Source organism: Pseudomonas fluorescens, assembly GCF_002837185.1.
GTDB lineage: Bacteria > Pseudomonadota > Gammaproteobacteria > Pseudomonadales > Pseudomonadaceae > Aquipseudomonas > Aquipseudomonas fluorescens_AM.
This window is the reverse complement of record NZ_KZ478023.1, coordinates 1-52,501: the sequence shown is the minus strand read 5'-3', so window position 1 is coordinate 52,501 and position 52,501 is coordinate 1. Positions and strand designations below refer to the sequence as shown.

Genomic DNA, 52,501 nt, shown 5'->3' with positions numbered 1-52,501 from the left:
AACCAGGGTTCTTCGGCCTGTTTGACCAGGAAGCCGATCTTCACTTCTTCAGCGGATGCGACCCCACTGAACGCCAACGCAAGCGCCACAGCACCGAGTGTCTTCTTGAACATGGACCACCTCATTGTTGTTATTGGAAAACGGTTTAGTCGTGGTACATCACCGACCGCCCACCATCGATCATCAGGCAGGTGGCATTGATAAAGGGCGCCTCGTCGGTCGCCAGAAACAGCGCGCTCATCGCCACCTCGATGGGCTGCCCGATGCGTTTGGGCGGGTGCAGGTCGAACGCCCGCTGGCGCTCCGCGTGGGGGTCGGGGAACGCGTTCCAGTAGTCGACGTTGAGCTGGGTTTCGATATAGCCTGGGGCGATGGCGTTCACGCGGATGCCCTTGGGCGCGTATTCGATACCAAGGGCGCGGGTGAGGCCGAGCAGGCCGTGCTTGGCGACAGGGTAGGGAAAGCAGCCGGGAATGATGTGGCTGGAATGGGTGGAAGCAATGTTGATGATGTTGCCGATGCCCTGCTCGATCATGTGCGGCAGCACCGCGCGGCAACCGTACCAGGCGCCGTCAAGGTCAATGGCGAAGCAGCGGCGCCAGTCCTCGTCGGTCATTTGCAGCGGGTCGCGAAACACATTGACCCCGGCGCAGTTGACCAGCACGTCCACGCGGCCGAAGCGCTCGATGGCCACATTGACCAGTGCCAGCCATTGCTCTGTGGAAGTGATATCCACGGCCTGCGCGACAATCTCGGCGCCGCGTGCGCGCCAATGGGCCGCGACTTGCTCGACCTTGTCGCCCTGGATGTCCGCGATCACCAACCGCGCCTGCTGCGCCTGGAAGCACGCCACGATCGCCTCGCCAATGCCTTGCGCAGCGCCGGTGATGATCACCACCTTGTGCTTGAGTCGCTCGCCGTAAGTCGGCTCGGGCACGGCGGGTAAGGACAACGGTTGTGCCTGCATCGCTTCACCTGTTTTATTTTTGGCAGTGAGTGCTGATGCAGGCGACTATAAACCCACAGATTGAAACATCTCAATATATAAATTTACATCCCACAATGTGAGCACACCTATAAAAAAACCGGCCGCATCGGGCCGGTTCCGTGCGCCTGTCAGCCCTGGGCGAAATCCCTCAGCGCATTGCCTTCCATGCGGTAGCGCACCCACTCTTCCTGGGGCTGCGCGCCGATGGATTTGTAGAACGCAATCGCCGGCTCGTTCCAGTCCAGCACGCTCCACTCGAAGCGCCCGCAGCCGTTGTCGCAGGCGATCCTGGCCAGGTGGCGCAGCAACTTCTTGCCCGCCCCGCCGCCACGCTGTTCCGGGTTGATATACAGGTCCTCCAGATACAGGCAATTACTGCCCAGCCAGGTGGAATAACTGAAAAAGAACACCGCAAAGCCAATCGGTACGCCGTCGCGTGAACAGATCAGGCCGTGGGCGGTGGCGCCCTCGCTGAACAGACTGCGTTGGATATCCACCACGCTGGCGATCACCTCGTGCCGGGCTTTTTCATACTCGGCCAGTTCAGTGATGAAAGTCAGGATCTGCGCAGCATCGCTGGGTACGGCGGGGCGAATCTCGATGGTCATGGGCGCGCCTTGGGCAAGTTCAAAGCCCACATACTAAGACGCTTTCATGACTGATTGCAGCGCAATTTCCGAATGGCGGGTACACAAAATCTTACAAGCCGCGTAAGACCGTTCGTCGCCATCAAGGCACGAACAGCAAAGTGCGGCTGACCAATCAAGGGTAAGGACATTAATCATATGGAGACACCCTCATGAAAAATTCCAAATTTGCTGCCCTCGCCCTCACCGGCCTGATGTCTGCTGCGTCGTTGAGCGCGTTTGCCGCCACCTCGGCGACCGGCCCGACCGATCCAACGCCTGACGCCACCACCGAATCGCAGAAGTCCATGGGCACTGGTCTGGATACCAATGGCGGCGCGATCATCGACAACACCAACGCCGCCGATCCGCATACCCAGGGCCACGACACCCAGCGCCAGGCACCTGCTGCCGTCGGCAACGGCAAGATGGGCCCATCGGTCAATGAACCGAAGATCAATAAAGGCGACGATTCGAACCTGCCAGGCGCCCCGAAACAACCTGCACCTTGATGCCTGCCTGGCCCGCTCGACACCCGATCATTTCCCAGTGAAGAGGTACACATGAACGTTGACACAAACCTTGAACGAGAAGTCCTCACCCGCCTGCTGCACGCTCATCCGCAAGGCTTGGGCAAGGAGGTACTGGACAACTACCGTGGTGAAAAAGAAGTCGCCAGTGTCTTGGCCTTCCTGCAGGACCGCGGACTGATCAAGGATGGACATGTGACCACCGACGACAACGGTGAATACTCGTTGAACCTGCCGATCAAGTTGACCGCGTCGGGTGTGGATGAAGCGCGCAAGCTTGAAGGTCAAGACGTGCAGTGATTCCATGTCTGGTCTGGCCCTGCGACCACCCAATGTGGGAGGGGGCTTGCCCTATCTTTATGTAGGAGCGAGCTTGCTCGCTCCTACATAGGGCCAGGGGCAAGCCCCCTGCCACATTCTGATGGGCGTCTATTCGGTGAACAGTGCGTCGACTTCGGCAGTGCCGGGGGACGTCGCCGGTCCCCAGCGCGTGACCGCCAGTGCTGCCGCTGCATTCGCTCGACGCGCTGCCTCGACGGGTTTCAAGGCGTTCGCCAGTCCGGCGATAAACACCCCAGCGTGCGCGTCCCCCGCGCCATTGCTGTCCACCGCCTTCACGTTGAAACCCGGCACATGCGTGATGTCGCCCGCCTGCCCTACCCAGCATCCATTCGGCCCGTCGCGCACCACCAGCAGCGTCTCGGCTGGCAGGTGTCGGCCCAGTGCGGGCAATGCGGCGGCAATGTCCATGGCGCCGGTGAATGCCAAGGCCTCCGGGCCATTGCTGGTCCAGATATCGATACGCGGCAACAGTGCTTGCATCAGGGCCGAGTCCGGCGCCTTGACCAGCGGGCCCGGATCGAACATCACCACAACCTCGCGCGGCAGCGCCAGCAACCAGTCGATCAGCGCCTGCGCCTTGCCCTCAAGCAGCAGGCTGTAACCGCTGACATACACATAGTCATCGCTGCGCGGCGCTACCCGGGCCAAGTCTTCGGCACTCAGCTCGCCCTCGGCGCCGAGGTGGGAAATGAACGTGCGCTCGGTGGTGGCTTCGGTCAGGGATACACAGATACCGGTGTCCTGGCCGCTGCTGGCCGGCAGTGCCATTTCAATGCCTTCTGCCTGCATCGCAGCGCGGGCCAGGTCACCAAACCGGCCGCTGCCGTGACGGCCCAGGTAAACCACCGGCAAGCCATTGCGCCGCGCGGCGGCCATGACGTTAAAGCCACCGCCGGCTTCGAAACTGGCAGACCTGGCCAACACGTCGCCGCCGGTCGCCGGCAAGGTATCGAGGGCCATGACCAGGTCGACGATGACCTGTCCGGTGTGCAGCAATCTAGACATTGGGGCGCTCGACTAACGCGGGACGTCGATCGGCAGCGCCGCCCATTACTGCATATACGCCGCCGGCCACCAGGAAGGTGACGATCCAGCCGAGGCCGTTATGGCCGAGCCAGGAATCGGACAATGGCCCGGCAAACCAGATGTTTTCGGCGGTGGTGCCGAGGGTGGTGAAGCTGAAGCCCAGCACGATGGCCAGCGCCCAGGCGCCAAATGCGCGCCACTCCACACCGCCGCGATACCAGTAGGCACTGCTCGGGCTGACATCCAGCAAATCCGCAGGGCTGTAGTAGTGACGGTGGATCAGGTCGACCACGAAAATCCCCACCCAGGCGGTAATCGGCACCGCCAGCAACGAGATGAAGGTGATGAACGGACCGTAGAAACTGTCGGCGATCAGCATGAAGTAAATGGAGCCGGCAAAAATCGCCACGATATCGACGATCACCGCATGCACGCGCTTGACCTTCAAACCCAGGGTCAGGGTGGTAAGGCCGGCCGAATACACCGACAGGTTGTTCGACAACAGCAGCCCGCCGAACGCAGTGATCAGGTACGGCACCGCCATCCAGGTCGGCAGCATGTCGCGGATCGCAATGATCGGGTCCGTGGCCGAGGCCAGGTCGTTGTTACCCACCGACAGCAGGCCACCGAGGGTGATCAGCAACACCAGCGGTATGCCCGCACCAAACGCGGCGGAGGCCACCAGGCGTACAGCCTTGACGCTGCGATGCTGGTAACGCGACATATCGGCACCGGCATTGGCCCAACCGATACCGGTACCGGCCGCCATGGTGCCGACGCCGATGATCATGGCGCTCAGCGGCGCCGGCGTGGAGTTGAACACTGCGCTCCAGTCGATGGTGGCGCAGAGGAAGCCGCCCACCAGAATATTCAGCGCGCCGAACACGTAGGTCGCCCACTTCTGGATCACCAGCAAGGTGGCATGGCCCAGGCCGGAAACGGCCAGGGTCAGCAGCACGAAAACGGCGATGAAGATCAGGGTGAGCCACGGTGCGCTCTTCGCTTCTACCGGGGAACCGAACAGGATCGAGCACAGCGACAGCAACACAAAGGCCGCCGTGGTGGTGTTGACCGTTTCCCAGCCCAGGCGCGACATCAGCGACACCAGGGTCGGTCCGATATTGCCGCGCACGCCGAAGATGGCGCGGGACAAGGTCAGGCTGGGCGCGCGGCCACGGCGACCGGCGATGGAAATGATGCCCACCACCGCGAAGGAACCGGCAGCGCCCAGGATTGCGACGATGATCGCCTGCCAGATGGCCAGGCCGCGAAACGCAACCAGCGTGGCACCCAGCGGCAAGCCGAGGATGCTGATATTGGCCGCGAACCAGACCCAGAACAGTTGCAGCGGATGCCCGTTGCACTCGCCTTCCGGGACCGGCTCGATGCCGCGCGTTTCCAATTGCCCGGCGCCCTGGCCGGAAGAGGTGCTGCTCATGTGGATGCTCCTGGTGCCTGTATTGTTATGGTTGTGGCAAAGCGTCAATGGCCGAAAGCGGTGGTGCTTAGCGCAGTGCGAGCAGGCCTTGAACCAGCGCGTGCACGTCCAGGCTGTTGACCTGCTTGACCTGCTCGATCAACGGCTGGGGCCAGCACTGCATCCCCAGACAGGCCCCGAGCATGGCGCCGAGAATCGCGGCGATGGTGTCGGTGTCGCCCCCCAGGCTCGCGGCCAGGCACAGCGCTTCGAAAGCGTTCATGTCGCCCGACGCCACTTGCTGCGCCAGGGCGAACGACACCACCACCGACTCCTGGGAGGCGACGGAGGTACCAATCAGCTCATAGAGCAAGTCGGTGAACAGGGCGTTGTCGCCGCTGCCGACGCTCAGGGTGCGTGCCCAACTGATGCGGGTCGACATGCGTCCGCCGGCAACCCAGTGCCCGTGGTGTTCGGCCTGTTGCGCAACTTGAGTGCCGATGTTCAGCGCCTCACCCAGGTCCACGCCGTTGATACCGGCCGAGACCACCGCCGCGACCGCCGCCGCGCTGGCAATGCCCAGGCTGGTGTTATGGGTGACCTGGCACGCCTGGATCACCGCCCGGATAAACCGCGTCGGGTCGCTGACATCGGCAGCGATGCCCACCGGCGTGATGCGCATGGCCGCACCATTGGTAGTGCCGTAGCGCCCGGACTCTTCGGGCGTGTGCCCGGCGAGGATCATGTCGATTGCACGCTTGGTGGACGGCCCGAGCAGGTCCTGGGAACCCTTGGCACGCATTGTCGCCTCCCAGTCGATCAGGCGCTGGGCGAGTACGCCGGGGTCGATCGTGCCGCGGCCTTCCACGAGCAACTCACCGACCAGGATCGCCTGTTCGGTGTCATCGGTGATGGAACCGGCGGGCATGTTCGGCGCGATGGGTTGGTCGGGGCCGGCATCTTCCAGGGCGGTGATGGCGCCGAAGCGCTGCCGGACTTGCTCACGGCTCAGGGATTGGGTGGGCATGCCCAGCGCATCGCCCAGGGCCAGGCCATAAAAAGCGCCGAGCGCGCGGGTTTCAGCAGTCATTTGGACGTCCCAAATTGCAGGTGCAAACGAAAATGCACGGGGTCGAGCAAGCTTTCAACATGCTCCATGAAACGCTCGCGACGGTCATAGGTGGTGCGCGAGGCCTTGAGAAATACCGTGCCGGCCGGACGGCCAAGTAACTGAGCGTCGTCATCGCTCAGGGCCTCGGCGCCGATCCATTGGTCGCCCGTGGCGCCCACGTAGCCGTAGGCCGCCAGGGTGATGGTCAGGGAATGGTCGATCAGGCCGATGCGGGGCAGGCTTTCCAGGTCACCGGTGGCCGGCATCAGCGAGCGCTCCAGCGACACCGCCGTACCGTCGGCGGTGCGGCGCAGGCGGTCGAGGGCGATAAACTGCTCGCTGCCGAAACGGTTGAACAGGTCCGCGCGTGTCACCGCTTCGAAGCGCAGCACCTCGGTACTGACTTGCGCGCCGGTGTCCGCCAGGGCCTGGGCCCAGCCATGACGCTGGTCGAGCCCCATGCCGTCAAATGTGACGATGGAGCCCACACCGCTCTGGGTGGCGATATAGTTACGCCGCTTGAGCTCAGCCAGCGCTTCGCGCAGCGTGCCACGACTGACCGCAAACTCTTCGGCCAGTTGATGCTCACCCGGCAACAGGAAACCGTCGGCCATCACCCCACCCTCGATACGGCGGATGAGCTCGTCGACGACGCGTTTTTTCTTATCAAATCGAACATGTCTAATCATGTACAAATTGATAACCGAAAGGCGCGGTCTCCAGCAAGCGATTATTTCAGAACACTAAAAAAACCGGCCTCAGGGCTCCAGGCCAATGGGGAAAAACTCGCCGCTGCTCCAGACGCCAAGCCAGTTCTGACCGTTGATCGGACGGCTCACCGCCAGCTCGACCAATTGGTAAAACGCGTTGCGATGCACCAGGGCTTCAAGGTTGCTGCGTACCCGCAGATAAGGCGCCGGTTCCTCGGTGAGCGGATCGATCACCACCCGCAACGGGTGCTCAGGGCCCGCCTCGATCGATTCGTCGACGTTGGTGGTAAAACGCAGCACCTGGCGCTCACCCTGCCCTTGCACCTCAAGCGTGACGGCGACAAAGGGCGCGTCATCGACAGTGATGCCGACCTTTTCCACCGGAGTGACCAGGAAATAATCATCGCCATCGCGGCGAATGATGTTGGAGAACAACTTGACCATGGGTTTGCGCCCGATAGGCGTGCCCTGGTAGAACCAGGTGCCGTCACGGGCGATGCGCATGTCGATATTGCCGCAGAAATCCGGGTTCCACAGATGCACCGGCGCCGGCCCTTTGCCTTTGGGCAGTTGTGCCAACAGATCATTGGCCTTGGCGGTATCGGTCATGGGGGTCTCCTCAGCTTACTGATTGCTCATGCCGAGCAAGCCTCGGGCGTACTGGGCCAGGGGCCGGGCAATCAGATCTTGTGGCGTGTTGTCGTGGAACGTCAGTAAACCGCCACGACTGCGAATGCGTGCAGTATCAATCAAATACTGGGTGCTGGTCTCGATCAACATGATCTGGATTACGCCGCTGTCCAGGCCAAGACGGTCCAGGGCTTGCTGATCGGTCCACTCGTCGGCATTGCCGATACGGTCATCGGCTGCCGCAAAACGGCAATACAGCAAGTAATGAGCCCCCGCCGCGCGTGCTTCGGCCATGGCCTGTTCGAGGCCTTCGGGCTGACGGGCGCGACGCACCATGGGGAAATATTCGACAAAGCCGTTGAAGGCTTCCTCGGCCACCACGTTGGGGCGCGGATACGCGCTGCCTGGCGGCACGAAAGCGCCCTGGGCGATAAAGATAAAGGAGTCGGGCTGCACACGGATTGAAGCGGTGCGGCGCGTATCACTGTGGTCGAGCAAGCCGGCGTCGCTCATCTGATAGCGGGTGCCTTCGGCCATATCGCTGACGGTCATGCAACCACCGAGTGCTAACGACGCCAGCAACAAAACCAGACTACGCATCCTATTCCTCCAGAAGCCGGTGACGGAAAACCGGCGAATGGACGTGAGATGCAGGTTCTGGGCCAGGGGAGCAGCTTCAGGCGTTAGGCGTTAGGCGTTAGGCGTTAGGCGTTAGGCGTCAGGCGTCAGGCGTCAGGCGTCAGGCGTCAGGCTTCAAGCTTCAAGCTTCAAGCTTCAAGCTTCAAGCTTCAAGCTTCAAGCCTCAAGCCTCAAGCCGCAAGCTTCAAGCCTGTAGCTTGTAGCTTGTAGCTTGCAGCTTGCAGCTTCTAACTGCCCTCAACCGCCAATGATCTTCATCACCGTCGCGCCGCCCGAGAAGGCCACTTCCTGCTTGTCGCCCAGGGCCTTCATCAGCAGCCCTTGCAACGCTGGCAGGGCCTGGTGGCGTGGCTTGTCCAGCAGGTCGCCGACGTAGTGACGATTGCTCGAAGACAGGCAACCATGCAGCCACCCCGTGGACGACAGCCGCAACCGCGAACAGGTGCGGCAGAATGGCACGCTCTCATTGGCGATCACGCCAAAGAAACCCTTGCCCGGCACCTCGTAGCGCACGGCCGTCGCATCGACGGGCGCATTGGCTTGCAGGTATTCATGCTGTTCGCCGATCAGGCTGAGCAACTGCTGCAGGCTGACGAATTGCTGCAGGAAGGCATTGGAGTCTTTCGCCAAGTGGCCCATGCGCATCAATTCGATAAAGCGCAGCTCATAGCCCCGCTCCAGGCAGTAATCGAGCAACGGCAGCACCTGGTCCAGGTTCTGGCCGCGCAAGGGCACCATATTGACCTTGATTCTGATCCCGGCCGCACGGGCCTGGTCCATGCCTTCGAGCACGGTGGCCAGGTCACCACCGCGGGCGATACTGCGGAAGGCGTCGGCATCGAGGGTGTCGAGGGACACGTTGATGCGCCGGATACCCGCGTCCACCAGCAGCGGCAGCTTGCGCGCCAGCAACTGGCCGTTGGTGGTCAGGCTGATATCGCTGAGCCCCATCTGCCCCACGGCGCCCATGAAGGCTTCCAGCTTGGGACTCACCAGCGGCTCACCACCGGTAATCCGCAGGCGATCGATGCCGGCCGCTTCGATCAGGTAAGCCACGCCTCGCGCCATGGCCTGGGCCGAGAGTTCGTCCTGGGCAGCCACCAGCCGCTTGCCGTTGGGCACGCAATAGGTACAGGCATAATTGCAGGCTGAGGTCAGGCTGATCCGCAAATTGCGAAATCGCCTGCCTTGACGATCAACGATCATGAACCACTCCGGCAGAGGATGAATCGGGGCGCGCTAAAAGCTGACTGATAAATCAGCTTTTAGCAAGAGTCCTTGCCTGAGTATATTCCTGGGGTACTGCGCGTGGCAGTAAATCATCAGGTGGACGGCGATTCCATGGACGGCGGCTCGGCACTGTGCTTGCGCTTGTTGCCCATGCGCACGCCAATATCCATCAGGAACTGGAAGAACCCTTCCTGGTCTTCCAGCACATTGCTCCAGAACGGCGAGTGGTACAGCGCCACGGCGCCATGCACCAGGGCCCAGGCGGCGCAGTAGTGGAAGTAGGGAGGCACGTCCTCGAGCTTGCCTTCACTGATACGGCCCTTGATCAGCAAGGTCAGGCGCTCGAAGTTGGAGGCGCGGATCTTGTGCAGTTCCTCGACCATTTCCGGCACTTGGTGGCCCTTGACGACCTTTTCCTCAAGGCGGTCAAACAGGCGGTAGCGCTGCGGATCGCGCATGCGGAACTCGAAATAGGCCCGGGACAGGGCCTCTTTGTCCTTGTCGACATCGGCTGAATGCAGCAGCTCGTTCAAGTCACGCTCGTAGTCGAGCATCAGACGCAGGTAAATCTCGGCCTTGGACTTGAAGTGCTTGTAGATCGTGCCTTTGCCGATGCCCACGGCATCCGCGATCATCTCGACGGTGACGCTGTCTTCGCCTTGTTCAAGGAACAATTTGAGTGCGGTGTCGAGAATTTCCTGCTCACGGCGGCGAAACTCACGGACCTTACGGGGTTCTTTATGCATGAGGAAGAGGTCTGCAAAGGTCGGAATAGGAAGGGTTGCGCAGGCCACGGATACGTGGCGATACGATTTACCCGATGCGAGGGATTATCCCGACTGAACGGTCGTTGGGCAACGCCTATGTGAACCCGTTATGCACTTTACTTTCAGTACGCCAACGATTTGCACGATATCAGTCAGAAACAATACGCGATATTCAGACCTGAGCATCCGCTCAATGAGAACTCAAGAGAAGCGCACGTATTCCAAATCTGTTTAAAAATCGATCAATCGAGACTGGACTGAATCCGAGAGTGATCAATACTTCAAGTGTCGACGCGACATCTCCCCCAAGTGAAGCGTCGACCTGGGTACCGACGGACTGCGTACCCTTGTTTTACTCCTAATGGTCTTAGCCCGGATTCACCCCCCCAGAACCCGGGTTTTTTTTGCCTGCGATTTTCTCCTGTAGGAGCGAGCTTGCTCGCGAAGAACTCATAGACACCGCGTTCATCCAGGATGCACGCGTTATCGTTGACGTTTTTCGCGAGCAGGCTCGCTCCTACAGTGCAAGGCAAGCCGCTTTGATGGGCGACAGCGCTACGTCGCAGAAGTAGTAGCGCCGGCCACATGGGCCAATGGAAACAGACGCTTGAAGTTCTCGGTCGTCTGCTCGGCGAAGCGCTCGTAGGACTCACCGCGCAGCATCGCCAGATAATCCGCCACGTCACGCACATATTCCGGCAGGTTCGGCTTGCCCCGGTGGGGGATCGGCGCCAGGTACGGCGAATCGGTTTCCACCAGCAGCCGGTCGGCAGGCACCTGTCGGGCCACATCACGCAACGCGTCGGCATTGCGGAAGGTAACGATACCCGACAAGGAAATATAGAACCCCAGGTCCAGGGCCGCCTTGGCCATCGCCCAGTCTTCGGTAAAGCAATGCAGCACACCGGCCTGCGGCAGCGCGGCTTCGCGCAAGAGCGCCAGGGTATCGGCGCGAGCCCCACGGGTGTGGACGATCACCGGTTTGCCGGTGTGTTGCGCAGCGTGCAGGTGCAGGCGGAACGAGGCCTGCTGCAGGTCGGCGGCTTCGGGTTCGTAGTGGTAATCCAGGCCGGTCTCGCCAATGGCGACGACGCGCGGGTGGTCGAGTTCGGCCAACAGCCAGTCCAGGGCCGGTGCTTCGCCGGGTTTGAGGTCCAGCGGGTGGATACCCACTGAACAATCCACATCGGCGTAGCGATCAGCGAGGGCTTTGACGTCGGCGGCATTTTCGGCACTGACGCCGATGCACAGGAAGTGCCCGACCCCGCGCTGGCGCGCAGCATCAAGGGCGGCGTCCAGGGAGCCGTTGTGCTGGGCGAGGTCAAGACGGTCGAGATGGCAATGGGAATCTACGAGCATGGGCAATGACAACTTGAGTAGTGTCTGGCCGACGATACACCCGTCGGCCAAGAAAATTAACGCCGGCCGAGCAAACCGACCCATTGGACAAGCAGTGCTTCAAGCAACAGCACGCGGTTGAGGTTGGCCTTGCCGAGCACTTTCTGGCGCTGGGCGAGGATCCAGTCCTGAATACTCAGCACCTTGTCCTGCGCACTTTTCTGCGCAAGGTACTGCACCACCTTGCGCATGTCCGGCAAACCCAGGCCGTTTTCGTCCTGGGTCAACTGGTAGCGCAGGATCAGGCTGGACCAATCGCAGAACCAGTCGAACAGCAGCAACAGGGGGATGTCCTTCCACGCACTTTCGGCCAATTGCGTGGCGGACAGTTCCTGTTTGATCAGCTTCTTCACACCGTCTACGACCAGTGCACGTTGCTCTCGCACGCCTTGGGCGTGCAGCTTCACCGCAGCCAGAGGGGAGCCCGCGGCCAGGGTCAGCAATTCGATTCGTTCTTGCTCAGCGCAATCCGGCAGCGCCTGCGCCAGCCATTGCAGGCTCATGGCCTCGCTCGGCAAAGGGCACGCCTGCTGCACGCAACGGCTGCGAATGGTCGGCAACAACCGGCTGGATTGATGGCTCACCAGCAACAGCACGGTGTCGCCGGACGGCTCTTCCAGACTCTTGAGCAACGCGTTGGCGGCGTTGATGTTCATGGCCTCCACCGGCTCGATCAGCACCACCTTGCGCCCGCCCATCTGCGCGGTTTGCACCACGAAGCTGACGAGGTCGCGCACCTGGTCGACCTTGATCGCTTTGTCCGCTTCCTCAGGTTCCAGCACATAATTATCGGGGTGGCTGCCGGCCTTCAATAGCAGGCAGGACTTGCATTCACCGCAGGCGTGCAGGTCAACGGGGCGCTGGCACAACAGGCTGGCCATCAAGCGCTCGGCCAGCGCACGCTTGCCGATCCCTGTCGGGCCGTGCAGCAAATAGGCGTGGGCGTGTTGCGCACGACCCGCCAATTGCTGCCAGAGACCATCCTGCCACGGGTAGGCTTCAGCCACGGGCGCGCTCCAGCAAGGTGGGCAGCAGCGCATCGAGGGCTTGCTGCACCTGAGCCAGCGGTTGCGCTGCGTCAAGCAGGTGATACCGCGCAGGCTCCGCCCTGGCACGCTCGAGGAACGCCGTGCGCACGGCGTCGAAAAATGCCCGACCTTCCAGCTCGAAACGATCCAGGCGACCGCGCGCGCTGGCGCGGGCCATGCCCACCTCCACCGGCAGGTCGAACAGCAGGGTCAGGTCGGGGCGCAGGTCTGCCTGTACGAACGTTTCCAGGGCAGCGATACGCTCCAGGCACAACCCACGACCACCGCCCTGATAGGCGTAGGTGGAGTCGGTGAAACGGTCGCAGATCACTACGGCACCACGGGCCAGGGCCGGTCGGATCACCTCGGCCAGATGCTGGGCACGGGCGGCGAACACCAGCAGCAGCTCGGTGTCCGCATTCATCGGCTCCTCACCCGGCGTCAGCAATACCTCACGGATGCGCTCGGCCAGCGGCGTACCGCCGGGCTCACGGGTCAACACCACTTCGATGCCTGCGGCGCGCAGGCGCTCGGCCAGGTAATCGCGGTTGGTGCTTTTGCCGGCGCCTTCCGGGCCTTCGAGGGTCATAAACAAGCCAGTCACAGGCAGTCCTTAGTCAGAATCATTGCGGGCTTTGCGCGGCGCTGGTGTCCGGCGCGGGCTCTACCGGTACGTCAACGGGCGGCACCGTGTCTTCCAGCGGCTTGGCCTGCGGTGCCGGGCTGGAACGGTAATCGGCGCGGCGCTTGAGTTGAAACTCGCGTACGGCGGCATTATGCGCATCCAGGTCATCCGAGAAAACATGGCTGCCGTCGCCACGAGCGACGAAATACAGGCTGCTGCCCGGCACCGGGTTCAGCGCGGCATGAATCGCCTCTCGGCCCACCATGGCGATGGGTGTCGGCGGCAGGCCGGCGATCATGTAAGTGTTGTAAGGGTTGGCCTCCTTGAGGTGGGCACGGGTCAATTTGCCGTTGTAGCGCTCACCCAGGCCATAGATCACCGTGGGGTCGGTCTGCAACATCATGCCCAGCTTCAGGCGACGCACGAACACACCGGCAATCTGGCCACGCTCTTCGGGCACACCGGTCTCCTTTTCCACCAGGGAGGCCATGATCAGCGCTTGATAAGGTTCGGTGTAAGGCGCATCAGCGGCGCGCCTGCTCCATTCCTGGGCCAGCACATCGTCCAGACGGTTGTAGGCTTTCTTCAGGAATTCGACGTCCGTCATGCCACGCACGAAACGGTAGGTGTCGGGAAAGAAGCGTCCTTCAGGGAATACGCCAGGATGGCCGAGCTTATCCATCACTTCGCTGTCACTGAGGCCCGCGAGGGTCTGCACGATCTTTTCGTGCTTGGCCAGCGCCGAGCGTACCTGGCGAAAGTTCCACCCCTCCACCAGGGTCAGGCTGTACTGCACCACTTCCCCGCGCTGCCACAGGCCGATCAGGCCTTCGGCGGTGAGGCCCGGGGTCATGCGGTATTCGCCGCTGTGCAGCGGCTGGCCCTCAAGGTTCAAGCGCCAGTAAAGACGCAGCCAGAATGCACCGTCGAGCACGCCATCGGCTTCCAGACGATTGAAGGTGCCGGTGGGCGTCGCCCCTGCCGGTACATCGAGCAATTGCTCCTGGGTCAGATGCAACGGCTGTTTCAAGGCAGCGTTGTATTTCCAGGCGCACAAGCCCGACAGCAAAGCCGCCGAGAACAGACCGATCAGCAGCAGTACAACCAGTTTTCGTATCACTCAAATATCCAATAGCGCGCGAACAATGCCCTGCAGTTTACGGGTGAGCGGCCCAACCGACCAGCGCATCCCAGCGCACTCGCGTACCGGCCAGATGCCATAAATGCTGTTGCACACGAAGACTTCGTCGGCCTGTTGCAACTGCTCCACGCTGATGTCGGCCACGGCCACCGGGACGCTCAGCGCTTGGGCCTGGGCCAGGATCTCGGCGCGCATCACTCCGGCAATGCCACAACGCTTCAGATCAGCGGTAAGTAACACGCCGTTGCGTACCAGAAACAGATTGCTGAACACGCCTTCGATGACACGCCCGGACATATCCAGCATCAAGCCTTCGGCATGCTCGGCATCCTGCCATTCGGCGCGGGCGATTACCTGCTCAAGGCGGTTCAGGTGTTTGAGCCCGGCCAGCAGCGGTTGTTCGGCCAAACGGGTGGCGCACGGAAACAGGCGGATGCCGTCGGTCTCGTGGGTTTCGGGATAAGTGGCGGGCGGACCGCCCTGCAATATACGGCGTACAGCGGCATCGGGATTGATGCCGTAACCCCGCTGGCTATCGCCACGGGTCAGGATCAACTTGAGCACGCCATCGCCAAGGGCTGCGGCATAGGCCAGCACTTCGCTGCGGACCAGAGCGTGATCCACCCCCAATGCGAAGCGCCTGCAGCCCTCATTGAGGCGCTGCAGGTGACGGTCAAGCAGCACCGGCTGCCCGGCCTTGACCGCGATGGTTTCAAACACACCATCACCATACGCCAGGCCGCGATCTTTCAGGGGCACGCTGTCCGCTGGCTGACCGTCGACCCAGCTGTGCATTACTCGGCGAACCGGCGGAACACCAGCGAGCCGTTGGTGCCACCAAACCCGAACGAGTTGGAGATCACCACGTCGATCGGCATCGGTTGCGCTTCGTGAGGCACGAAGTTCAGGTCGCAGCCCTCGTCCGGCTCATCAAGGTTGATGGTCGGCGGAGCGACCTGGTCCTTGATGGCCATCACACTGAAGATCGCCTCGACCGCACCCGCCGCGCCCAACAGATGGCCGGTCATGGATTTGGTGGAGCTGACCGCCAGCTTATAGGCGTGCTCGCCGAACACCGACTTGATGGCTTCGGCTTCCGCCAGGTCGCCGGTCGGCGTCGAAGTGCCATGAGCATTGATGTACTGCACCTGGTCGGCATTGACCTTCGCATCGCGCAGGGCATTGGTGATGCAGCGTGCGGCACCGGCACCGTCGGACGGTGGCGAGGTCATGTGGTAGGCGTCGCCGCTCATGCCAAAACCGATCAGCTCGGCATAGATGGTCGCACCGCGTGCCTTGGCATGCTCCAACTCTTCCAGTACCAGGGCACCGGCACCGTCGGACAGCACAAAACCGTCACGGCCCTTGTCCCACGGACGGCTGGCACGGGTCGGCTCATCGTTGCGGGTCGACAGCGCTCGAGATGCGCCGAAGCCGCCCATGCCCAGGCCGCAGGCGGCCATCTCGGCGCCACCGGCAATCATCACGTCAGCTTCATCGTAGGCGATGTTGCGCGCCGCCATGCCGATGCAGTGAGTGCCCGTGGTGCACGCCGTTGCGATGGCGTAGTTAGGCCCCTGTGCCCCCAAATGGATGGACAGGAAACCGGAAATCATATTGATGATCGAGCCCGGCACGAAGAACGGTGAAATTCGACGGGGGCCGGAATCGTGCAACGTGCGGCTGGTTTCTTCGATATTGGTCAGCCCGCCAATCCCCGAACCCATGGCCACGCCGATGCGCTCACGGTTGGCGTCGGTGACTTCCAGGCCGGCGTTACGCACTGCCTGAAAACCGGCTGCCAGGCCGTATTGAATGAACAGGTCGAGCTTGCGCGATTCCTTGAGCGAGAGGTATTGCTCGACATTGAAACCCTTTACCGAGCCGCCAAAACGGGTGGAATAGGCAGAAAGGTCCGTGTGTTCGATCAGACCGATACCACTGTGGCCAGCCAGAATGCCCTGCCAACTGCTTGGCACATCCGTGCCCAGTGGCGACAACATACCCATACCGGTGACTACGACGCGTCTACGCGACACAGCACTCTCCTTTTTCTAATGACGACACTTTGCTTCGCAGCGTACTTTTCGTCACCGCTGAAAGAAAAAACCGCACGCCGTTACAGCAGTGCGGTTTTTCCCTGACAGCAGGCGACGACTACAAACTATTACGCCTGGTGGCTAGTAACGTAGTCGATGGCAGCTTGAACAGTAGTGATTTTTTCAGCTTCTTCGTCCGGGATTTCGGTCTCGAATTCCTCTTCCAGAGCCATCACCAGCTCAACGGTGTCAAGGGAATCGGCACCCAGGTCTTCTACGAAGGAAGCAGTGTTGACCACTTCTTCTTCCTTAACGCCCAGTTGCTCGGCGACGATTTTCTTGACGCGCTCTTCGATGGTGCTCATACCTTGTTTAACTCCTAATGGACAAATTCAGGCAGCTGGCCAGTGGGTAAGTGTATAGAAAGCCATTTCGGTTTTTCAACCGAAAGCTTCACCCTGTACCCGCCCTGCCACCTGCCTATAAATTAAGTTGCAGCTTTATAACGGATTTTAGACAGCTCGTATGACATATTTTTGAAGCGATCCGTCACAATTTAACTCATGTACATCCCGCCGTTCACCGGGATTGTAGCCCCAGTTACGTATGCCGCACCGTCGGATGCCAGAAAAGTGACCACATTCGCGATCTCTTGAGCCTGGCCCAGACGGCCCAGCGGAATCTGCGTCAGCAAGGCTTCACGCTGTGCTTCGGGCAGTTCGCGGGTCATATCGGTGTCGATGAACCCTGGAGCCACCGAGTTTACCGTAATCGACCGCGAGCCGACTTCACGCGCCAGTGCACGGCTGAAACCTTCCAGACCGGCCTTGGCCGCGGCATAGTTTACTTGGCCGGCGTTGCCCATGGCACCCACTACAGAGCCAATATTGATAATTCGGCCCCAGCGCGCCTTGGTCATGCCGCGCAAAACGCCCTTGGACAGGCGGAACAGACTGTTCAGGTTGGTATCGACCACGTCGTACCATTCGTCGTCTTTCATGCGCATCATCAGGTTATCGCGGGTGATACCGGCATTGTTCACCAGAATCGCCGGCGCACCGAACTGAGCGGTGATCTCGGCCAGCACGGCCGCCACGGACTCGTCACTGGTCACGTTCAGCTCAAGGCCGGTGCCCTGCACGCCGTTTTCCTTGAGGGTTGCGGCGATACGCTCGGCACCCGAGGCGGACGTGGCGGTGCCGATCACAACGGCGCCTTGACGGCCCAGCTCCAGGGCGATGGCCCGGCCGATGCCACGGCTTGCGCCGGTAACCAGTGCAACTTTACCTTGCAGACTCATGCAGGCTTCTCCTAATTTCGGGGATCAGGCCAGCGCCGCACGAGCGGCAGCGAAGGCATCCGGGGTATTGAGATTGGCAGTCGATACGCCGTCGGCGCAGCGTTTGTTCAGGCCGGCCAGGACTTTGCCCGGACCGCACTCGACCAGTTCGGTGGCGCCATTGGCAGCCAGGGTCTGCACCGACTCAACCCAGCGAACCGGCTTGTAGAGTTGCTCCAGCAGGTCGCGCTTGAGGGTGTCCAGGTCAGGGGCCACCGCCGCGCTGACGTTCTGCACCAGCGGGATCTGCGGCGCCTGCCAGTTGATGGCGGCGATGGACTCGGCAAAACGCTCGGCCGCCGGACGCATCAGCTCGCAGTGTGACGGCACGCTGACCGGCAACGGCAGCGCACGCTTGGCACCACGGGCCTTGCAGCCTTCGATGGCGCGCTCGACCGCTGCCTTGGCACCCGCGATGACCACTTGGCCAGGGGAGTTGAAATTCACGGCACTGACCACCTCGCCCTGCGCCGCTTCGGCGCAGGCTTCGATCACCACCGCATCGTCCAGGCCCAGGATCGCGGCCATGCCGCCCTGCCCGGCCGGAACGGCCTCCTGCATCAATTGACCGCGACGCTCGACCAGCTTGACCGCTTCACCGAGGGTCAGGCTGCCCGCCGCAACCAGGGCGCTGTATTCGCCCAGGCTGTGACCGGCGACGAATGCCGGGCGCGCGCCGCCTTCGGCCAGCCACAAGCGCCACAGCGCGATCGAAGCCGTCAGAATGGCCGGCTGGGTCTTGTCGGTTTGATTGAGTTGCTCTTCCGGCCCCTGCTGGGTCAGTGCCCACAGGTCATAACCCAGGGCGTCGGACGCTTCCTTGAAAGTGTCCAGGACCTGCGGGTATTGCGCGCCCAGCTCGGCCAACATGCCGAGGGACTGCGAACCCTGCCCTGGAAAGACGAATGCGAGGGATGTAGACATGTAACAAGCCCCTAATGATCTGGTCGTCAAAAATGGTCGCTGCCGATCTTGAGGTGAAACCAAGACGGGAGCGCACGAAACTGACAGATTGGATGGTCAATTGAACTGGCCGGTCACATTTAAGCACTCCCGGGCCGATTCGCCTAAGGCAACAAGTCCTCAAGACGGCCGCGCAGGCGCTGCGGCAGGTTGTCCTGAATCTCGATCACGGCCCGCGCAATCGCGCTCTGAAAGCCCTCGACACCTGCCGAGCCATGGCTTTTCACCACTACGCCCTGCAACCCCAGAAAACTCGCGCCGTTATGCCGCGCCGGCGCCAGGTCGGCCTGCAGCCGGCGCATCAACGGCAACGCCAGGGCGCCGACCATGCGCGACGCCAGGTTCTGCTTGAACAAGGCTTCGATACGCGTGGCAATCATGGTTGCCAAGCCCTCGCTGGACTTGAGCAGGATGTTGCCGACAAACCCGTCACACACCACCACGTCGGCTTCGCCACGGTACAAGCCGTCACCTTCGACAAAACCGACGTAGTTCAAACCCCGCGCGCCTTGCAGCAAGGTGGCGGCCAGCTTGACCTGCTGATTGCCCTTGATGTCCTCGGTGCCGATATTCAGCAGGGCCACTCTTGGCCGGACTACGCCCAACGCTTCGGCGGCCACCGAACCCATCACGGCGAACTGCAACAGATGCTCGGCACTGCAATCGACGTTCGCTCCCAGGTCCAGCAACTGACAATAGCCTTTCTGCGTGGGAATCGCCGCCACCATCGCCGGCCGATCGATGCCCGGCAGGGTCTTGAGCACATGCCGCGACAGGGCCATCAGCGCGCCGGTATTGCCGGCACTGACACAAGCGTGCACCTTGCCGTCGCGCAGCAGCTCCAGGGCCACGCGCATGGACGAGTCGGGCTTGCCGCGCAGCGCGGCTGCCGGTTTTTCGTCCATGGTGATGGTTTCGCTGGCCGGCGTAACCGTCAGGCGCGCGCGATCCACCGCCGGATGGCTGGCAATCAGTTCTTCAATAAGGGTAGGTTGACCGACAAGGGTCAGGTGCAGCGAGGGCGTAGCAGACAGGCTGGCAATGCAGGCCTGAACAATGCTGCGGGGACCGAAGTCCCCGCCCATTGCGTCAATCGCGATGACTTGAGCAGACAAGTGATTACTCGTCAGCGCCCTTGTCGATCACTTTACGGCCACGGTATACGCCTTCTGGCGATACGTGGTGACGCAGGTGAACTTCACCGGTGGTCTTTTCCACGGACAGGGTGCTAGCCTCGAGAGCGTCGTGCGAACGGCGCATGTCACGGGCGGAGCGGGATTTTTTGTTCTGCTGAACAGCCATAATTGATTAACTCCTAAACGTTTGGGTCACGCTTTAACTGCGCCAATACACTGAACGGGTTGGACCGCGTTACCTCGTCCTCGCTCGGTTCGGGCTCGTCATCGAGGCCCGCCGGCTGCTGGCATTCTTCCGGATGATGAGCAGGCACAATGGGCAAGGCGAGCAAAAGCTCCTCCTCGATCAGTGCATGCAGATCCAAAGGATCTTCGCCCAGTTCCAGCACGTCATAACCTTTCGGCAACGACTGGGTATTCGCACCCTCCTTCACCACGGCATAACTGCACTCGCTGTGGATCGGCAGGGTGACCAGCTCAAGACAACGCTGGCAAACCATTTTGACTTCGGTGTCGATAACGCTGTGGATCACCACAGATTTACGTTCATCTCGTTCAAAAATGAATTTGGCCTGCACCGTACCGACAGTGTCGGAAAGCGGGTCGCAGAGTCTCTCCAAATCGGCCAGCGGCAATTCACCTTGAAGGGAAGTGCCACGATCAGCCAATTTGCGCGGGTCAACGTGAGGTGGAATCGGGTCATTCAACATAGGCGCAGCATTATAGGGATGCACCCGGCCATGTCAAAGGAAATTCAGCCCTGTGCGTCAGCCGGTCACGCCGCTAGAATCTGCGGCTGTCTTGAGGAGACGTCTATGCTGCCTTTATTACTCGCGTCCAGCTCGGTTTATCGTCGTCAATTACTGAGCCGCCTGCACCTGCCATTCATCTGCAGCTCGCCGGATATCGATGAAAGCCATCGTGACAACGAATCCGCCGTGGAACTGGTCAAGCGCCTGGCCGAGCAGAAAGCGCGCGCCTTGGCGCTCAGTCATCCAGGTCATCTGATCATCGGCTCAGACCAGGTCGCCGCACTGCAAGGCCGCATTATCGGCAAGCCTCACACCTTCGAGAACGCACGAGAACAGCTATTGGCCGCCAGCGGCAAGCGCGTGAGCTTTCTTACCGGGCTGGCACTGCTCAACAGTGAAACGGGGCGCTGCCAGGTCGACTGCGTACCGTTCACCGTGCAGATGCGTGAACTGGATGCCGAACGCGTCGAGCGCTACCTGCGGATCGAACAGCCTTATGATTGCGCGGGCAGCTTCAAGGCCGAAGGGCTGGGCGTCAGCCTGTTCCAGAGCACCGAAGGGCCGGATGCGACAAGCCTTATTGGCCTGCCACTGATTCGACTGGTGGATATGCTGCTGACCGAAGGCGTGCAAATTCCTTAAGTACACATCGACCCAATGTGGGAGGGGGCTTGCCCCCGATAGCGGTGGATCAGCCAGCTTATCCATAGCTGACACACCGTCATCGGGGGCAAGCCCCCTCCCACATTTTGATCTACAGCTGGCTTGAGCTATCAGCGCAATGTCGGGCCTTGGAAGCCCATGTACAACGCCAGTTTCTCGGCCACGCTGGCACCGAGCTTTTTGGAAAACCGGTCAAACGGCGATTCCTCAACCGTGAAATCCACCAACTCCTTCTCGCCAACCACATCCCGCGCCACCGAACTGGCACTGCCCAGGCCGTCGATCAAGCCCAGCGGCAGCGCCTGCTCGCCCGACCACACCAGCCCGGAGAACAGCTCCGGATGCTCCTTGTCCTTGAGCCGATCGCCACGCCCTTGCTTGACGCTGGCGATGAACTGGCGATGAGTCGTGTCGAGCACGCCCTGCCAGAACTGGGTCTCATCAGCCTTTTGCGGCTGGAACGGATCGAGGAAGGCCTTGTGCTCGCCCGAGGTGTAGGTGCGACGCTCCACACCCAGCTTCTCCATGGTGCCGACAAAACCGTAACCGGCTGCCGTCACGCCAATGGAGCCCACCAGGCTGGCCTTGTCAGCGTAAATCTGGTCGGCGGCACTGGCGATGTAATAAGCGCCCGAAGCCCCCAGGTCGGAGATCACCGCATAAAGCTTGGTGTCCGGATGCAGCGCGCGCAGGCGACGAATCTCGTCATACACATAGCCCGACTGCACAGGACTGCCGCCGGGGCTGTTGATACGCAGGACCACGCCCTTGACCTTGGGGTCTTCGAACGCCGCGCGCAGGCTGCTGACAATATTGTCGGCACTGGCGGGCTCCTTGTCGGCGATCACCCCGCGCACCTCGATCAAGGCGGTGTAGTGACTGCCCCGGGTGGCGCTTTTCTCCATGTCCATCAACGGGCTGAACAACGCCAGAATGAGCAGCAGATAAGTGAAGGTCAGCAGCTTGAAGAAGATCCCCCAGCGTCGCGCGCGACGCTGCTCCTGGACGCTGGCCAGGAGGGTTTTCTCCAGCAGTTTCCAGCTCTTGTCATCAGCGTTTTGCGCTTTTTCCGGCGCTTTCCACTCGTCACTCATGCCATCAACCTCAGCAAAGACTTATCGGGCCCGGCTGAGCCAGGCCTGCAATTGAGAAAAATGATCGATCGCAATCCTGGGCTCGTATGGCTGCAGGGCGTCCGCAGACTGGGCGCCATAGCTGACCGCCACGCTGTCCATGCCTGCATTGCGCGCCATCATCAGGTCGAAGGACGCATCACCTACCATCAACGCCTGGCGCGGCGATACCCCGCAATGCGCCAGGATCTGCTCCAGCATCAGAGGGTGAGGTTTACTGGCCGTTTCATCCGCCGCACGGGTGATATCGAAATAGTCTTCCCAGCCGTGCGCCTTGAGCACCCGATCCAGCCCGCGACGCGCCTTACCCGTGGCGACGGCCAGGTGATAACCCTCGGCACGAAACGCTTGCAGCGACTGCACCACACCTTCAAACAGCGGCGAAGGCTCGGCCTCCAGCGCAATGTAGTGATCGGCGTAATGCTCGCGGAAAGCGACCAGCTCAGTGTCGGATATCTGCGGATACAGCGTGCGAATCGCCTCAGGCAAGCCCAGGCCGATAATGCCCTTGACCGCCAGGTCGCTGCACAACTCGAAACCCGAGCGGGTCGATGCCATGTGCATCGACTCGACGATGCGGCCAATGGAATTGGCCAGGGTGCCGTCCCAGTCGAAAATCAGCAGCTTGTAATCACGGTGCGACACTCAAACGCTCCACGGTCTTGGCCCACATTTCATCGACCGGCGCCTGCAACTTCAGCTCGCCGCCATCGGGCAGCGGCACGGTCAACATGTAGGCGTGCAGGAACAGGCGTTTGCCGCCCAGGTCGCGAATCTCCCTGGAGAAATCCTCGTCACCATATTTGGTATCACCGGCGATGCAGTGACCGGCATGCAGGGTGTGCACGCGAATCTGGTGGGTACGCCCGGTCACCGGCTTGGCCTCGACCAGGGTGGCGAAGTCGCCGAAGCGGCGCAGCACCTTGAACAGGGTCAGGGCCTCTTTGCCCTCCTCGTCCACTTCCACCATGCGCTCACCGGAGCGCAGGTTGCTCTTCTGCAACGGCGCCCGCACGCTCTTGATCGAACTGGCCCAGTTACCGCGTACCAACGCCATGTAGCGCTTGTCCACGCCGTCGCCGCGCAGGGCAGTGTGCAGGTGGCGCAACATGCTGCGTTTCTTGGCGATCATCAACAGGCCGGAGGTGTCGCGGTCCAGGCGATGGACCAGCTCCAGCTCCTTGGCATCCGGGCGCAACTGCCGGAAGGCTTCGATCACGCCGAACGTCAGGCCGCTGCCGCCGTGAACGGCAATGCCGCAGGGTTTGTTGATCACGATGAGTTTGTTATCTTCGAACACGATCGACGCTTCCAGGCGCTGCAACAGGCCCTGGGCCAGCGGCACCGGCTCGTCGCGCTCAGGCACGCGAACCGGCGGCACACGGACGATATCGCCCGCCTGCAGCTTGTACTCGGGCTTGATCCGGCCCTTGTTCACCCGCACTTCACCTTTACGCAAGATGCGGTAGATCAAGGTCTTGGGCACGCCTTTGAGCCTGGCCAGGAGAAAATTATCGATGCGTTGGCCGGCATATTCCGGCGAGACCTCGAGCAGCTGGACGCTGGGGGTCTGGGGGGCGGTAGTCGTCATGCTGGCGATGATAACAATTTTTTATGGAATTGAAGCACTTAATCATTGCTGCTATAGTCGCGAACGCCGCCAAAAGCGGCCTGGACAGAGGACTTGCGGCAAACTGCCGGCCCTGACCATCGCAATTCATCAGGACGCGAGGCCGTCCTACGGGGCGTTCGCCACCCTGGAAGGCTTGAGATTGTAACAAGCGCAGGTGACATGAGGCCTGAAGCGAGTGCGGTACGCAGAGTGAATACTCGCGTGTTGCGCCGATATTTACGGCCAGTTCACAAAGTGCAGTCAGTCCCGAGCCAGACCATGGCGAATGCTTCGGAAACAACGCCTGTTAAGAGCTGAGTGAGAGCGCAGTCGCCCACACCTAGTCTTGTTTAGCCATGAGCGTGGACTCCCCTTTGGAGAACACGGTAAATGCCAACCCGCTGCGGATTCTGCGCGCGGCAGCACCCGAATTATCAGGGATACGTGTAGGGTGGAGATGCACAACCGTCGGACCGTGTAGCACTAGGCTTATATTTAGACGCTTCATCTCGTCCACAGTCGCCGGTTGATTCCTCCTCCTGACCTTAGCTTTTGTTGAAGTGGTGCCTTTGTCACCACCGCTAACAAGCAGGACGCGTCCGTCGCGATACCCGCCCAATTGGCAGGTTTTGCTGGACACTGGAGTGGCCAACCACTCTTGACGCACCTGACACCGACCGTGAGAAGTCGTGTGTGCCGAACGCCGTTTCCGGCAGCCCGGAAACCGACGGTACAACATGAAAAGAATGCTGATTAACGCAACTCAACCCGAAGAGTTGCGTGTTGCACTGGTAGATGGCCAACGCCTCTACGACCTGGATATCGAATCCGGTGCGCGCGAGCAAAAGAAGGCCAACATCTATAAAGGCCGTATTACTCGCATCGAACCAAGCCTTGAGGCTGCCTTTGTCGATTTCGGCTCCGAGCGCCACGGCTTCCTGCCCCTCAAGGAAATCTCCCGCGAATACTTCAAGAAGGCCCCCGAAGGCCGCGTGAACATCAAGGACGTCCTGAGCGAAGGCCAGGAAGTCATTGTCCAGGTCGAAAAAGAAGAACGTGGCAACAAGGGCGCCGCTCTGACCACCTTCATCAGCCTGGCTGGCCGTTACCTGGTGCTGATGCCGAACAACCCGCGTGCCGGCGGCATCTCCCGTCGCATCGAGGGCGAAGAGCGCAACGAACTGCGTGAAGCGCTGAACGGCCTGATCGCACCCGCCGACATGGGCCTGATCGTGCGCACTGCCGGCCTGGGCCGCAGCAGCGAAGAAATGCAGTGGGACCTCGACTACCTGCTGCAACTGTGGACCGCCATCAAAGAAGCTTCGCTGGATCGTTCCGCGCCGTTCCTGATCTACCAGGAAAGCAACGTGATCATCCGCGCCATCCGCGATTACCTGCGCCAGGACATCGGCGAAGTGCTGATCGACAGCGTTGAAGCCCAGGACGAAGCCCTGACCTTCATCCGCCAGGTGATGCCGCAGTACGCCAGCAAGATCAAGCTGTACGAAGACAGCGTTCCGCTGTTCAACCGTTTCCAGATCGAAAGCCAGATCGAGACCGCTTTCCAGCGCGTGGTCGAACTGCCTTCCGGCGGCTCCATCGTGATCGACCCGACCGAAGCCCTGGTGTCCATCGACATAAACTCGGCGCGCGCCACGAAGGGTAGCGACATCGAAGAGACCGCCCTGCAGACCAACCTGGAAGCGGCTGAAGAAATCGCCCGCCAGCTGCGCCTGCGTGATATCGGCGGCCTGATCGTGATCGACTTCATCGACATGACCCCGGCCAAGAACCAGCGCGCCGTGGAAGAGAAAGTCCGCGAATGCCTGGAAGCCGACCGCGCCCGCGTACAAGTGGGCCGTATCTCGCGCTTCGGCCTGCTGGAAATGTCCCGTCAGCGCCTGCGTCCATCCCTGGGCGAAAGCAGCGGCATCGTCTGCCCGCGTTGCAACGGCACCGGCATCATCCGTGACGTTGAATCGCTGTCCCTGGCGATCCTGCGCCTGATCGAAGAAGAAGCCCTGAAAGACCGCACCGCCGAAGTTCGCGCACAAGTGCCGATTCCGGTTGCCGCGTTCCTGCTCAACGAAAAACGCAACTCGATCACCAAGATCGAACTGCGCACCCGTGCCCGTATCGTCATCCTGCCGAACGATCACCTCGAGACGCCGCACTTCGAAGTGCAACGCCTGCGCGATGACAGCCCGGAAGCCCACAGCGGCCAGTCCAGCTACGAAATCGCCGCTGCCGCCGCCGAAGTGGAAGAAGTCCAGCCGGCCGCCGCGACCCGCACCCTGGTTCGCCAGGAAGCCGCCGTGAAAACCGCCCCGGCCCGCGCCAATGCACCGGTACCGGCCGAAGCTGCTGCTCCGGTGGCCGCGCCGGCCGCCCTGCCCGAGCCAAGCCTGTTCAAGGGCCTGGTGAAGTCGCTGGTCAGCCTGTTCGCTACCAAGGAAGAGCCCGCTGCCCCGGTTGTGGTTGAAAAAACCGCCACCGAACGCCCGGCGCGTAACGAAGAGCGTCGCAACGGTCGTCAGCAGAGCCGCAACCGCAACGGTCGTCGGGACGAAGAGCGCAAGCCGCGCGAAGAACGTGCCCCGCGTGAAGAGCGCGCGCCACGTGAAGAGCGTGCACCTCGCGAAGCCCGTGAAGAAACCCCGACCGTAGCCCGTGAAGAACGCGCACCGCGCGAAGAACGTGCGCGTACTCCACGCGCCCCGCGTGAAGATCGCAAGCCGCGTGGCGAGCGTGAAGAGCGTGTACGTGAACTGCGCGAGCCGTTGGATGCGGCCCCTGCCGTCGCCGCTGCCGCTGCCGCAGCCACCGAAGAACGCCCGGCTCGCCAGCCGCGTGAAGAGCGCGCGCCACGTGAGGAACGTCAACCACGCGCTCCGCGTGAAGAGCGTCAACCACGCGCCGAACAGGCCGCCGCCGCCAGTGAAGAAGAAGTGCTGACCGGCGAAGAGCAACTGCAGGAAGATGGCCAGGACAACGCCGAAGGCGATCGCCCACGCCGCCGCTCCCGTGGTCAGCGTCGTCGCAGCAACCGTCGTGAGCGTCAGCGTGATGCCAACGGCAACGTGATCGAAGGCTCGGAAGAAGTCGGCGAGAACGCAGAAGCGGCCAACCACGAACCGACGGGCGCCGAACTGGCTGCCGGCCTGGCCGTGACCGCTGCCGTTGCCAGCTCGGTCATCAGCGCCCCTGCTGAAGCCCAGGCCCATGAGCAGGCTGAACGCGCTACCGCTGCTGTCGAAGAGACCGCTGCGGTAGAAGCGCCCGTTGCCGAGACGCCAGTGGTTGAAGCACCGGTGGTGGAAGCCACTACCCCAATCGAAACCCCAGTGGTTCCGGAAGTGGAAGTGGCACCGGTTCGCGACGCTCAACCCGTGACCGAAGTGGTTGCCGTTGAAGTCGCTCCGGTCGTCGAGCCTGAGCCAGTGGCTGACGCCGCTGTTGAAGCACCGGCTGTCGAAGAAGCTGCCCCGGCCGTGCGTGAAGTTCGCGAAGAACAGACCGCCTTCCAATGGCCTGCCGAACCTGCTGCTCCGGTTGAAGCGCCTGCTCCTGCCCCGGTGGTAGAAGAGGCGCCGGCTGCGGTTGCTGATGTCGTAGTGGTGGCCGAGCCGACCCCAGAGGTCGAGACTGCCCCCGTGGTTGAGCCCGCTCCAGTCGTTGAGCCTGCACCCGTGGTTGAAGCGCCGGTAGTGGCCGAAGTCGCCGCTCCGGTGGTTGAAGCTGCACCGGCAAGCGCACTGACTGAAAACGGCCGTGCACCGAACGACCCACGTGAAGTGCGTCGTCGCCGCAAGGAAGCCGAGGCTGCCGCTGCCGCTGCCGCGTCGGTAGAGCACAAGGCCCAGGAAGAAGAGCACGAGCCTAAACCCCTCGTCTGATTCCATCAGCCATTAAAAAGCCCCGCCTGAGTGATCAGGCGGGGCTTTTTATTGCAAAAATGTGGGAGGGGGCTTGCCGCCGATGGCGGTGTATCAGCCACAGATATGTTGACTGAACCACCGCTATCGGGGGCAAGCCCCCTCCCACACTTTAATGCGCGCTGAAATTCAACCGTTGTGGCAGATCCACATCCCAGAGAACACCGGCGTCATCCAGCGGCACTTCACTCACCGACACACGCGCGAACAGCAGCTTCGCGCCACGATCGCCTGTCAGCGCCATCAAATCTGCGCCCAACGCTCGGTCAAAGGCCACGGGATGTCCATGCTCGCCCGCATGCACCGGCACGCTGATGCAACCGGCTTGCAGCGCATTGATCACCCGTTCGATGCTGGTGGATCGAATGAACGGCATATCCCCCAATACCACCAGCCAACCGTCCGCCAAACTACTCGCGGCGACTGCGGCAGCAATGCTGTCGCCCATACCAGCCGACTGCAGCAGCAAGACTTTGCAGCCATGCGCCTGCGCCAGCCGAATCACCTCGGTACTGCCCGGCAGCGTAACCACCCAACGCTCCACCACACTGGCCGGCAAATTCATCAGGACCTGCTCGATCACCGGCCGCGTCACGCCGTCCAGCCCTACACAATCGGCGAGCAATTTATCCCGGTCGGCGCCCGCCTCAGCACGAAAGCGACTGCCCTGCCCCGCCGCCAGCACTATCGCCGTCACTGTCACTGGGCAACCGCCGCCAGCGGCTTTTTCTGCACAGGCGCCACGCCGTTCTTGATCGCGACGATTTCCGCCATCAGCGACAGCGCAATTTCCGCCGGTGTATGGCTGCCGATGTGCAAGCCGATGGGCCCATGCAAACGTGCAATCGCTTCTGCCGACAACCCCAACGCCGCCAGGTTTTCCCGTCGCTTCTGCGTGTTGACCCGCGAACCGAGGGCGCCAATATAGAACGCGCTGGAATTCAACGCCGTGAGCAACGCCATGTCATCCAGGCGCGGATCATGGGTGAGACAGACAATCGCCGTGCGTTCGTCGGTCTGGATATTCAGCACCGCTTCATCGGGCATGCCCGGCACGAAGCGACCGTGGTGTTCCTCCCAGCCATAGACAAACTCTTCACGCGGGTCGCAGATCAGCACTTCAAAGTCGAGCAGGCGCGCCATTTCCGCGACATAGCGCGACAGTTGTCCGGCGCCGATCAACAGCAGGCGCCAGCGCGGCCCATAGATGGCGCGCAGGCACTGGTCGTCAAAGGTCACCACATCGGTCTTGCTCGCGGCACTGAGGGTCACGTTGCCAGTGGCCAGGTCCAGCTCCCGCGCAACAATCTGATGATCCTCACAGCGCGCCAGCAATTGCGCGACCCACTCCCAGTCGTCCACCCGCTCTTCGGTCAGGCGCAGGGTGCCGCCGCAGGGCAGGCCAAAGCGCGCCGCCTCATCGCGGGTGACACCGTAGGTGACCAACTGCACGGGCGGGCCATCATCGGGCAAACGGCCATCCTGCAGGCGCGCGATCAAGTCATCCTCGATACAGCCGCCGGACACCGAGCCGATCACCACCCCGTCGCCGCGCAGGGCCAACATCGCCCCCGGTGGGCGCGGCGCGCTGCCCCAGGTCTGCACCACGCTGTACAACACCACGCGTTGCCCGGCGCGGCGCCATTCCAGCACGCTGCGCAAGACGTTCAGATCCACACTGTCCACAAAACCTCCCGCAAGCGTTTCAACCGGTTCATTTACTGTAAAACAAAAGCCACTGCCGTGACGCGCCAGAAACGCAAACGCCCCGAACCAGTCGGGGCGTTTGTGTGTTGCTGTCGGCGTTAGTTCACGCCATCTGCAGCTTACTTGACCACAGGTGCAGGGCCTTCGGCCACGCCCAGGTCGTCGATTTCGCGGGTTTCGGAGATACCGGTACCGCCGGATGCCAGTTCGCTTTGCAGCTTGTCGGTGTCCAGTTCCTTGACCCACTTGGCCACAACGATGGTGGCAACGGCGTTACCCACCAGGTTGGTCAGCGCGCGGGCTTCGGACATGAAGCGATCGATACCCAGGATCAGCGCCAGGCCGGCAACCGGCAGGTGGCCGACAGCCGACAGGGTCGCAGCCAGTACGATGAAACCACTGCCCGTCACACCCGCGGCACCCTTGGAGGACAGCAGCAGCACCAGCAGCAGGGTGATCTGGTGGGTGATGTCCATGTGGGTGTCGGTCGCCTGGGCGATGAACACGGCGGCCATGGTCAGGTAGATCGACGTACCGTCAAGGTTGAACGAGTAACCGGTCGGGATGACCAGGCCAACCACGGATTTCTTCGCGCCCAGACGCTCCATCTTGATCAGCATGCGCGGCAGTGCGGATTCCGAAGACGAAGTCCCCAGCACGATCAGCAGCTCTTCGCGGATATAGCGAATCAGCTTCAACACGCTGAAGCCGTGGGCGCGGCAGATGGCGCCCAGCACCACCACCACGAACAGGACGCAGGTGATGTAGAAGCAGATCATCAACTGGCCCAACTGCACCAGGGAACCTACGCCGTAGGCACCGATGGTGAACGCCATGGCGCCCAGGGCACCGATGGGCGCCAGCTTCATGATCATGTTGATGATGTTGAACATCACGTGGGCGAAACGATCGATGAAGTCCAGCACCGGCTTGCCGTAGGCACCCAGGCGGTGCAGGGCGAAACCGAAGATCACCGAGAACATCAGCACTTGCAGGATGTCGCCGTTGGCGAAGGCGCCGACGATGGTGTTGGGGATGACATTGAGGATAAAGCCGACGATGCTCTGGTCTTTACCGGCGGTCACGTAGGCAGCGACTTTGGAAGCGTCCAGGGTTGCCACGTCGATGTGCATGCCGGCGCCCGGTTGCACGACGTTGACCACGATCAGGCCGATCAGCAACGCAATGGTGGAAACGACTTCGAAGTACAGCAGCGCGTAGCCACCGGTTTTACCGACCGATTTCATGCTTTGCATGCCAGCGATGCCGCTGACCACGGTGCAGAAGATGATCGGGGCGATGACCATTTTGATCAGCTTGATAAAGCCGTCACCCAGTGGCTTGAGGGCCACGCCGGTCTGCGGGTAAAAGTGACCGAGCAAAATACCGATAACGATTGCAACGATCACCTGGAAATACAGGGATTTGTAGATTGGCTGACGAGTCGTCATTGCAAAGTTCCTCAATCGCACCGTGTGGCAAATATCCGCCATTGCCCACGACACTTGAATTGCGAACCCTCCTGCACTGGAGGGATTTGTTGTTGGCGAGGACTGTAGGAACAATCCCGCGCTTTGATCCTTATCGCAAACGCCGTGCCACTTTGCTTAAACCCGGTGAAAGCCTCTGGACATCAGGGCCTCAGGCTCGCCAACGCCTGGCGGGCGTGTAACAAGGTGGCGGATTTCCGCCGACCAACCCCGTCTCGTCCTACAATTTGGCGGATATCCGCCTTGTGACCCCTCCAGGTGATGGCTACCATCGGCCCTTCCATGGACGAGGCCCTGTCATGCGTGAACGCACCATCGCCAGCCACTTCGCCCGCGCGGCCCTGGGCGGCGCACGTCGGGCCGGTTTCGACTACTCGGGCCTGTTGCAGCAGGTGGGTATCACCCCCGAACAGCTGAGCGAACCGCGTGCGCGTATCGCTCCGGAGCAATTTACCCGGTTGCTGCAAATGCTCTGGCTGGCGCTGGATGATGAATACCTGGGTTTCGCCCAGGCGCCGAGCAAGCGCGGCACCTTCGCCATGATGTGTCATGCGCTGATTCATTGCCGCACGCTGGAGAAGGCGCTGGAACGCGGCCTGTTATTTTACAGCCTGTTCCCCCACGGCCCGCGCTGGCAGCTGACACGCGAAGGCGACAGCGCTCGCTTGAGCCTGGACGACTCGCCACTGTGGGACCCGGACCACTTTCTCAGTGAATGCCTGCTGGTGATCTGGCATCGTCTGGGCAGTTGGTTGATCGGCCAGCGTATTCGGCTGCATCAGGTCACCTTCAGTTATGCGATGCCGGCCCACGCCGGTGAATACGACCTGCTGTTTCCTTGCCCGCAGGTATTCGCCGCGCCCAACAGCAGCCTGGTGTTTCCCAGCCGATACTTGAACCTGCCGCTGCTGCAGGATGAACGCACCCTCAAGCACTTTCTACAGCGCTCCCCCGCCGACTTGTTGTCTCGACCCGATGAGGGCGACAGCCTGAGCAGCCAACTGCGCCGCTTGCTGAGCCGCGACCGCACGCCCTGGCCGGACCTGGAAGCGGTCGCCCAGCACTTGCATATCAGCCCGCAGACCCTGCGCCGGCATTTGCGTGAAGAAGGCAGCAGCTTTCAGGCATTGAAGGATGAGTTACGCCGCGATATCGCCATCTACCACTTGGGGCGAGCGGACTTGTCTTTGCAGGAAATTGCAGAACAGTTGGGGTTCTCGGAGCCGTCAGCGTTTCATCGGGCGTTCAAGAAGTGGACCGGGTTGACGCCGGGGGCGTATCGCGCGCAGGAGGGCTGAAGGCGGGTAGCCTGCCTGCCCCCTCACAAGGCGGGAAAGTGAATCCTGAACGCCGCGCCACCCAGCGCCGAATCACCCAGGGTCAACCGCGCGTGATAGCTTTCGATGATGTCCTTGACCACCGCCAACCCGATGCCCTGCCCCGGGTGCTGGCGATCAAGCCGTTCGCCGCGCTGCAGGATCCGTGCGCGCTGGTCCGGTGGCACACCGGGGCCATCGTCTTCGATGCACAGCTCACTGCCGTCCGGGTGTTCCACGAGGCTGATACGTACCTGCTTCACGCATAGGCGGTAGGCGTTTTCCAGCAGGTTGCCGAGCATCTCGAGCAGGGCGCCTTTCTCGATGGGTACGTCGCACGCGTCCGGCAGGTCGAGGGACACGGTGACGCGCTTGTCCCGGTAAACCTTGTCCAACGTGTCGCACAGGCTTTGCAGCACCGGTTCCAGGCGTACCTGGTGGCGGACCAGGCCGCTCTTGCGCAGGCTGGCGCGCTGCAATTGATAGCCGATCTGCTGGCTCATGCGCTCGATCTGCGACTGCAGCACCCAGGCCTGGCTGCGTTCCTCGGGGCGCTGGGCCATGTCTTCGCTCACCCCCTGCAATACCGCCAGCGGGGTTTTCAGGCTATGGGCCAAGTCATCCAGGGAGTCGCGGTAGCGCGTGCGCTGCTCACGCTCGCTGTGCAGCAAACGGTTGAGGGAACCGGTGAGGCGCAGCAATTCCCGGGGGTGCTCTTCGCTGAGGCTTTCGCGGGTGCCGCCTTCGATCTGGTCCAGCTCCTGGCTCAGGCGCCGCAGGGCCTGCAGGCCCCAGGTCAGGCCGAGCCAGAGCAGCGTCAACAGCACCAGCAATGCCGCGCCGAACCCCAGGTAGAGATTCTCGCGCAGGCCTTCGAGGGTCAGTTGGTACTCGCGCACCGGTTGCAAGGCGACGATGCTGAAAGCCGCGCTCTTGCCGCCCAGCAGCCGGACCTCGACGTCATAGACGAAGAACTCCTGGCCGTTGGCCTCACGAATACGCGCGAATTCGTTGCCGCGCCCATCGTAGCGCGGCTTGTAATTGATGTTTTCTTCCTGGGTCGCCCGCGAACGCCACACCAGATGGCCTTCACGGTCGTAGATATAGCCGAGCAGGCGACTGTCGGTCAGGTTGAAACGCTCATCGGGCAACTGCGCCGGCATCAACAGCCGGTTATTTTCCACGCGGGCCGCCGAGATCAGGGTGGTGACATCCGACGCCAGGCGCTGCTCGATGGAATCCTGCAGCGCCAGGCTGAAGGCACCTTGCATGGCGGGCAACAAGCCCAGCATGAACAGCACCGCCAGGGTGGCGGCGGCCAGCATCAGGCGCACACGGAGCGAGCGAATCAACGGCAGCGCTCATTGAACAGGTAGCCCAGGCCACGCACGGTGTCGATCGGCTTGAACCCGGCCGGGCCTTCCAACTTGCGGCGCAGCCGGCCAACCAGCACTTCGATGACGTTGGGGTCGCGCTCGTCATCATCGGGATAGAGCTGCTCCATCAAACGGTCCTTGGCCACCACCTGTTGATGATGGCGCATCAGGTATTCAAGGATGCGGTACTCATAGGCGGTCAGCGCCAGCGGTTGTTCGTCCAGCGAGGCTTGCTTGCGATTGAGGTCCAGCAGCAGGGGCCCGGCGACGATGGTGGACTGGGTGAAACCGCTGGAGCGGCGCAGCAAGGCGTTCATCCGCGCCTCCAGCTCTTCGAACTGGAACGGTTTGACCACATAGTCGTCGGCACCGGCAGCCAGGCCTTCGACTTTGTCCTGCCAGTTGCCGCGGGCGGTCAGGATCAGGATCGGAAAGGTCTTGGCCTGGGTGCGCAGCTGCCGGATCAGGTCCAGGCCGCCCATGCCGGGCAGACCCAGGTCGATGATCGCCAGGTCGTGGTTGAATTGGCCGGTCTGGTACAGGGCTTCCTCAGCATTGGCCACGGCTTCGACGACGTGGCCGCTGTCGGTCAGGCGGGTAAACAGGTGATGACGCAACAGCGCCTCATCTTCCACCACCAGCAATTTCATAAGGCTCTCCAAGGCAATTCAACAGTCCGAGCGAGGGATATCATAGCGGCCCTGCAGGTCTTGCGGGCGCAGTTTAATGCCATTGTATTGGCCTGACAGAGGCGCGTAACCGGTGCGGTAACCCGGCTGAGGCGCTGTGACCAGTGACTGGCCCCACGGTACGGCCTGAACGCTCATCTCTTCGAAGCTGACACGATGGATCAGGTTGCCGTCTTTTTTGCTTTTCTCTCGGCCAAAAGCGGCAAACGTGCTATCGCTGGCTTGCACACCGGCGGTGGCACTGAGCATGGTCAACGCCAGCAGCAGTTTCTTGATCGCAGTCATGGTGGTTACCTCTTACGCGTTCAGGCTGTGGTGTCCACACTACGCAAGCGCCCCTGAACTCCCCCTGAACGGGCTCTGAACCCGTCCTGAACCGCAATGAGTCATGCACTACGGACTATGCACTGACGCGCCAACTCGGCAAAATGTCGCGCATGACGCCCCTACCCGCCTGCTGTACCCCACTCGATGCCCATTGGCCGCTGCCTGTTCCCTTGCCGGGCACAGTGTTTTTGAGCACGCGATTCGACCCGGCCTTATTGAACGCCAGCGACTTCCAACGCAGCGCCGTGCCGCCGCCGGCGAGCATCCAGCGCTCGGTGGCCAAGCGCCAGGCGGAATTCCTCGCCGGCCGCCTGTGCGCCCGCGAAGCGCTGCAGCGACTCGATAACCTCGACTGCGTCCCGGCCATTGGCGAAGACCGCGCGCCGATTTGGCCAGGGCATATCAGTGGCTCCATTACCCACAGCACCGGGCACGCCGCGGCGATCGTCGCGCACAAGGTGCAGTGGCGCGGCCTGGGAATGGACCTGGAGAACCTGCTGACGCTGGAACGGGCGGAACGCCTGGCGGGCGAGATTCTTACGCCCGATGAAGTGCAACGAATGGCCAGCCTGCCGCGCGAGCAGGCCGCCCTGCTGGTGACGCTGACGTTTTCGGTCAAGGAGAGTCTGTTCAAGGCGCTCTACCCGCTCGTGCACCAGCGCTTTTATTTCGAGCATGCCGAGGTGGTGGAGTGGTCGCAGGCTGGGCATGTGCGGCTGCGGTTGCTCACGGACCTGTCCAGTGAGTGGTGCCATGGCAAGGAATTGGAGGGGCAATTTGGGGTGGAGGGGGAGCAGTTGTTGAGTCTGGTGGCGGTTGGCGCCTGATAGAGTGCCATCGGGGGCAAGCCGCCTCCCACATTTGGACTGCATTCCCCTGTGGGAGGGGGCTTGCTCCCGATAGCGGTGTCAGGGTTTTCCCTGTTCTCTGGGCCAACTCAGGCTGAAACACGCCCCGCCCAGGTTGTTGCTCTTACTGATCAACGCCCGCCCGCCATGCCAATAGATAATCCGCCGCACGATCGACAAGCCCAGGCCGTGCCCGCCCGAGGCGCGGGTGCGGCTGTCGTCCAGGCGCAGGAACGGGGTGAACACCCGTTCCCAGGCACTTTCCGGTACGCCGGGACCATCGTCTTCCACGTCGATACGGCACCGCACCTGCCCTACCTGATAACTGATCAGTACCTGGCTCCTGGCGTGGCGCATGGCATTACTGACCAGGTTCTGCAGCGCGCGATGCAGGTAGCGGGGTTCGGCATCGACCCAGGCGTCCGCCCGATGCGCCGGTGACGGACCAATCCCCCGGGTGACGCTGACCTGCGGGCGCAGTGGCGACAATTCGCCGATCACCTGGTCGAGCAACGCATCGAGGTCGACGCGCTGGAAGTCCAACGCCGGCGCGCCCTGCTCCAGGCGCGCGTAGGTGAGCATCTCATCGACCAGGCCATCGAGGTCCTGGATATCGCCGTCCATGCCCTCCAGGTATTTGCGCCGGGCCTCGGGGGTGGTGGCGTCGCCCAGCATCTCCAGGCCGAAGCGCAGGCGCGCCACCGGCGTGCGTAGCTCATGGGAGACGGCGCGTACCAGCTCACGCTGAATCGCCAGCAATTGCTGCAAGTGCTCGGCCATGCCGTTGAACGCCGCCGCCAACCGCCCCACCGAATCGACGCCTCGCGCCGGTACGCGAACCTCCAGGTTGCCCTTGGCGATACGCGTGGCCGCTGCCTCCAGCCCCTTGAGTCGGCGCTCGAGCTGGCGCACCAACAGGTAGACGATCAGACCGATCAGGGTCAGGCCGATCAACGTAATCAGGATCAACCATTGCGCCGGGTACGGGTTCATTTGATACAGCGGGCCGATCTCCAGCACCCACGGCGTGCCGACCATGCCGGCAAACACACGGATCGAATCACCGCCTTTGCCCAGGGCCATCACCGTATCGCCTTCGGCCACGCGACGGCGCTGGTCGTCGTCCATATCGGCCTGGTCGAGGGTCATCAGGTGCATCTCGAAACCAAAACCTTTTGCCTGCTTGAGGTCGGCCAAACGTTGCGGCTGCTCGGCCACCGGAAACCGCACCAGTTCGTCGGCCAGCAGGTAAATAGTAGCGCGGGCCAATTGCTCGCTGATCTGCTGCACTTCGCCGGTGAGCACCCATTGCTCCTGTTCACTGACCAGCCGCAATACCCGCGCAGCATGGGGCCCCGTCTGCTCCACCAGGACCTGGCCACGTTGCAGGCGCTTGCGCTGGCGCATGTCCAGCTGTGCGTCAGTGAAGGTGCGCAACTGCAGCGGTATGCCCAGCAATCGCTCCCACACGGCCAATGCGCGCTGGCGCTCGATGGCGCTCATGGGCTGCAGATTGTCGCCCATCAGCGCGAAAGTGCCATGGGCCAGGCGCTCGCGGTATTGGTCGCTGCGCACATCGTTGAGCAAGTGCAGGGCCAGCACACCCAGCAGCGCGACCAGGATCAGCGCGGCGCACATGCCGCCGTAGATGCGCAGGAAGATCGAGTTCACAGTGGCATGTCGGCAGCAGCTTCGGGCACGAACAGGTAGCCTTTGCTGCGGATGGTCTTGATCAGGCGTGGGTGGATCGGGTCATCGCCGATCTTGGGGCGAATTCGTGAAATGCGCACATCAATCGAACGGTCCTGGCCGTCGTAACCGACGCCGCGCAGGGCGATGAAAATTTCTTCGCGCGAAAGAATGCGCCCCGCATTGGCCACCAACAGCCACAGCAGGTCGAACTCGGCACTGGTCAGTTCGATGCCACCTTGGTGCAGCCAGGCCTCGCGCAAGGCATTGTCCACCACCAGCGGGCCGAATTGCAGGCGCCGCTGGTGCTCCACCGCAACCGCTGGCACCGGTTCGCTGCGCCGCAGCAGGGCCTGGATACGTGCCAGCAACAGGCGCGGACGCACGGGTTTGCACACGTAGTCATCGGCGCCCATGTCCAGGCCCTGCACCTGGTCCATGTCGTCGGTGCGCGCAGTGAGCATCAGGATGACGCCGTCATAGCGCTGGCGCACCTTGCGACAGATGCTCAGGCCGTCTTCGCCGGGCAGCATCAGGTCGAGGATCACCAGGTCAGGCTGCTCGGCGATAATGCGCGCGGCCGCCACGGCACCGTCGTTCTCCACCGACACCCGCAGGCCGTTGCTCTCCAGGTATTCGCGGGTCAGCTCGGCCAAGCGTTGGTCATCCTCGACGATCAATATCTGCCAGGGATCCTGTGCCATGGGGTGTCCTCATTGTTATAGGAAATTCTTCTGGCCGATACGGTCCAGGCACAGCCTGTTTGTCATGTGTTGCAGGCATAACGAGGGTCGATTGTAGCCACTGGCCAACCCATAAGCACAAGCCGGGAAATCCATTCGGCCATGGCGTTTTTTTGTGATAGGGTTCGCGCCCTTCGAAAACCGCCACCTTGTTTTGGGCTCGAAACATTTAATGACAAACGGCGCAATCCAGCAGTAATGCGGCCTACACGCCCCTTCAACCTTTCTTACACATTTTACTCACAGTGTTATCCACAGGTTAGTGCGTTGCTAACACCCGTAAAACGCATTATCTTGTACCTCGGCACTTCAAGAGACCCTACATGTAGGGTTTTAGCGAAAAGCGTCCAACCACATAAGCGGCTCGAAATTCAAGCGTTTTATTGCTGGCGCAGCGTGGAACCAACCGATTTTCAGTAGACCAAACCGCTCACGCGGATGGCAGCTGTTTTTCATCCAAAGACATGGAAAACGGTACGGGTGTTGCAGGAAAGCCTGGCACTCGCAATCAAATATAGAACGTGGAGACAACCCCCCATGCAAACCGACACAACTCGCGAGAACCCGCAGGGCTCCGTGCCGCAGGCCGCCGATTCGACTATGGATCTGTCCGCCACCGCACCTGGCCAATTGCGCGTGATCAAGCGTAACGGCACTGTCGTTCCTTACACCGATGACAAAATCACCGTCGCCATCACCAAAGCGTTTCTTGCAGTTGAAGGCGGCACCGCTGCTGCTTCGTCGCGCATCCACGACACCGTTGCCCGCCTGACCGAACAGGTCACCGCGACCTTCAAGCGTCGCATGCCATCGGGCGGCACTATCCACATCGAAGAAATCCAGGACCAGGTCGAACTGGCCCTGATGCGTGCCGGCGAGCAGAAAGTTGCCCGTGACTACGTGATCTACCGCGATTCGCGCGCCAAGGAACGTGCCGTGCACGCGCCATCCGCCGAAGCCGTGCAAGCGCACCCGTCGATCCGCATCACCCTGGCCGATGGCAGCTTTGCGCCACTGGATCTGGGCCGCCTGAACACCATCATCACCGAGGCCTGCGAAGGCCTGGAAGAAGTCGACGGTGACCTGATCCAGCGCGAAACCCTGAAGAACCTGTACGACGGCGTGGCCCTGACCGACGTCAACACCGCCCTGGTGATGACCGCCCGTACCCTGGTTGAACGCGAGCCGAACTACTCGTTCGTCACCGCGCGCCTGCTGATGGACACCCTGCGCGCCGAAGGCCTGGGCTTCCTGGGCGTGGCCGACAGCGCCACCCACCACGAGATGGCCGACCTGTACGCCAAGGCCCTGCCTGCTTACATCGCCAAGGGTATCGAATTCGAATTGCTCAACCCGATCCTGGCCACCTTCGACCTGGAAAAACTCGGCAAGGCGATCAACCACGAGCGCGACCAGCAGTTCACCTACCTGGGCCTGCAAACCCTGTACGACCGTTACTTCATCCACAAGGACGGGATCCGCTTCGAACTGCCGCAAGTGTTCTTCATGCGCGTGGCCATGGGCCTGGCGATCGAAGAGAAGCACAAGGAAGACCGTGCGATCGAGTTCTACAACCTGTTGTCCTCCTTTGACTACATGTCGTCGACCCCGACCCTGTTCAACGCCGGCACCCTGCGTCCACAGTTGTCGAGCTGCTACCTGACCACCGTGCCGGATGACCTGTCGGGCATCTACCACGCGATCCACGACAACGCCATGTTGTCCAAATTCGCCGGCGGCCTGGGCAATGACTGGACGCCGGTGCGTGCACTGGGTTCGTACATCAAGGGCACCAATGGTAAATCCCAGGGCGTCGTGCCGTTCCTGAAAGTGGTGAACGACACCGCCGTTGCCGTGAACCAGGGTGGCAAGCGCAAAGGCGCTGTATGTGCCTACCTGGAAACCTGGCACATGGACATTGAAGAGTTCATCGAGCTGCGCAAGAACACCGGTGACGATCGTCGTCGTACCCACGACATGAACACCGCCAACTGGATCCCTGACCTGTTCATGAAGCGTGTCTTCGATGACGGCCAGTGGACGCTGTTCTCGCCGTCCGAAGTACCGGACCTGCACGACCTGACCGGCAAGGCCTTCGAAGAGCGCTACGAGTACTACGAAGCCCTGGCCCAGTACCCTGGCAAGATCAAGCTGTTCAAGACCATCCAGGCCAAAGACCTGTGGCGCAAGATGCTGTCGATGCTGTTCGAAACCGGCCACCCATGGCTGACCTTCAAGGACCCGTGCAACCTGCGCAGCCCGCAGCAGCACGTAGGCGTGGTCCACAGCTCGAACCTGTGCACCGAGATCACCTTGAACACCAACAAGGACGAGATCGCGGTCTGCAACCTGGGCTCGATCAACCTGCCGAACCACATCGTCAACGGCAAGCTGGACACCGCCAAGCTGGAACGCACTGTCAACACCGCCGTACGCATGCTCGATAACGTCATCGACATCAACTACTACTCGGTGCCACAGGCGCAGAACTCCAACTTCAAGCACCGTCCGGTCGGCCTGGGCATCATGGGCTTCCAGGACGCCTTGTACCTGCAGCACATTCCCTACGGTTCCGATGCTGCGGTCGAGTTCGCCGACAAGTCCATGGAAGCGGTCAGCTACTACGCGATCCAGGCTTCCTGCGACCTGGCCGACGAGCGCGGCGCCTACGAGACGTTCCAGGGTTCGCTGTGGTCCAAGGGCATCCTGCCGCTGGATTCGCAACAGATCCTGATCGAGCAGCGTGGCCAGAAGTACATCGACGTTGACCTGAACGAATCCCTGGACTGGGCGCCGGTACGTGCCCGTGTGCAGAAAGGCATTCGTAACTCCAACATCATGGCCATCGCACCGACCGCGACCATCGCCAACATCACCGGCGTGTCGCAGTCGATCGAACCGACCTACCAGAACCTGTATGTGAAATCGAACCTGTCGGGCGAGTTCACCGTGATCAACCCTTACCTGGTCCGCGACCTGAAGGCCCGTGGCCTGTGGGACTCGGTCATGATCAACGACCTGAAGTACTACGACGGTTCCGTGCAACAGATCGAACGCATCCCGCAAGAACTCAAAGAGCTCTACGCGACAGCCTTCGAAGTGGATACCAAGTGGATCGTTGACGCTGCCAGCCGTCGTCAGAAGTGGATCGACCAGGCACAGTCGCTGAACCTCTACATTGCCGGCGCTTCGGGCAAGAAGCTGGACGTGACCTACCGCATGGCCTGGTACCGTGGCCTGAAAACCACTTACTACCTCCGCGCCCTGGCCGCGACCAGCACCGAGAAGTCGACCATCAACACCGGCAAGCTGAACGCTGTATCCAGCGGCAACCATGGTGATGATTCGGTACTCGCCGCGCCAGCCGGACCTGCGCCAGTGCCGAAGGCTTGTGCGATTGATGAGCCGGATTGTGAGGCTTGCCAGTAAGCTGACCCCACGCCTGGGTTTAACCGCCCAAGGCTGAAAAGCCCCCGATACACTCATGGTGTATCGGGGGCTTTTTTTAGTCCAAAACAACGGGTATGGGACTTAGAACAACACGGTCGCGATGCCCGACTGAGGCACACCGCCGCGTTTTCCCCACAATTCAATTCGACCGTTGAGCACGGCCATCGAATGACCGCCGTACTCCACCGTCCCCACCTTGCTGCTTCTCAGATCGGTATCCGTGGCCGGCCTGTAGTGACCTTTCAGACCCAGGCGATCGAGACCTTCACGAGGAGACTCACCGTCATTGAGGCTATCCATCGCAGCCTGGAAACTGCGACCGGCGGTGCCATCATTGTTTTCCATCTGCGCCCGCTTGGCACTCGCAGCGTACATAAAGTTGGCATCTGTCATCATCGCTGGGTCATCGCCCTGGAAACGAGCGTGTGTCGCAGCCTGCATCAACTCATCTTTGGTCAATGAGAGCTTGAAACCATCTCGCATCGTGACGTTATAGCCCTTGCTCGTCTCCTTGACGTCCTTGAAGACGTCTGTGGGTTTTTGACCGAACTGCATCATTGAGGCCTTTATGGCGGAAACGGTGATGCAGTTTCCATCAGGTCCTTGGCTGAAACCACTCCAGATATTCTCGGGTTTTTTCCCAGGATTGCTCTTGTCAGGCGTGTAGTGAAAATGCTTTGAGCCTTCGGTAATCGGCTTGTTACTCATGGACTCGCTGGGGCCGAACCCGCCCGGACTGACTCCTCCGCCTCCGCCTCCGCCACCACCGCCACGAGGCGGCGTGGGTGATGGCGCGGGTGGCGTTACATCTTCATCGGGATACAACTCCTTCAACAACCGCCGAAGAAACTCGAGATACTTGTCATCAGCGTCGTCAATGAGCCCGTTAAGAACCTCTTTGAATTTTTCATCACCGAGTTGCTCGCGCAGCGCGTTCAATTTATCGCGCGCGTCTTGCACCGCTTGCGTCTTGCCGGTTTGCTGCGCATCGAACATGTCGCTCAGCAACTGCTTGGCCGCGATCACTTCAGCGCCTGGCGTGACCGGGGTCGACTCCCCACGCACCTGCTGCCGCCCAAACCCTGCGTTTGCAACACCGGGCCCGAAAACACCTGAACTCCACATATCCGTCCCCTTGATTGGTGAACCTCTCAGGTTCTGGCCGATCAGTGGTAGAACGGGGATACCGCGTTCCTTTCTCCTGCATTTCAATGGGTAACCTGATACGCATCAGACTGTTTTCTTACACCCAAAAAAAAGCCCCTCTTAAGAGGGGCTTCCTGTCGAACGCCGGCGCATCAGGTCATCTGAATGATGGTCTGCATGATGGTGCTCTGGGTGGAGATGGTCTTCGCGTTAGCCTGGTAGTTGCTCTGGGCCTTGATCAGGTCCACCAACTCATTGGTCAGGTTGACGTTGGAGTTCTCCAGGGAGTTCGCCACGATCGAGCCCAGGGTACCGGCTTGCGGGGTGTCGTAACCCGGTTGGCCCGAAGCGAAGGTCTCTTTCCAGGTGGTGCTGCCGGCAGGTTGCAGGCCTTGTTCGTTGTTGAAGCTGGCCAGCGAGATCTGGCCGATGGCCTTGCTTTGCTGATTGCTGAAGGTGGCGAACATCACGCCGCTGCCGTCGATCTTCAGGCCGGTGATCTGGCCGGTGGCATAGCCATCGGTCACCGGAGGGTTACGGTAGGTGGCCGAGTTGTACTGGGTAATGTTGGCCATGTTGACCGCAATTCCACCTGGGTTGGCGTCCGCACCGTTAGCCTTCCACACGCCATTGGTCACCGTACCCGGGACCCAGCCGGCAACGGTAAGGGTCTTATCGGATACACCACCGGTCACCACGCTGGTGAGCTTGCCTGCGCCATCGAAGGTCAGGGTCGACGCCACAGGTGGCGTCGATGGAGTGCCCGTCGGGGCAGAACCGTCAGGGTTGCGACCGTCGATCAGGGTGTAGGCATTCCACTTGTTGCCGTCGGTTTTCACCAGGTACTGCACCATCGGGTGAGCGTTGCCCTGGGAATCGTACAAGGTGGTGCTGTATTGCGTGGTGAAGGTATCGGTCTTGGTGGGATCGAATGGCTTGGCCGTTTGATCGATCACCGGCTCCGAGGAGTTCAGGTTACTGGTGGAATCCACTTTGGTGGAGGCCTTGGGCGGCAAGTTCGTCAAGTTCAGTTGCAGGTCGGTCAGGCCGCCCTTGATGATTTTTCCGTCATCATCCGCCGCGTAACCTTGCAGGCGCGAGGTACCGGTGTTGTTGGTGATGTAGCCGTCTTTGTCGGCACGGAACGCACCGCTGCGGGTGTATTCCAGCGAACCGTCACTGCCCTTCTGCACGAAGAAGCCGCCACCCTGGATCGCCATGTCCAGAATGCCGCCGCTGCCATTCACGTCACCTTGGGTGAATTGCTGCGACACCGCCGCCAAGTTCACACCATTGCCGATGCTGTTCTGCCCGGTGCCCAGTTTGGACGCCGCGTAGATGTCCGCGAATTCCGCACGGGACGACTTGAAGCCAGTGGTCGCAACGTTGGCGATGTTGTTGCCGGTCACGTCCAGTTGTTTGTTGGCCGCATAGAGGCCGCTAAGGCCGATATTAAAAGACATGTTTCTCTCCCTCTGCCGTCGTTAGCCGGCTCTATGTACCGATAGTCTGAATTTGCGACAGCTTGACGCTGCCCATGCCGCCTGCAAGGTTGAGCAGCATTTCGCCACCGGTCTTGCTCAGCGTCACGCTGGTTACCGTTGCCGGCAGCGAAGTGGCCAGGGCCACCGCGTCACCCTTGTCGTTCTTGGTGGAAGCCGCGAAGGTGTATGTGCCGGCTGGAGCAACTTCACCTTTGTCGTTCTTGCCATCCCAGATAAAGTCCGACGAACCCGCGCTCTGGGCGCCCATATCGAGGGTGCGCACCACGTTGCCGTCCTTGTCGGTGATCTTGATCGAGACATTGCCCGTCGCCGCCGTCACCGCCACCGAACCGGTCATGCTCTTGCTGGTATCGACCAGTGCCTTGTCGGTCTGGGTGATGATCGAACGTCCCACCAGCGACGAAGCCTGCAGCGCCTGCGACGAGCTGAAGTTGCTCGATATGTTGTTTACCGAGTCGTTCAGGGTGTTGATGCCTTCCAGGCTGCTGAACTGCGCCAACTGGGCCACGAACGCACCGTTATCCTGTGGCGACAACGGGTTCTGGTTTTTCAGCTGGGTAACCAGCAGTTGCAGGAATGCATCCTTGCCCAATGCCTGGTTGCCGGTGGCAGCCTTGGAAACATTCGCTACATTGTTTGACGCGTCCTTGACCTTGGAGTTGAACAGGTCCTGGACTGCCGTGTTGTTCGACGTATCAACGATGGCCATTATTCGGCGCCCCTTATCACTGACCCAGGGTCAGGACCTTCTGCATCATGGTTTTGGCGGTGTTCATCATTTCCGCGTTGGTCTGGAACGAACGACTGGCGGAAATCATGTCGGCCATCTCCTCGACCACGTTGACGTTGGGGTAGTAGACATAACCCTTTTCGTTCGCAGCCGGATGGTTCGGCTCGTAACGCGCTTCGAGGTTGCTCTGGTCTTCGACCACACCCAGCACCTGCACGCCTTGCCCGGCGGCATCCTGGTTCTGGAACAGCGAATCACTGCCGCCGCTCTGGCCGCCCTGGAACATGGTGGCGAACACCGGATGACGGGCGCGGTAAGTCTGGTCAATGCTCGAAGACACGGTCTCGGCGTTGGCGATGTTACTGGCGACGGTGTTCAAACGCGTGGTCTGCGCGCTCATGCCACTGCCGGCAATATTGAAAACACTGGACAGGGACATGGCTTATTCTCCACGCAGGGCTGACATCAGCCCTTTGAATTTGCTGTTGAGCAGGGTGAAGCTGGCCTGGAAGTTCACCGAGTTCTCGGCGTAGTTCGATTGTTCCAGTTGAGCATCGACGGTGTTCTGGTCGATCGACGGCTGCATCGGCGTGCGATACAGCAGCGACTCATCACCACTGCTCAAGCCTTGCGCTTCAATATGACGGCTGTTGGTCATGTTCAAGGCGAAGGTGCCGTTTTTGGTTTTATCCTGCTGTGCGGCGAGCACGGCGGAGAAATCCAGATCCCGAGCCTTGTAGTTCGGGGTGTCGGCGTTGGCAATGTTGTTGGCCAGGACTTCGGCACGCTGGGCGCGGAAGCCCAGGGCTTGTTCGTGGATACCGAGCGCTTTATCGAAGCTGATGCTCATGGCGGAAACCTTTTGGCTGACCTGCTGTTCGTTAGCAGGGTTATAGCAAGGTGCATGCCAATGTAACCAAGCCCCGTATATCAAGGGCTCGCAGGGGAATTGCCGGCGGCAATGCCAGAAAAGCGGCAAGTGCTTTCCGCGTGGCGCCAGTAAAGCGGCAATGGAAGGATTGCCGCTACCGTTGAAATTGCCGCGAAACGAATGTGGGAGGGGGCTTGCTCCCGATAGCGGTGTGTCATGTCATGAATAGCTGACTGACCCACCGCCATCGGGGGCAAGCCCCCTCCCACATTTTTTACCGGGTAAACGTTGTTATTTGGCCTGGTAGATGATTCCCGGGCTGCACTGCACCATCTGGTAGTGATCCGGCAAGCCGTTCAAGGCTTCCGAAGCGCCGAGGAATAGATACCCGCCGCGCTTGAGCGTGCCATGGATGCGCAAGAGGATGTCCTTCTTCACTTCGGCCGAGAAGTAGATCAGCACGTTGCGGCAGAACACCATGTCGAACTTGCCCAGGCTGGCGTAGCTGTCGAGCAAGTTGAACGAGCGGAACTCGACGCGGCTCTTGATCGGCGCCTTGATCGCCCAGCGCCCTGCCCCTTTCGGGTCAAAGTAGCGCTGCAAGCGTTCCTGGGACAGGCCTCGGCCCAGGGCCAGGCTGTCGTACTCACCGGTCTTGCAGTTGGTGAGCATACTGCCGGACAGGTCCGTCGCCACAATTTGCGCGCCGGCTTTCAGCTGGCCCATGTTGGTCCGCTCGAACTCGTCGATGGACATGGAGATCGAATAGGGTTCCTGTCCCGAGGAGCATGCCGCCGACCAGATACGCAGGCGCTGACCCGGGCTGGCCTTGATGGCTTCCGGCAGCACTTTGTTCTTGAGCACCTCAAAGGGGTAGGTATCGCGAAACCATAACGTTTCGTTGGTGGTCATGGCATCGACCACCATCTCCTTGAGCCCGCTGCGCGGCTGCCCCTGGATCCGCTGAACCAACTCACCCAGGGATTTTATGCCCTGCTGCTCCATCAGCTTGTTGAGACGGCTGGATACCAGGTACTGCTTGTTTTCACCAAGCAATATGCCACAGGCTTTTTCCAGGAAGACCCGGAACTGTTCGAAATCCAAATTACCCGTAGACAATGGTACCGCCTCTTAAATCGTGTGACCGCCAGGAGAAATGCCCCTAGCCGTGATCTGCTGCCTTGATCCGGTCGACTACCCGGGATGCGAGGTCATCAGGCCGGAATTTGGCCAGAAAGTCATCTGCACCGACCTTCTTGACCATGGCCTGATTGAATACCCCCGACAACGAAGTATGCAGGATGATGTGCAATTTTTGCATGCGTGGATCGTTGCGTATTTCCGCCGTGAGGGTGTATCCGTCCATTTCCGGCATTTCAATGTCGGAAATCATCATCAGGAATTCTTCTTCTGGCTTCTTGCCCTCGTCCACCAACTTGCGCAGGTAATCCAGGGCTTGGCGACCGTCATTGAGGGCTACCACGTCCACGCCGACGGTTTGCAGGCAACGCGTGACCTGCTTGCGCGCGACAGAGGAGTCATCCACGGTCAACACGCGCAGGGATACCGCCTTGTGTGCCGTCTCGGCATCCACTACCCCAACGGAAATCGTTTCCGAGGTGGGCGCGACTTCGGCGAGGATTTTCTCCACGTCGATGATTTCCACCAACTGGTTATCCACCCGCGTCACCGCCGTCAGGTAATGATCGCGCCCGGTGCCCTTGGGCGGCGGATGAATCTCTTCCCAGTTCATATTGACGATACGTTCCACCGAGCGCACCAGAAACCCCTGGGTCTTGGTGTTGTACTCGGTAATGATCACGAACGGGCTCTGGCGGTCCTGCAAACCGGCGGAGCCGGTGGCCATTGCCAAGTCAAGAATGGGGATGGTCGCGCCGCGGATATTGGCCACGCCGCACACCACCGGACTGGACTTGGGCATGATCGTCAGCTTGGGACACTGCAGCACTTCACGCACTTTAAACACGTTGATGCCGTACAGCTGCTTGCCGTCCAGGCGAAAAAGCAACAACTCCAGGCGATTCTGCCCTACCAGCTGCGTGCGCTGGTTTACTGAATCCATTACACCTGCCATGCCCAGACTCCTAAATCCCAGAGGTACGATGCGTACCCAACACTAAACGGCACGAGCTTTGCTATTTGGTTGGCTATGGATATTAAAACGACAGTTTCCCGACGCGCTTGCCGCTCAAAGTATCGCAGATTGCTCTGCGCCGCGATGGCGCTGCTTGTCTGGGGCGTCACGGCCCGCGCCGACAACGTCACCCTGCCTGATCTCCTTATCGGCGTCACCCAGGGCTTTCTTGAATACACTGTAGAAGATTATCTGGAGACCACCCAGACACCGGGCCGCTATGAGATCCAGGTCAACTCGTTGGACCCGCGCCTGCGCATGCCGATGTGTGACAAGGAATTGACAGCCACCCTGGAAAGCCCGGCCCAGCCCATTGGCCGTGTCACCGTAAAAGTACGCTGTGAAGGCGCCTCGCCCTGGACTGTTTTTGTGCCGGCTCAAGTCAAATTGTTCCGCGACGTTGTCGTGGTGGCGCGACCGTTGAAGCGCACCGGCATCATCGGCTATGACGATGTCGCACTGCGTGAACGGGATATCAGCTTGATCAATCAGGGTTACCTGACCTCCCTGGACCAGGCGATCGGGCAGCGGCTCACCCGACCAGTGGTCACCGATCAGGTGATTACCCTGGTGCATCTGGAGCAGGCCGAGGTCATTCGTAAAGGTGACCAGGTAGTGATTTCCGCCAGCAGCGGCGGTTTGAACGTGAGAATGCCTGGGGAAGCGCTGTCCAACGGCGGCATGAGCGAGCAGATTCGCGTCAAGAACCTCAACTCCAACCGCGTGATCAAGGCGCGGGTGACGGCCCCTGGCCAGGTCGAGGTAGCGTTATAGATTACTGGTATGGGGCGCTAGGTTTTCCTACACTGTGCATGGAATGTTCCGTGCGGAGATTTATTGTCATTCGCGCCTAAAGTTTGTCCGGGTATTGCCGAAAACATGGCAAGCGTCCACATACCCAGAGGTTTTTTATCATGGTCATTGATTTCAATCGTTTAAACAGCACCCAGCCCTTGCCGGGCAATACGCGCACCAGCGGTGCCAAGGACAGTGTTGAAGCCAAACCCCTGCCCGCCAAGGCAGAACAGGCGAGCGCGAGCCAGAGTGGGGAATCGGTACACCTGAGCAATGAGGCTCAACAGTTGCAGAAGATCACTGACTCGCTGCGCGATCAGCCGATTGTGAACAAAGCCCGCGTGGCGGAGTTGAAACAGGCCATCGCCGATGGCACTTATACAGTCGACAGCAACCGTGTAGCCAGCAAGCTGCTTAACTTCGAAGCCGAGCGCTAGGCACAGGCCTGCGCTGGGCTTCTGGACGCTTAAAACCCAAGGCCAGCCATGCACCACGACGAACATTTGCTCCAACTGATCCTTGATGATCTGGCGCCGACGCAACAACTGCTCGAGCTGCTTAAAGAAGAGTCCCTGGCCCTGTATGGCCGGGATATGCCCTTGCTCGAAGAAATACTCGCGCGCAAACAGTCGCTGATTGTGCTGCTCGAACAGCACGGCAAGAAGCGCAGCGAGATTCTTATCAGCCTGGGCCTGCCTGCCGATCACGACGGCCTGGCACAGTTGGCAAGTCATTCCTCGGTCGGCGATCAGTTGCTGACGCAAAGCAAAGCGCTCAATCACCTGCTCACCCAGTGCCAGGAAGCCAACCTGCTCAACGGCCAGTCGATTCAGCTTCAGCAAGCCACCACGGCCAATCAGTTACGTATTCTTCACGGCGGTGAGCCCCCGGCCCTGTATAACGCCCAAGGTTCCACTTCACGCCTGGTCAAGCCAAGCACCCGCAGCCAAGCCTGACAACGGTTCCAAAGCGCGGCCTATCCAAGGTGCGCTACATACTGGCAAAATGCCGGTTCTTGCGTGTAGTCGTATTTTCCTGGAGATGGAACAACCGTGTTCAACACCCTTAATGCGGAAGATGCACCGCAGCCACCCAAGGTCCTTACCACACCTTTGGAAATCGCCAGCACGCTGCGGATGCTCCAGGAAAGCCATGATCCATTGATCATCACTTTCCACGAACGCAGCCAACGCTTCCAAAGTTACCTTGTGGACATCGACCGGGACAGCAAGACGCTGGTACTGGACGAAATGATTCCGCGTGACGGTGAACGTCACCTCGAAAATGGCGAACCCTTCCGCATCGAAGGTTTTCATGATGGCGTCCGGGTTGCCTGGGACAGTAACGGCACGCTGAGCATCAGCGAGAAGGACGGTCACCGTATCTACAGTGGCAGCATGCCCAGCGAGGTGGTCTATCATCAGCGTCGTGATGCATTCCGCGCTGCCCTGAAGTTGGCGCAATTGGTCAATATCGAACTGGGTGGCGAAAAGCTCAAGGCGCCGATCAACGGCAAGTTGCTCGACATTTCCGCCACTGGATGCAAATTGCGCTTTGAAGGCGACATCGCCGAACGCCTGCAACTGGGGCAGGTCTACGACCGCTTCATCGCCGCGCTGCCATTCGGCAACATGACGACCGCTGTCGAGTTGCGTTACCTGCATTTCGAAGACAGGATCAACATCACTTTTGCCGGCGTGCGCTTTCATAACATGAGCGGTTTGGTGCAGCGCCAGGTAGAACGCTTTGTGTATCAACTGCAACGCGAAGCTCGGCGCTTCGACAAGGACGACGACTTTTAAGCCTTGAACGCTGAAGGAAAAAACGGGCAGCTCCTGACAGGACCTGCCCGTTTTTCGTTCAGGGGCGCGCTCTGCTCAAGTCATGGGGATGGTCTTGCGGGTCTGTCGACTCAGGCGCAATCTCGGCAGCCGGCTCGTCGACGGCTGGTTCGACGGCTGGTTCGGGGTCTGATTCAGGCACAGTGGCCTGCATCTGCTCCTGTACCACCTGTTCATCTACCCGCGGGTCAAGCGCGGCCACCAACGGCGAACTGGACATACTGTCAGGCATCGCCACGTGATGCAGCGGCGCATCGTCTACCTGATGCAAGTTGGTCACCGCCTTCGGCCGTATACGCCATACCAGGATCAGCGCACACAGGCTGAAAAACGCGTACAGCATCTGGCTGCCGAACAGTTTCATCACCACACCCGCCAGAAGCGGGCCGATACTGGCACCCACGCCGTAAGTCACCAGCAACATGGCGGTCAGCGATACCCTGCGATCACCTTCTACATGGTCGTTGGAAAAAGCCACAGCCAACGGGTACAGACAAAACTGCACAAGTGAACAAAAAAAGCCCGCCACGAACAGCACTTCCAAAGGGACCTGAGTCATGATCGCCAAGGGCAATGCTGCCACCGCCAGGCACAACGCAAAGCAGCGGATCAGCAATGCGCGGTCATAGCGGTCGGACAACCAGCCCAGGGGCCACTGCACGAGCAGTCCAGCAAAAATGCAGGACCCCATGAACAAACCGACTTGCTCGGTCGTCAACCCCTGCTGTGAGGCATAAAGCGGTGCGAGACCGTAGAACGAGCCCACGATCAGTCCAGCCCCCAGCACCGTGCTGAGGGACTGTGGCACGCGCTTGATAAAGAAACGCGGCTCCATCGGCGCCGGATGCAGCGGCGCCGGGTGAATACGTCGGGTCATGGCCACCGGCACCAGGCACAGGGCAAAGCACAGCGCGACCAGCATCAGCAGTTCAAGCCCCAGATGGGGATGCATCACCAGTATCAGCTGGCCCAGCACCAGACCGAGGTAGGACGCGATCATATAGCCGCTGAACACTACGCCACGCTGCTTGGCCTCCGCCTGCTCATTGAGCCAGCTTTCAATGACCATGTACTGGCACATCATCCCCAGGCCCACGATCACCCGCAGTACGATCCAGGCAGGCAGCCAATCGATCAAACCGTGGCCCAGCACAGCCGCGCCGACGATCCCGGCGCAGGTAGCGTAGGCGCGTATATGCCCGACACGAGCGATCAGGCGGTGCCCGATCTTGCCGCCCAGCACCAGGCCAAAGTAGTTGGCCGCCATGAGCGCACCCACCCACAGGCTGTCGACATGGTCGGCCGCCAATCGCAAGGCTAAATACGTACTGAGCAGGCCGGAGCCGATCAGCATCATCAAGGAGGCGAAATAAAGGGCTCGAAAAGATTTCCAGATCTGGCGCATCGGCGTTCCGAGCGGCTCCTTGCAGTGAGGGGACAGGGCTATCGCATGATAGTCCGCGGTGGTCGAGTCCGGACAGGCGGCAAGAGCCTTTTCCGGGGATTATTTTGCTTAACCGCTCAGACACTGACCGCGTGGCGGCGAGGTACATAGCGTGGAGATAAATGTACAGCGCACCACCTGTGAACCTGGATCATGCGCAAGGTTCGACTGGTGTTTGGATATCTGCCATAAAAGCGCTGAATAGAGCGATCCATAGGTGAGCCTGCTCGATACGCCGCTCTAGCGTTAGCGATCTATGCAAGCCATCTCGCGCCTGCTGAGCAAATGTGTTTCGAGCGCCCAAAACAAAACCCCAACTGCTTTCGCAATTGGGGTTTCGGAATTTAATCTTGACGATGACCTACTCTCACATGGGGAAACCCCACACTACCATCGGCGATGCATCGTTTCACTGCTGAGTTCGGGATGGGATCAGGTGGTTCCAATGCTCTATGGTCGTCAAGAAATTCGGGTACTGAGTCGTGGCCTGGTGGCCTCGCTTCAGCAAATTGGGTATGTGACAGCTGTCGGTGTTTTGTGAGCGTCGAACTTTCGGTTCATCTCGTCTTCACACACCGCAATCTGATGCTCGTTAGAGT

General features: G+C 60.8%; 52 protein-coding genes, 1 rRNA gene and 1 pseudogene. 11 read left to right on the top strand and 43 right to left on the bottom strand.

What is annotated here, in order from left to right; translation table 11 throughout:
- The 3 genes and pseudogenes from CIB54_RS24360 to CIB54_RS24350 all read right to left on the bottom strand — a co-directional run.
- Positions 1-113: pseudogene (locus CIB54_RS24360) on the bottom strand (arabinose ABC transporter substrate-binding protein); the annotation flags it as partial.
- Between the two features lie 32 nt (positions 114-145).
- A complete protein-coding gene (locus CIB54_RS24355) occupies positions 146-967 on the bottom strand; it encodes an SDR family oxidoreductase (RefSeq protein ID WP_101221189.1) in 822 nt (273 codons plus the stop codon).
- Between the two features lie 149 nt (positions 968-1,116).
- On the bottom strand, positions 1,117-1,596 hold the full coding sequence (locus tag CIB54_RS24350; protein WP_065951038.1) for a GNAT family N-acetyltransferase: 480 nt from the start codon (positions 1,594-1,596) through the stop codon (positions 1,117-1,119).
- Between the two features lie 191 nt (positions 1,597-1,787).
- Here CIB54_RS24350 and CIB54_RS24345 point away from each other — a divergent pair, with 191 nt between their 5' ends.
- Both CIB54_RS24345 and CIB54_RS24340 read left to right on the top strand, forming a co-directional pair.
- Complete coding sequence (locus CIB54_RS24345) at positions 1,788-2,126, top strand: hypothetical protein (protein WP_065951039.1); 339 nt, start codon at positions 1,788-1,790, stop codon at positions 2,124-2,126.
- A gap of 51 nt (positions 2,127-2,177) precedes the next feature.
- On the top strand, positions 2,178-2,444 hold the full coding sequence (locus CIB54_RS24340; protein WP_101221188.1) for a hypothetical protein: 267 nt from the start codon (positions 2,178-2,180) through the stop codon (positions 2,442-2,444).
- Positions 2,445-2,573: 129 nt separating this feature from the next.
- Here the strand turns inward: CIB54_RS24340 and CIB54_RS24335 are convergent, their stop codons facing one another.
- The 20 genes from CIB54_RS24335 to CIB54_RS24240 all read right to left on the bottom strand — a co-directional run bounded on the left by CIB54_RS24335 (position 2,574) and on the right by CIB54_RS24240 (position 20,395).
- Positions 2,574-3,491 (bottom strand): PfkB family carbohydrate kinase, encoded by a 918-nt coding sequence (locus CIB54_RS24335; RefSeq protein ID WP_101221187.1) that lies wholly within the window; start codon positions 3,489-3,491, stop codon positions 2,574-2,576.
- Positions 3,484-4,950: a purine-cytosine permease family protein gene (locus tag CIB54_RS24330; RefSeq protein WP_101221186.1), complete on the bottom strand. Its 1,467-nt coding sequence runs from the start codon at positions 4,948-4,950 to the stop codon at positions 3,484-3,486. Before CIB54_RS24330 ends, CIB54_RS24335 begins: the two co-directional genes overlap by 8 nt.
- A gap of 67 nt (positions 4,951-5,017) precedes the next feature.
- Positions 5,018-6,019: an ADP-ribosylglycohydrolase family protein gene (locus CIB54_RS24325; protein ID WP_065951043.1), complete on the bottom strand. Its 1,002-nt coding sequence runs from the start codon at positions 6,017-6,019 to the stop codon at positions 5,018-5,020.
- Complete coding sequence (locus tag CIB54_RS24320; protein WP_101221185.1) at positions 6,016-6,729, bottom strand: GntR family transcriptional regulator; 714 nt, start codon at positions 6,727-6,729, stop codon at positions 6,016-6,018. Before CIB54_RS24320 ends, CIB54_RS24325 begins: the two co-directional genes overlap by 4 nt.
- 69 nt (positions 6,730-6,798) lie before the next feature.
- Positions 6,799-7,359, bottom strand: a complete 561-nt coding sequence (locus tag CIB54_RS24315) for a DUF1285 domain-containing protein (protein ID WP_101221184.1) — start codon at positions 7,357-7,359, stop codon at positions 6,799-6,801.
- Positions 7,360-7,374: 15 nt separating this feature from the next.
- On the bottom strand, positions 7,375-7,980 hold the full coding sequence (locus tag CIB54_RS24310) for a DUF4823 domain-containing protein (protein ID WP_065951046.1): 606 nt from the start codon (positions 7,978-7,980) through the stop codon (positions 7,375-7,377).
- A gap of 276 nt (positions 7,981-8,256) precedes the next feature.
- The gene (locus CIB54_RS24305; protein ID WP_101221183.1) at positions 8,257-9,225 is read right to left on the bottom strand and encodes a GTP 3',8-cyclase MoaA; all 969 of its coding nucleotides are present in this window, start codon (positions 9,223-9,225) and stop codon (positions 8,257-8,259) included.
- Positions 9,226-9,341: 116 nt separating this feature from the next.
- Complete coding sequence (locus CIB54_RS24300) at positions 9,342-9,995, bottom strand: TetR/AcrR family transcriptional regulator (protein ID WP_065951048.1); 654 nt, start codon at positions 9,993-9,995, stop codon at positions 9,342-9,344.
- Positions 9,996-10,571: 576 nt separating this feature from the next.
- Positions 10,572-11,375, bottom strand: coding sequence for a TatD family hydrolase (locus tag CIB54_RS24295; protein WP_065951049.1), 804 nt, complete (start codon positions 11,373-11,375; stop codon positions 10,572-10,574).
- A gap of 56 nt (positions 11,376-11,431) precedes the next feature.
- Complete coding sequence (locus CIB54_RS24290) at positions 11,432-12,421, bottom strand: DNA polymerase III subunit delta' (RefSeq protein ID WP_065883741.1); 990 nt, start codon at positions 12,419-12,421, stop codon at positions 11,432-11,434.
- A complete protein-coding gene (tmk, locus tag CIB54_RS24285; protein ID WP_065951050.1) occupies positions 12,414-13,046 on the bottom strand; it encodes a dTMP kinase in 633 nt (210 codons plus the stop codon). The genes CIB54_RS24290 and tmk overlap by 8 nt, the downstream gene beginning before the upstream one ends.
- A gap of 19 nt (positions 13,047-13,065) precedes the next feature.
- Positions 13,066-14,187 (bottom strand): endolytic transglycosylase MltG, encoded by a 1,122-nt coding sequence (gene mltG / locus CIB54_RS24280; protein WP_101221182.1) that lies wholly within the window; start codon positions 14,185-14,187, stop codon positions 13,066-13,068.
- Positions 14,188-15,003 (bottom strand): aminodeoxychorismate lyase, encoded by an 816-nt coding sequence (pabC, locus tag CIB54_RS24275; RefSeq protein WP_101221181.1) that lies wholly within the window; start codon positions 15,001-15,003, stop codon positions 14,188-14,190.
- Positions 15,003-16,247 (bottom strand): beta-ketoacyl-ACP synthase II, encoded by a 1,245-nt coding sequence (fabF, locus tag CIB54_RS24270; RefSeq protein WP_057721119.1) that lies wholly within the window; start codon positions 16,245-16,247, stop codon positions 15,003-15,005. The genes pabC and fabF overlap by 1 nt, the downstream gene beginning before the upstream one ends.
- Before the next feature lie 128 nt (positions 16,248-16,375).
- Entirely contained in the window at positions 16,376-16,612 is a 237-nt protein-coding gene (acpP, locus tag CIB54_RS24265; RefSeq protein WP_003175607.1) for an acyl carrier protein, read from the bottom strand.
- A 191-nt stretch (positions 16,613-16,803) separates the two neighbouring features.
- Positions 16,804-17,547: a 3-oxoacyl-ACP reductase FabG gene (gene fabG / locus CIB54_RS24260; RefSeq protein WP_101221180.1), complete on the bottom strand. Its 744-nt coding sequence runs from the start codon at positions 17,545-17,547 to the stop codon at positions 16,804-16,806.
- A 24-nt stretch (positions 17,548-17,571) separates the two neighbouring features.
- The gene (gene fabD, locus CIB54_RS24255; RefSeq protein ID WP_101221179.1) at positions 17,572-18,510 is read right to left on the bottom strand and encodes an ACP S-malonyltransferase; all 939 of its coding nucleotides are present in this window, start codon (positions 18,508-18,510) and stop codon (positions 17,572-17,574) included.
- Between the two features lie 143 nt (positions 18,511-18,653).
- Entirely contained in the window at positions 18,654-19,664 is a 1,011-nt protein-coding gene (plsX, locus tag CIB54_RS24250; protein ID WP_083217974.1) for a phosphate acyltransferase PlsX, read from the bottom strand.
- Positions 19,665-19,668: 4 nt separating this feature from the next.
- Positions 19,669-19,851, bottom strand: coding sequence for a 50S ribosomal protein L32 (rpmF, locus tag CIB54_RS24245; RefSeq protein WP_003179396.1), 183 nt, complete (start codon positions 19,849-19,851; stop codon positions 19,669-19,671).
- 13 nt (positions 19,852-19,864) lie between these two features.
- Positions 19,865-20,395 carry a YceD family protein gene (locus CIB54_RS24240; protein WP_101221178.1) on the bottom strand — a complete coding sequence of 177 codons (531 nt, stop codon included), beginning with the start codon at positions 20,393-20,395 and terminating at the stop codon, positions 19,865-19,867.
- 105 nt (positions 20,396-20,500) lie between these two features.
- On the opposite strand from CIB54_RS24240, the gene CIB54_RS24235 reads away from it, so the two are divergent.
- Complete coding sequence (locus CIB54_RS24235) at positions 20,501-21,079, top strand: Maf family protein (protein ID WP_101221177.1); 579 nt, start codon at positions 20,501-20,503, stop codon at positions 21,077-21,079.
- Positions 21,080-21,210: 131 nt separating this feature from the next.
- Here the strand turns inward: CIB54_RS24235 and CIB54_RS24230 are convergent, their stop codons facing one another.
- The 3 genes from CIB54_RS24230 to rluC are packed head-to-tail and all read right to left on the bottom strand — an operon-like array spanning position 21,211 to position 23,824.
- Positions 21,211-22,194, bottom strand: coding sequence for a S49 family peptidase (locus CIB54_RS24230; protein ID WP_101221176.1), 984 nt, complete (start codon positions 22,192-22,194; stop codon positions 21,211-21,213).
- A gap of 21 nt (positions 22,195-22,215) precedes the next feature.
- Positions 22,216-22,878, bottom strand: coding sequence for an HAD-IA family hydrolase (locus tag CIB54_RS24225; protein ID WP_101221175.1), 663 nt, complete (start codon positions 22,876-22,878; stop codon positions 22,216-22,218).
- The gene (gene rluC, locus CIB54_RS24220) at positions 22,865-23,824 is read right to left on the bottom strand and encodes a 23S rRNA pseudouridine(955/2504/2580) synthase RluC (RefSeq protein WP_065951059.1); all 960 of its coding nucleotides are present in this window, start codon (positions 23,822-23,824) and stop codon (positions 22,865-22,867) included. The genes CIB54_RS24225 and rluC overlap by 14 nt, the downstream gene beginning before the upstream one ends.
- 758 nt (positions 23,825-24,582) lie before the next feature.
- On the opposite strand from rluC, the gene rne reads away from it, so the two are divergent.
- The gene (gene rne / locus CIB54_RS24210; protein WP_198557218.1) at positions 24,583-27,741 is read left to right on the top strand and encodes a ribonuclease E; all 3,159 of its coding nucleotides are present in this window, start codon (positions 24,583-24,585) and stop codon (positions 27,739-27,741) included.
- Positions 27,742-27,892: 151 nt separating this feature from the next.
- Here rne and CIB54_RS24205 read toward each other — a convergent pair whose 3' ends face one another.
- The 3 genes from CIB54_RS24205 to CIB54_RS24195 all read right to left on the bottom strand — a co-directional run bounded on the left by CIB54_RS24205 (position 27,893) and on the right by CIB54_RS24195 (position 30,938).
- Positions 27,893-28,483, bottom strand: a complete 591-nt coding sequence (locus tag CIB54_RS24205) for a nucleotidyltransferase family protein (RefSeq protein ID WP_101221173.1) — start codon at positions 28,481-28,483, stop codon at positions 27,893-27,895.
- Entirely contained in the window at positions 28,480-29,466 is a 987-nt protein-coding gene (locus CIB54_RS24200; RefSeq protein ID WP_065951062.1) for an XdhC family protein, read from the bottom strand. Before CIB54_RS24200 ends, CIB54_RS24205 begins: the two co-directional genes overlap by 4 nt.
- A 140-nt stretch (positions 29,467-29,606) precedes the next feature.
- Entirely contained in the window at positions 29,607-30,938 is a 1,332-nt protein-coding gene (locus CIB54_RS24195; RefSeq protein WP_065884792.1) for a dicarboxylate/amino acid:cation symporter, read from the bottom strand.
- A gap of 338 nt (positions 30,939-31,276) precedes the next feature.
- Here CIB54_RS24195 and CIB54_RS24190 point away from each other — a divergent pair, with 338 nt between their 5' ends.
- Complete coding sequence (locus CIB54_RS24190) at positions 31,277-32,275, top strand: AraC family transcriptional regulator (protein WP_065951063.1); 999 nt, start codon at positions 31,277-31,279, stop codon at positions 32,273-32,275.
- Between the two features lie 23 nt (positions 32,276-32,298).
- Here CIB54_RS24190 and CIB54_RS24185 read toward each other — a convergent pair whose 3' ends face one another.
- Genes CIB54_RS24185 through CIB54_RS24175 form a run of 3 tightly spaced genes read right to left on the bottom strand, consistent with a single transcriptional unit; the run spans position 32,299 to position 34,643 of the window.
- Positions 32,299-33,645 carry an ATP-binding protein gene (locus CIB54_RS24185; protein WP_065951064.1) on the bottom strand — a complete coding sequence of 449 codons (1,347 nt, stop codon included), beginning with the start codon at positions 33,643-33,645 and terminating at the stop codon, positions 32,299-32,301.
- Positions 33,642-34,319: a response regulator gene (locus CIB54_RS24180; protein ID WP_010208358.1), complete on the bottom strand. Its 678-nt coding sequence runs from the start codon at positions 34,317-34,319 to the stop codon at positions 33,642-33,644. Before CIB54_RS24180 ends, CIB54_RS24185 begins: the two co-directional genes overlap by 4 nt.
- Before the next feature lie 18 nt (positions 34,320-34,337).
- Positions 34,338-34,643, bottom strand: a complete 306-nt coding sequence (locus tag CIB54_RS24175) for a hypothetical protein (protein ID WP_101221172.1) — start codon at positions 34,641-34,643, stop codon at positions 34,338-34,340.
- A gap of 152 nt (positions 34,644-34,795) precedes the next feature.
- Between CIB54_RS24175 and CIB54_RS24170 the strand changes: the two genes are divergently transcribed.
- The gene (locus CIB54_RS24170; protein ID WP_101221190.1) at positions 34,796-35,512 is read left to right on the top strand and encodes a 4'-phosphopantetheinyl transferase family protein; all 717 of its coding nucleotides are present in this window, start codon (positions 34,796-34,798) and stop codon (positions 35,510-35,512) included.
- Between the two features lie 81 nt (positions 35,513-35,593).
- On the opposite strand, the gene CIB54_RS24165 is transcribed toward CIB54_RS24170, so the two are convergent.
- A complete protein-coding gene (locus CIB54_RS24165) occupies positions 35,594-37,204 on the bottom strand; it encodes an ATP-binding protein (protein WP_101221171.1) in 1,611 nt (536 codons plus the stop codon).
- Positions 37,201-37,926, bottom strand: coding sequence for a response regulator (locus tag CIB54_RS24160; RefSeq protein ID WP_101221170.1), 726 nt, complete (start codon positions 37,924-37,926; stop codon positions 37,201-37,203). The genes CIB54_RS24165 and CIB54_RS24160 overlap by 4 nt, the downstream gene beginning before the upstream one ends.
- 576 nt (positions 37,927-38,502) lie before the next feature.
- Here CIB54_RS24160 and CIB54_RS24155 point away from each other — a divergent pair.
- On the top strand, positions 38,503-41,394 hold the full coding sequence (locus tag CIB54_RS24155; RefSeq protein WP_065951068.1) for a ribonucleoside-diphosphate reductase subunit alpha: 2,892 nt from the start codon (positions 38,503-38,505) through the stop codon (positions 41,392-41,394).
- Positions 41,395-41,496: 102 nt separating this feature from the next.
- On the opposite strand, the gene CIB54_RS24150 is transcribed toward CIB54_RS24155, so the two are convergent.
- The 7 genes from CIB54_RS24150 to CIB54_RS24120 form a co-directional block, all read right to left on the bottom strand.
- Positions 41,497-42,540, bottom strand: coding sequence for a hypothetical protein (locus tag CIB54_RS24150; protein ID WP_101221169.1), 1,044 nt, complete (start codon positions 42,538-42,540; stop codon positions 41,497-41,499).
- 173 nt (positions 42,541-42,713) lie between these two features.
- Positions 42,714-44,024 carry a flagellar hook protein FlgE gene (gene flgE, locus CIB54_RS24145; RefSeq protein ID WP_101221168.1) on the bottom strand — a complete coding sequence of 437 codons (1,311 nt, stop codon included), beginning with the start codon at positions 44,022-44,024 and terminating at the stop codon, positions 42,714-42,716.
- A gap of 31 nt (positions 44,025-44,055) precedes the next feature.
- On the bottom strand, positions 44,056-44,775 hold the full coding sequence (gene flgD / locus CIB54_RS24140; RefSeq protein WP_065951071.1) for a flagellar hook assembly protein FlgD: 720 nt from the start codon (positions 44,773-44,775) through the stop codon (positions 44,056-44,058).
- 16 nt (positions 44,776-44,791) lie between these two features.
- On the bottom strand, positions 44,792-45,235 hold the full coding sequence (gene flgC, locus CIB54_RS24135) for a flagellar basal body rod protein FlgC (protein WP_024076985.1): 444 nt from the start codon (positions 45,233-45,235) through the stop codon (positions 44,792-44,794).
- A gap of 3 nt (positions 45,236-45,238) precedes the next feature.
- The gene (gene flgB / locus CIB54_RS24130) at positions 45,239-45,646 is read right to left on the bottom strand and encodes a flagellar basal body rod protein FlgB (protein ID WP_057726450.1); all 408 of its coding nucleotides are present in this window, start codon (positions 45,644-45,646) and stop codon (positions 45,239-45,241) included.
- Positions 45,647-45,958: 312 nt separating this feature from the next.
- On the bottom strand, positions 45,959-46,786 hold the full coding sequence (gene cheR / locus CIB54_RS24125; RefSeq protein ID WP_057726452.1) for a protein-glutamate O-methyltransferase CheR: 828 nt from the start codon (positions 46,784-46,786) through the stop codon (positions 45,959-45,961).
- A gap of 43 nt (positions 46,787-46,829) precedes the next feature.
- Positions 46,830-47,762 (bottom strand): chemotaxis protein CheV, encoded by a 933-nt coding sequence (locus CIB54_RS24120; RefSeq protein ID WP_065951073.1) that lies wholly within the window; start codon positions 47,760-47,762, stop codon positions 46,830-46,832.
- A 75-nt stretch (positions 47,763-47,837) separates the two neighbouring features.
- Between CIB54_RS24120 and flgA the strand changes: the two genes are divergently transcribed.
- The 4 genes from flgA (at position 47,838) to CIB54_RS24100 (ending at position 50,419) form a co-directional block, all read left to right on the top strand.
- On the top strand, positions 47,838-48,596 hold the full coding sequence (gene flgA / locus CIB54_RS24115) for a flagellar basal body P-ring formation chaperone FlgA (RefSeq protein WP_065951074.1): 759 nt from the start codon (positions 47,838-47,840) through the stop codon (positions 48,594-48,596).
- A 140-nt stretch (positions 48,597-48,736) separates the two neighbouring features.
- Complete coding sequence (gene flgM / locus CIB54_RS24110) at positions 48,737-49,054, top strand: flagellar biosynthesis anti-sigma factor FlgM (protein ID WP_065951075.1); 318 nt, start codon at positions 48,737-48,739, stop codon at positions 49,052-49,054.
- A 48-nt stretch (positions 49,055-49,102) separates the two neighbouring features.
- On the top strand, positions 49,103-49,573 hold the full coding sequence (locus CIB54_RS24105; protein WP_065951076.1) for a flagellar protein FlgN: 471 nt from the start codon (positions 49,103-49,105) through the stop codon (positions 49,571-49,573).
- 96 nt (positions 49,574-49,669) lie between these two features.
- Positions 49,670-50,419, top strand: a complete 750-nt coding sequence (locus CIB54_RS24100) for a flagellar brake protein (RefSeq protein ID WP_065951077.1) — start codon at positions 49,670-49,672, stop codon at positions 50,417-50,419.
- Positions 50,420-50,477: 58 nt separating this feature from the next.
- On the opposite strand, the gene CIB54_RS24095 is transcribed toward CIB54_RS24100, so the two are convergent.
- Both CIB54_RS24095 and rrf read right to left on the bottom strand, forming a co-directional pair.
- Complete coding sequence (locus CIB54_RS24095; RefSeq protein ID WP_101221167.1) at positions 50,478-51,863, bottom strand: MFS transporter; 1,386 nt, start codon at positions 51,861-51,863, stop codon at positions 50,478-50,480.
- 387 nt (positions 51,864-52,250) lie between these two features.
- Positions 52,251-52,366: ribosomal RNA gene (gene rrf, locus CIB54_RS24090) — 5S ribosomal RNA — on the bottom strand.
- Between the last annotated feature and the right edge of the window lie 135 nt (positions 52,367-52,501).

Coding starts and splice junctions, on each gene's coding strand:
- CIB54_RS24105 (WP_065951076.1), top strand. CDS start 49,103: ATGCACCACGACGAACATTTGCTCCAACTGATCCTTGATGATCTGGCG.
- CIB54_RS24235 (WP_101221177.1), top strand. CDS start 20,501: ATGCTGCCTTTATTACTCGCGTCCAGCTCGGTTTATCGTCGTCAATTA.
- CIB54_RS24240 (WP_101221178.1), bottom strand. CDS start 20,395: ATGTTGAATGACCCGATTCCACCTCACGTTGACCCGCGCAAATTGGCT.
- CIB54_RS24160 (WP_101221170.1), bottom strand. CDS start 37,926: ATGGCACAGGATCCCTGGCAGATATTGATCGTCGAGGATGACCAACGC.
- flgE (WP_101221168.1), bottom strand. CDS start 44,024: ATGTCTTTTAATATCGGCCTTAGCGGCCTCTATGCGGCCAACAAACAA.
- CIB54_RS24315 (WP_101221184.1), bottom strand. CDS start 7,359: ATGACCGATACCGCCAAGGCCAATGATCTGTTGGCACAACTGCCCAAA.
- CIB54_RS24095 (WP_101221167.1), bottom strand. CDS start 51,863: ATGCGCCAGATCTGGAAATCTTTTCGAGCCCTTTATTTCGCCTCCTTG.
- CIB54_RS24230 (WP_101221176.1), bottom strand. CDS start 22,194: ATGAGTGACGAGTGGAAAGCGCCGGAAAAAGCGCAAAACGCTGATGAC.
- CIB54_RS24305 (WP_101221183.1), bottom strand. CDS start 9,225: ATGATCGTTGATCGTCAAGGCAGGCGATTTCGCAATTTGCGGATCAGC.
- rne (WP_198557218.1), top strand. CDS start 24,583: ATGAAAAGAATGCTGATTAACGCAACTCAACCCGAAGAGTTGCGTGTT.
- CIB54_RS24120 (WP_065951073.1), bottom strand. CDS start 47,762: ATGGCAGGTGTAATGGATTCAGTAAACCAGCGCACGCAGCTGGTAGGG.
- flgB (WP_057726450.1), bottom strand. CDS start 45,646: ATGAGCATCAGCTTCGATAAAGCGCTCGGTATCCACGAACAAGCCCTG.
- CIB54_RS24150 (WP_101221169.1), bottom strand. CDS start 42,540: ATGTGGAGTTCAGGTGTTTTCGGGCCCGGTGTTGCAAACGCAGGGTTT.
- fabD (WP_101221179.1), bottom strand. CDS start 18,510: ATGTCTACATCCCTCGCATTCGTCTTTCCAGGGCAGGGTTCGCAGTCC.
- fabG (WP_101221180.1), bottom strand. CDS start 17,547: ATGAGTCTGCAAGGTAAAGTTGCACTGGTTACCGGCGCAAGCCGTGGC.
- CIB54_RS24310 (WP_065951046.1), bottom strand. CDS start 7,980: ATGCGTAGTCTGGTTTTGTTGCTGGCGTCGTTAGCACTCGGTGGTTGC.
- CIB54_RS24295 (WP_065951049.1), bottom strand. CDS start 11,375: ATGCTCGTAGATTCCCATTGCCATCTCGACCGTCTTGACCTCGCCCAG.
- CIB54_RS24155 (WP_065951068.1), top strand. CDS start 38,503: ATGCAAACCGACACAACTCGCGAGAACCCGCAGGGCTCCGTGCCGCAG.
- CIB54_RS24180 (WP_010208358.1), bottom strand. CDS start 34,319: ATGAAATTGCTGGTGGTGGAAGATGAGGCGCTGTTGCGTCATCACCTG.
- pabC (WP_101221181.1), bottom strand. CDS start 15,003: ATGCACAGCTGGGTCGACGGTCAGCCAGCGGACAGCGTGCCCCTGAAA.
- rpmF (WP_003179396.1), bottom strand. CDS start 19,851: ATGGCTGTTCAGCAGAACAAAAAATCCCGCTCCGCCCGTGACATGCGC.
- flgC (WP_024076985.1), bottom strand. CDS start 45,235: ATGTCCCTGTCCAGTGTTTTCAATATTGCCGGCAGTGGCATGAGCGCG.
- CIB54_RS24345 (WP_065951039.1), top strand. CDS start 1,788: ATGAAAAATTCCAAATTTGCTGCCCTCGCCCTCACCGGCCTGATGTCT.
- CIB54_RS24325 (WP_065951043.1), bottom strand. CDS start 6,019: ATGACTGCTGAAACCCGCGCGCTCGGCGCTTTTTATGGCCTGGCCCTG.
- flgD (WP_065951071.1), bottom strand. CDS start 44,775: ATGGCCATCGTTGATACGTCGAACAACACGGCAGTCCAGGACCTGTTC.
- CIB54_RS24170 (WP_101221190.1), top strand. CDS start 34,796: ATGACGCCCCTACCCGCCTGCTGTACCCCACTCGATGCCCATTGGCCG.
- flgA (WP_065951074.1), top strand. CDS start 47,838: ATGGATATTAAAACGACAGTTTCCCGACGCGCTTGCCGCTCAAAGTAT.
- CIB54_RS24175 (WP_101221172.1), bottom strand. CDS start 34,643: ATGACTGCGATCAAGAAACTGCTGCTGGCGTTGACCATGCTCAGTGCC.
- rluC (WP_065951059.1), bottom strand. CDS start 23,824: ATGACGACTACCGCCCCCCAGACCCCCAGCGTCCAGCTGCTCGAGGTC.
- CIB54_RS24300 (WP_065951048.1), bottom strand. CDS start 9,995: ATGCATAAAGAACCCCGTAAGGTCCGTGAGTTTCGCCGCCGTGAGCAG.
- CIB54_RS24355 (WP_101221189.1), bottom strand. CDS start 967: ATGCAGGCACAACCGTTGTCCTTACCCGCCGTGCCCGAGCCGACTTAC.
- CIB54_RS24350 (WP_065951038.1), bottom strand. CDS start 1,596: ATGACCATCGAGATTCGCCCCGCCGTACCCAGCGATGCTGCGCAGATC.
- CIB54_RS24330 (WP_101221186.1), bottom strand. CDS start 4,950: ATGAGCAGCACCTCTTCCGGCCAGGGCGCCGGGCAATTGGAAACGCGC.
- CIB54_RS24190 (WP_065951063.1), top strand. CDS start 31,277: ATGCGTGAACGCACCATCGCCAGCCACTTCGCCCGCGCGGCCCTGGGC.
- acpP (WP_003175607.1), bottom strand. CDS start 16,612: ATGAGCACCATCGAAGAGCGCGTCAAGAAAATCGTCGCCGAGCAACTG.
- CIB54_RS24320 (WP_101221185.1), bottom strand. CDS start 6,729: ATGATTAGACATGTTCGATTTGATAAGAAAAAACGCGTCGTCGACGAG.
- CIB54_RS24195 (WP_065884792.1), bottom strand. CDS start 30,938: ATGACGACTCGTCAGCCAATCTACAAATCCCTGTATTTCCAGGTGATC.
- flgM (WP_065951075.1), top strand. CDS start 48,737: ATGGTCATTGATTTCAATCGTTTAAACAGCACCCAGCCCTTGCCGGGC.
- CIB54_RS24335 (WP_101221187.1), bottom strand. CDS start 3,491: ATGTCTAGATTGCTGCACACCGGACAGGTCATCGTCGACCTGGTCATG.
- CIB54_RS24340 (WP_101221188.1), top strand. CDS start 2,178: ATGAACGTTGACACAAACCTTGAACGAGAAGTCCTCACCCGCCTGCTG.